Source organism: Pseudomonas sp. 1912-s (assembly GCF_029269205.1).
Taxonomy (GTDB): Bacteria; Pseudomonadota; Gammaproteobacteria; order Pseudomonadales; family Pseudomonadaceae; genus Aquipseudomonas.
The window spans coordinates 1-57671 of record NZ_JARIXR010000006.1 but is presented as its reverse complement, the minus strand read 5'-3'; the positions used below and the strand labels follow the sequence as shown (position 1 = coordinate 57671).

General features: G+C 63.7%; 26 protein-coding genes (1 of these 26 running past the window's edge). 12 read left to right on the top strand and 14 right to left on the bottom strand.

What is annotated here, in order from left to right:
- From P3C29_RS09475 to P3C29_RS09445, 7 genes are all read left to right on the top strand, one after another.
- A protein-coding gene (locus tag P3C29_RS09475) for a glycine betaine/L-proline ABC transporter ATP-binding protein (protein ID WP_275964388.1) crosses the window boundary here: on the top strand, nt 1-421 show its end. Its footprint begins 713 nt before the window's first position; the window shows 421 of its 1134 coding nt (coding positions 714-1134); its start codon lies beyond the left edge, outside the window; the stop codon is at nt 419-421.
- Entirely contained in the window at nt 414-1310 is an 897-nt protein-coding gene (locus tag P3C29_RS09470) for a proline/glycine betaine ABC transporter permease (protein ID WP_275964387.1), read from the top strand. The genes P3C29_RS09475 and P3C29_RS09470 overlap by 8 nt, the downstream gene beginning before the upstream one ends.
- Before the next feature lie 72 nt (nt 1311-1382).
- On the top strand, nt 1383-2408 hold the full coding sequence (gene proX, locus P3C29_RS09465) for a glycine betaine/L-proline ABC transporter substrate-binding protein ProX (RefSeq protein ID WP_275964386.1): 1026 nt from the start codon (nt 1383-1385) through the stop codon (nt 2406-2408).
- A gap of 226 nt (nt 2409-2634) precedes the next feature.
- Complete coding sequence (locus P3C29_RS09460; RefSeq protein WP_275964385.1) at nt 2635-4122, top strand: NAD-dependent succinate-semialdehyde dehydrogenase; 1488 nt, start codon at nt 2635-2637, stop codon at nt 4120-4122.
- Nucleotides 4119-5504, top strand: coding sequence for an aspartate aminotransferase family protein (locus P3C29_RS09455; RefSeq protein ID WP_275964384.1), 1386 nt, complete (start codon nt 4119-4121; stop codon nt 5502-5504). The genes P3C29_RS09460 and P3C29_RS09455 overlap by 4 nt, the downstream gene beginning before the upstream one ends.
- A gap of 166 nt (nt 5505-5670) precedes the next feature.
- On the top strand, nt 5671-6159 hold the full coding sequence (locus P3C29_RS09450; protein ID WP_275964383.1) for an Lrp/AsnC family transcriptional regulator: 489 nt from the start codon (nt 5671-5673) through the stop codon (nt 6157-6159).
- A 63-nt stretch (nt 6160-6222) separates the two neighbouring features.
- Nucleotides 6223-6780, top strand: a complete 558-nt coding sequence (locus P3C29_RS09445; RefSeq protein ID WP_275964382.1) for a GNAT family N-acetyltransferase — start codon at nt 6223-6225, stop codon at nt 6778-6780.
- Here the strand turns inward: P3C29_RS09445 and P3C29_RS09440 are convergent.
- The gene (locus tag P3C29_RS09440) at nt 6758-7642 is read right to left on the bottom strand and encodes an amino acid metabolite efflux pump (protein WP_010172880.1); all 885 of its coding nucleotides are present in this window, start codon (nt 7640-7642) and stop codon (nt 6758-6760) included. The two genes, P3C29_RS09445 and P3C29_RS09440, sit on opposite strands and share 23 nt — an antisense overlap.
- 116 nt (nt 7643-7758) lie before the next feature.
- Here P3C29_RS09440 and P3C29_RS09435 point away from each other — a divergent pair, with 116 nt between their 5' ends.
- Entirely contained in the window at nt 7759-8535 is a 777-nt protein-coding gene (locus P3C29_RS09435) for a helix-turn-helix transcriptional regulator (protein ID WP_275964381.1), read from the top strand.
- Nucleotides 8536-8628: 93 nt separating this feature from the next.
- Here P3C29_RS09435 and P3C29_RS09430 read toward each other — a convergent pair whose 3' ends face one another.
- From P3C29_RS09430 to P3C29_RS09395, 8 genes are all read right to left on the bottom strand, one after another.
- Nucleotides 8629-9654, bottom strand: coding sequence for a hypothetical protein (locus tag P3C29_RS09430; RefSeq protein WP_201124748.1), 1026 nt, complete (start codon nt 9652-9654; stop codon nt 8629-8631).
- A 161-nt stretch (nt 9655-9815) separates the two neighbouring features.
- Nucleotides 9816-11171: an MATE family efflux transporter gene (locus tag P3C29_RS09425; RefSeq protein WP_275964380.1), complete on the bottom strand. Its 1356-nt coding sequence runs from the start codon at nt 11169-11171 to the stop codon at nt 9816-9818.
- 22 nt (nt 11172-11193) lie between these two features.
- The gene (locus tag P3C29_RS09420) at nt 11194-11757 is read right to left on the bottom strand and encodes a DUF2239 family protein (protein WP_275964379.1); all 564 of its coding nucleotides are present in this window, start codon (nt 11755-11757) and stop codon (nt 11194-11196) included.
- A 50-nt stretch (nt 11758-11807) separates the two neighbouring features.
- Nucleotides 11808-12764, bottom strand: a complete 957-nt coding sequence (locus P3C29_RS09415; RefSeq protein WP_275964378.1) for an AAA family ATPase — start codon at nt 12762-12764, stop codon at nt 11808-11810.
- A gap of 3 nt (nt 12765-12767) precedes the next feature.
- Complete coding sequence (locus P3C29_RS09410; RefSeq protein ID WP_275964377.1) at nt 12768-13811, bottom strand: aliphatic amidase; 1044 nt, start codon at nt 13809-13811, stop codon at nt 12768-12770.
- Nucleotides 13812-13826: 15 nt separating this feature from the next.
- Nucleotides 13827-14174, bottom strand: a complete 348-nt coding sequence (locus P3C29_RS09405; protein WP_201124752.1) for a zinc ribbon domain-containing protein — start codon at nt 14172-14174, stop codon at nt 13827-13829.
- Between the two features lie 2 nt (nt 14175-14176).
- On the bottom strand, nt 14177-15406 hold the full coding sequence (fmdA, locus tag P3C29_RS09400; RefSeq protein ID WP_010172896.1) for a formamidase: 1230 nt from the start codon (nt 15404-15406) through the stop codon (nt 14177-14179).
- 930 nt (nt 15407-16336) lie between these two features.
- A complete protein-coding gene (locus P3C29_RS09395; RefSeq protein WP_169389073.1) occupies nt 16337-16807 on the bottom strand; it encodes an Lrp/AsnC family transcriptional regulator in 471 nt (156 codons plus the stop codon).
- Between the two features lie 124 nt (nt 16808-16931).
- Between P3C29_RS09395 and P3C29_RS09390 the strand changes: the two genes are divergently transcribed.
- A complete protein-coding gene (locus P3C29_RS09390; RefSeq protein WP_201124754.1) occupies nt 16932-18176 on the top strand; it encodes a methionine gamma-lyase in 1245 nt (414 codons plus the stop codon).
- Between the two features lie 185 nt (nt 18177-18361).
- On the top strand, nt 18362-19063 hold the full coding sequence (locus P3C29_RS09385; RefSeq protein ID WP_201124755.1) for a helix-turn-helix transcriptional regulator: 702 nt from the start codon (nt 18362-18364) through the stop codon (nt 19061-19063).
- Between the two features lie 60 nt (nt 19064-19123).
- Here the strand turns inward: P3C29_RS09385 and P3C29_RS09380 are convergent, their stop codons facing one another.
- From P3C29_RS09380 to P3C29_RS09360, 5 genes are all read right to left on the bottom strand, one after another.
- Entirely contained in the window at nt 19124-21082 is a 1959-nt protein-coding gene (locus tag P3C29_RS09380; protein ID WP_201124756.1) for a MacB family efflux pump subunit, read from the bottom strand.
- 3 nt (nt 21083-21085) lie between these two features.
- Complete coding sequence (gene macA / locus P3C29_RS09375) at nt 21086-22237, bottom strand: macrolide transporter subunit MacA (RefSeq protein ID WP_275964376.1); 1152 nt, start codon at nt 22235-22237, stop codon at nt 21086-21088.
- 831 nt (nt 22238-23068) lie between these two features.
- On the bottom strand, nt 23069-34486 hold the full coding sequence (locus P3C29_RS09370) for a non-ribosomal peptide synthetase (protein WP_275964375.1): 11418 nt from the start codon (nt 34484-34486) through the stop codon (nt 23069-23071).
- Nucleotides 34483-47403 carry a non-ribosomal peptide synthetase gene (locus P3C29_RS09365; protein WP_275964374.1) on the bottom strand — a complete coding sequence of 4307 codons (12921 nt, stop codon included), beginning with the start codon at nt 47401-47403 and terminating at the stop codon, nt 34483-34485. Before P3C29_RS09365 ends, P3C29_RS09370 begins: the two co-directional genes overlap by 4 nt.
- A gap of 1011 nt (nt 47404-48414) precedes the next feature.
- The gene (locus tag P3C29_RS09360; protein WP_275964373.1) at nt 48415-54696 is read right to left on the bottom strand and encodes a non-ribosomal peptide synthetase; all 6282 of its coding nucleotides are present in this window, start codon (nt 54694-54696) and stop codon (nt 48415-48417) included.
- A gap of 486 nt (nt 54697-55182) precedes the next feature.
- Between P3C29_RS09360 and P3C29_RS09355 the strand changes: the two genes are divergently transcribed.
- Nucleotides 55183-55977, top strand: coding sequence for a LuxR family transcriptional regulator (locus P3C29_RS09355; protein ID WP_275964372.1), 795 nt, complete (start codon nt 55183-55185; stop codon nt 55975-55977).
- Nucleotides 55974-57458: an efflux transporter outer membrane subunit gene (locus P3C29_RS09350; RefSeq protein WP_275964371.1), complete on the top strand. Its 1485-nt coding sequence runs from the start codon at nt 55974-55976 to the stop codon at nt 57456-57458. Before P3C29_RS09355 ends, P3C29_RS09350 begins: the two co-directional genes overlap by 4 nt.
- The last annotated feature ends 213 nt before the right edge of the window (nt 57459-57671 follow it).

Here is a 57671-nt window from a genome sequence, read left to right as displayed (position 1 = left end):
TTACGTCGCGGCGTTCACCCGGGAGGTGGACCGTTCGCGGTTGTTCGACGCGCGCTCGATCATGGAGCAGGCACACACGCTGCTGGTACAGGGCGACACCCGGGTGGTGGGCAATGACAGCGCGGCAGCCTTTGTGCTCAACACCAGTGGCAAGGCCGTCGGCGTGCTCGACTCGGCGGCGCTGCTGGCCGTGGGCGGCGGTGCCGATGCGCTGCAACGGCTGTCGAGCCAGTTTGTGTGCGTGCCGGCCAGCGCCAAACTGGTGGAAGTCGCACGCCTGCTCAAACCGGGTTTGCCGGTGGCGGTAGTGGACGGCGACGGGCTGTTCGTCGGCACCCTCAACAGCGCGCACATTCTTGATTGCATAGCCAGCGTCCCGGCCCCGCGCCCTGCCGCTGCGGAGGTTGCACAGCATGCTTAGTTCAGAAGACCTCGCGGTTTTACCCGTAGACCAATGGATCAGCCAGGGCGTGGAGTGGCTGGGGATTCATCTGCGCCCGATGTTCCAGGCGATCCGCTGGCCGGTAGAGCATTTACTGGGGCTGAGTGACACGGTGATCCATGCGATCCCGTTCCCGATCATGGTGCTGCTGATGTTCCTGATCGCCTATCGCGCCGCGAGCCTGGGGGTGGCGGTGTTCAGCGCCGTGGCCCTGGTGGTGATCGCAGCCCTGGGGGTGTGGGACGAGGCCATGACCACCTTGTCGCTGATCACCACGGCAATCGTGATCTGCATGGTGGTGGGCATTCCGGTGGGCATCTGGTGCGCCCGCAGCGAGCGGGTGTGGGGCGTGATGCGGCCGATCCTCGACATCATGCAAACCACGCCGACCTTCGTGTACCTGGTGCCGGTGGTGATGCTGTTTGGCGTCGGCACCGTGTCGGGTGAAGTGGCGGTGGTGATCTCCGCCTGCCCGCCGCTGATTCGCTTTACCTACCTGGGCATCCGCATGGTCGACAGCGAACTGGTGGAAGCCGGCCACGCCTTTGGTGCGGACAAACGCCAATTGCTGTGGGAGATCCAGTTGCCCCTGGCGATCCCGACCATCCTCGGCGGGCTCAACCAGACCGTGCTCACGGCCATGGTGATGTCGGTGGTGGTGGCAATGATCGGCGCCGAAGGCCTGGGCCTGGTAGTGCTGCAAGGCCTGGGGCGGATGGACGTGGGCCGCGCGGCCGTGGGCGGGATTGCCATTGTGCTGCTGGCAATGATGCTCGACCGCATCACCCAGAACCTGGCGCAGCCGACGGTGCGCAAGCGCAAATCGCTGTTCAAGCGCCTGCTGAATCCGAACCCGATAAACGCTTAAAACTACAAGAAATCATGAATGCCCGTTGTTGACTGCCAACCCTGACCATCACGAGAAAAAAAAGAGGAAATCATGATGCATCCATTCAAAGCCTTGCTTGGAATTGCAGCAGTGTTGTGCCTGGCAAGTACGCAGGCGTGGGCCGAGGATTTGCCGGGCACCGGCAAGACCATCCGCTTTGTGCAATCGGAAAGCACCGGCGGCAACTACGTACTGACCAAAATCGCGATCGAGGCCACCAAGCGCCTGGGCTACGCGAGCAAGTTGAGCACCGTCAACACCACGTTGTTCTTCCCCGCCGCCGCCCAGGGTGACCTGGACCTGTCGATGGACGTGACCTTGCCGATGCTGCAACCCAGCTTTGACAAGGTGAAGGACCGTACCGAAGTGGTGGGCTCGGGCTTCATTACCGGCGCGGGCTACAACGGCTACATGATCGACAAGAAAACCGCCGACGCGTATGGCATTACCAGCCTGGAACAAATGAAAGACCCGAAAATCGCCGGGCTGTTTGGCAAGGACGGCAAGGCCAACCTGATCAGCTGTGACCCGGGTTGGGGCTGTGGCGACGTGGTGGATTACCAGCTCGACAAGTTCGGCCTCAAGGACACGGTGAATCCGGTGCGCGGCAAGTACGAAGCGCTGATGTTCGAAAACGTCGCCCGCCTGAAACGTGGCGAGCCGGTGTTTTTCTATGCGTGGGCGCCGTCGTGGATGACCAACACCATGGTGCCGGGCAAGGACGTGGTATGGCTGCCGACGCCGTTTGATGCATTGCCGGGGAATGTGCCGAGCACCACGTCGGCACTCACGCCCGGGGTTGCCGGGTGTGCCGGTGGGGCTGATCCGTGCCGCATGGCCATGGCAGCGTGGAACTGGTACGCGATCGGCAACAAGCAGTTCATCGCGGCGAACCCGGCGATCAAGAAGCTGGTGGAGCAGATGACGTTCTCCCAGGCCACCTGGAGTTACTGGGAAAAAACCATCAGCGCCGACGGCTCCAGCGAACGCCATATTCGCAAACTGGCGGAGGACTGGATGAAGGACAACCAGGCGACGTTTGACGGCTGGGTAGCCAGCGCAAAAACCGCGAAGTAACACCGATTCAACGTGGGAGCTGGCTTGCCTGCGATAGCGATGTTGAATTCACCGTCGCCATCGCAGGCAAGCCAGCTCCCACAGTTGATTTTCACCCGCCGCAAAAAAAACTGTTTTGGCGGGCGCAATCAGAAAGAACCCGCTGCCCCACCCCCACCAAACCACCAATCCCACCCGCGCCCCTGCCCTAGCATTACACCCACTCAGACGAACCGGAGTGAACCCCATGACCTACAACCACCCGCTGCTGTTCAAGGCCCTGTGCTACGTCGACGGCCATTGGGTCCACAGCGCCAGTGCCAGCACCGTGGCCGTGCATAACCCGGCGAACCAACAGTTGATCGGCCATGTGCCGCTGCTGGAAAAACCCCAGATCATCGCCGCCATCGACGCCGCCCACCGCGCGTTTGCCGCGTGGCGCGAACAGAGCCTTGATACCCGCGCCACTCTCCTGCGGCGCTGGGCAGCACTGATCCTCGAACACCAGGAAGACCTCGCCTGCATCCTCAGCCAGGAGCAAGGCAAACCGCTTGCCGAAGCCCGGGGCGAAATCGCCTATGCCGCAAGCTTCATCCCGTGGTTCGCCGAAGAAGCCCGGCGCCTCTACGGCCAGAACATTCCCAGCCACATCCCCGGCGCGCACCTGGGCACGGTCAAGGAACCCGTGGGCGTCTGCGCCCTGCTCACGCCGTGGAATTTCCCCTCGGCGATGATCACCCGCAAGGCCGCCGCCGCCCTCGCCGCCGGTTGCACGGTGGTGGTCAAGCCTGCCCATGAAACCCCCTACTCGGCCCTGGCCCTGGCGCAACTGGCCGAAGAAGCCGGCTTTCCGCCGGGGGTGTTCAACGTGGTGCTGGGCGAACCGCAGATGGCCATGCAAACCCTGGTGCAGGACAGCCGCGTGCGCTCGGTGAGCTTCACCGGCTCGACCCGGGTCGGCAAGCTCGTGCTGCAAGCAGCGGCCCGGGACGTGAAAAAAGTCGCGCTGGAACTGGGCGGCAATGCGCCGTTCATTGTGTGCGCCGACGCCGACTTGGGGCAGGCGGTGAAGGTCGCGGTCGAAGCCAAGTTCCAGACTTCCGGCCAGGACTGCTGCGCCGCCAACCGGATCATGGTCGATCGCTCGATCTACCCCGAATTCCTCAGCCGTTTTGCTGCCGCCGTGCGTGAGTTGCGGGTCGGCCCGGCCGTGATCGACGGCCAAGAGCAACACGTCGACATCGGTCCCCTGATGCACCAGGCCGCCTTCGACGTCACCGCCGAGCGCGTGGCCGACGCCCTGGAGTTGGGCGCACAACGCCTGGCAGGCGGCGAAGCCCACGCCTTGGGCGGGCTGTTTTACCAGCCCACGGTGCTCGCCGACGTGACCCCGCAGATGCGCATTTACCGTGAAGAAAACTTCGCGCCGATTGCCGGGGTGATGCCGTTCGACTCGATTGAACACGCCATCGAGATGGCCAACGACACCGAATACGGCCTGGCCGCCTACATTTGTTCCAACCGCCTGGACCTGATCTACCCGCTGATCCGCCGCCTCGACCACGCCATGATCGCGGTCAACGGGGTGAAATTCACCGGTCACCCGATTCCCTTTGGCGGCATGAAAGCCTCGGGCCTGGGCCGTGAAGGCGGCGCCGAGGGCTTCGAAGCCTTTGTCGAAACCAAATACTTTTGCCTGCACCACCAAGGCCAATTCCAAGGAGAGCAACCATGAGCCAAGCACTCGAAAGCCTGTTCGAACAAGACCGTGCGCACTTCATGCACCCGTCCACCCACGCCCATGATCACGCCAGCGGCGCACTCAAGGGCCGCATCATCCAGAGCGCCTCGGGCATCCGCATTCGCGACCACGAGGGCCGTGAATTCATCGATGCGTTCGCCGGCCTGTACTGCGTGAACATCGGCTATGGCCGCACCGAAGTCGCCGACGCCATCTACAAGCAAGCCAAGGAACTGGCCTACTACCACACCTACGTCGGCCACTCGACCGAGGCGATCATCGAGCTGTCGAGGCGCATCATGGACTGGGCGCCCGAAGGCATGAAGAAGGTCTACTACGGCCTGTCCGGCTCCGACGCCAACGAAACCCAGATCAAGCTGGTGCGTTACTACAACAACGTGCTGGGCCGCCCGCAGAAGAAGAAAATCATCTCCCGTGATCGCGGCTACCACGGCTCGGGCATCATGACCGGCAGCCTCACGGGTCTCGCGGCGTTCCACCAGCATTTCGACCTGCCGGAACAAGGCATCCAGCACACCGTTTGCCCCCATTGGTACCGCAAGGCGCCGGCGGGCATGGACGAGGCGGCGTTCGTGCGTTACTGCGCCGATGAGCTGGAAAAAATGATCCTCGCCGAAGGCCCCGACACCGTCGCCGCCTTCATTGGCGAACCGGTGATGGGCACCGGTGGCATCGTGGTGCCGCCGGCCGGTTACTGGGCAGCGATTCAGGCGGTGTTGAACAAATACGACGTGCTGTTGATCGCCGACGAAGTGGTCTGCGCCTTCGGCCGCCTGGGTTCGAAAATGGGCAGCCAGCGCTACGGCATGCGCCCGGACCTGATCACCACCGCCAAGGGCCTGACCAGCGCCTATGCGCCGCTGTCGGCGGTGATCATCGGTGAGAAGGTATGGGACGTGATTGAAAAGGCCTCCACTCATGAAGGCGCCATGGGCCACGGCTGGACCTACTCCGGGCACCCGATCTGCGCGGCGGCGGCATTGGCCAACCTGGATATCCTGGAGCGGGAAAACCTCACCGCCAATGCGGATGAAGTTGGCAGCTACCTGAACCGTCGCCTGCGCGAAACCCTCGAAGGCCACCCGCTGGTGGGCGAAGTGCGCGGTGACGGCATGCTCGCCGCCGTGGAGTTCATGGCCGACCGGGAGCAACGCACGCCGTTCGATGCAGCCTTGAAAGTCGGCCCCAGGGTATCGGCCGCCTGCCTTGAACGCGGCATGATCGCCCGGGCCATGCCCCATGGCGACATCCTCGGCTTTGCACCACCGCTGATCCTGACCAAAGCCGAGGCCGACCTGATTGTCGACATCACCAAGGGCGCGATCGACCAGGTGGCCGGCGAAGTGTTGGGCTGATGAGGTAGCCTGTGGGAGCTGTCGAGCTTTAGCGAGGCTGCGATGGCGTCGGGACGGCAAACATTGATGTTGCCTGACCCACCGCCATCACAGCCTCGCTAAAGCTCGACAGCTCCCACCCTTTAGTGGCCTGATATTTACCCGCCCGCTTCAGAGTCTGTTCGCAATGCACAAGCTTGACCGCTATGACCTGAAAATCCTGCGCATCCTCTCCGAGGACGGGCGCATCACCAAGTCGAGCCTGGCCGAGGCCATCAACCTCTCGGTAACGCCCGCCTGGGAGCGCGTACGCAAGCTGGAAAGCGCCGGCCTGGTCAAAGGCTATCGCGCCGTGATCGACTGGAACCAGGTGTTCAAGAGCCAGCAACTGCTGGTGGAAATCACCCTCGCCCGGCACACCGCCCAGGACATGCGTCGCTTCGAACAACGCATGAGCGACGCCCCCGAAGTGGAGTTCTGCTACGCCACCGGCGGCGGCGTGGACTACATCGCGATGATCCGCGCTGCCGACATCGACCAGTACCAACGCTTCATCGACCAGCTACTGATGGAAGACCTGGCCATCGAACGCTACTTCACCTACATCGTCACCAAAACCATCAAGACCACCGGTGCATTGCCGGCCCAGGCGCTGGACGACCCGGCCTTCTCCTGACCCTTGTACAACCCCCGCAATCCCGGCAGGATTGCGCCCGTGACTTTCACGGACGAGCACCTTATGACCCTGCCTTTCTTCGCCCCTGTTCTCCTCACCACCGAGCGCCTGGGCCTGCGCCCTCCCCATCAGGATGATTGGCGCGCGCTGTTCGCGATCTGGTCCGACCCCGAGACCATGCGCTACTTCTCCTTCCCCACCATGACCCGTACCGAGCAGGCCGTCGAACGCTTCGGCCAACTGATGGAAGCGTCGGTTGCCGGTGAAGACCTGGTGTGCATGGTGGAGTTGCTGGCCACCGGCGAGGTGATCGGCAGCTGCGACCTGTTCAATGTCGACGAGCAATGCCGCCGCGCCGAAATCGGCTTCACCCTGAACCGCCAGCACTGGGGCCAGGGCTACATGAGCGAAGCCGCCCACGCCGTGATCGACCACGGGTTCACTACCGCCGGGCTGCGTCGCCTGGAAGCCGACATCGACCCGCGCAACCTGGGCTCGGCAAAACTGCTTGAGCGCCTGGGGTTTGTTCGCGAAGGCCTGTTGCGCGAGCGCTGGGTGGTGGGCGATGAGGTCTCGGACAGCGCACTGTATGGCCTGCTCAAGCGTGACCGCCCTGCCTGACCCACAACGGGCGCCCCTTTTTCAGGCCCACAAACAAGGCCAGCAGAATCAGGCCCATGGCCTGCCACTGCGAAACCCCGGGGCGCTCGCCCAGAATCAGCATCGAGCTGACGATGCCGAACACCGGGATCAGCAGCGACAGAGGCGCCACCCGGGACACCGGGTACTCGCGCAGCAGCAAGTTCCAGCCCCAGTAACAGAAGTGCGTCGCGCCATACACCTGGAACGCCAGCGAGAACAACGCCACACCGTTCAACTGGGCCGGCAACGCGATAAAGGCTTGCGGGCCGTCCAGCCACCCCGTCAACAGCACCAGCGGCAGCGGTGCAAACAGGCTGGCCCAGACCACGAATGCAAAGATCTCCCGCACACCGGAAACCTTGATGATGATATTGCCGATGCTCCAGGCCAGCGCGCTGAACAGCACCAGGGCAAACCCCAGCATCGTGGCCGCCCCCTGTACGCCCACCAGCATGCCCACCAAGCCCATGGCCGCCAGCAGCACGCTGATCAATTGCGGCAGGGAAAGGCTTTCGCGGAACAGCAGCACACCCCAGCCCATCGTGAAAAATGCGCTGAACTGAATCAGCAGCGACGCGCTGCCGGGCGGCACGCCCATGGCGATCCCAAGGTTGATCAGGGCCCACATCGCCACCCCGAATATCAAGCCGTAGGCAGCCAGCCACTTCAGCGCAACCTGGGGTCGTTTCACCAGAAACACCCAGGGCAACGCCGCCAGGGTGAAACGCAGGGCCGTCAGCAACAGCGGGTTGATCTCGGCCAGGCCCAGCTTGGTGATGGGGAAGTTGAGTCCCCACACAGCCGTCACCAGGACGGCCAGTAACAGGTGTTTGTGCTTCATGGTGACGGGGTCCGTTTGCTCGGTGGCACGGCGAGAGGCCATGCATTCGGGCAATTTTTTCGCAAACTGTCATGGCCCGCCTGCGATTGTGGGTCAACAAAGGCTAGAATCAGGCCATGCCCGATATTCATCCCTACGAAAACACCCCCCGCGACGTGGTCGTGACCGCGATCGACTATGCCGACGGCGAGCTGTTCCCCACCCACGCCCACCCGCGTGGACAGTTTGCCTATGCCAGCCGGGGTGTCATCACCGTCTACACCGCCACCGGCAACTGGGTCGTGCCGCCGCACCGGGCCATCTGGGTACCGCCCCATGTGTCACACGCCATGCTGATGCGCGGGCCAGTGACGATGCTCAATACCTATATTCGCCCGCGGGCGGCGAGGCGGCTGGCGCTGCCCCAGGCGTGTCAGGTGCTGGACGTATCACCGTTGCTTGGGCAGTTGCTGGAGAAGGCGGTTGAGGTGCCTGCGCGTTATGCGGCGGGGGGACGCGACAGTTACCTGATGGGTTTGCTGCTGCACGAAATCGCGCAAATGCCGGTGCTGCCACTCTGCGCGCCGTTGCCCGCCGAGCCGCGATTGGCAAAGGCTTGTGAGACGTTTCTGGCCGAGCCCTCACTGGAAGTCAGCATTGATGCCATGGCCCTCGGCGCGGGGATGAGTCGCCGGACCTTTACCCGGCAGTTCCGCCAGGCCACGGGCATCAGCTACCTGCAATGGCGCCAGCAAGCCTGCCTGCTGGCGGCGATTGTGCGCCTGGGCAAGGGTGAACCGGTGACAAGGGTGGCGCTGGACCTGGGCTATAGCAGCCCGAGCGCGTTTGCGACGGTTTTCAAGCGCCTGTTGGGTGAGGTGCCCAGTCGTTATTTCGCCGGGACGCGTGCTTAGGCAACCCGCCGTATCGGTGTTGATCCTTCGCCCACGTCGAGCTCCCGCACGGCGTGCGGGAGCGATCAACCTGGGCATTGCCTGTCAACGTACTCAGGCAGTTTTTTGCTCGGGCGAATATTTCTTGAGCAAATGATTGATGTTATCCATGTCAAACCTGTTGTCTTGGTAACCAGGTCCGGTGCCAGAGCCATTAATCCCGATATCCAACTCCCGAAGAAGCTGTGTCCGTGCAAGAAGCTCCCTGGCCAGAGCCGTCACCTCAGACGTATAGGTTTTAGGGGATTCCTTTATACCCGCCGCCTGCTCCAGCTCACCGACGTTGAGATAGTTTGGATCACCGCCCTCCCCGAGGATGTCTCCAAAGTGATCTTTTATGCCGTTGAGCAACTCGTCGGGCTTCATGGATTTATACTTGAACGCCCCAAGGTCATCCCTGGATATTTTCCCGTCAAACTTCCCGCTCTTATCGCCATCAAGCCCACTGAAAAGACCCGGCTGGTCCAATAGCGCATTGGCCAGGTTGATCTCGGCCGTGGACGCTGGAGTACCATCCGAGCGCGTTCCGGACGCGACCGAGGCAAGGGATTTATCGGTTAAGGCGCCGTCAGCGTCTGCCAGTGAACTGAAGCGGGCCAGCGCAGAATCGGCAAGTTGCGCATTACTTTTACCCGCATACGGATTTGCCTGCTCCGTACCCTTGCCAGAGTTCTCAACCCTTTGACGTTGCAGGCCATCGCCCTTTCCAGCAACCGGCAAGTTCTTTTTGGGGTCAGGCTCTTTAGGTTTTTCGCTTCTACCACCGGTCCTAAGGAATTCTTCGCTCCTGTCGATCAAGTCACCATCAAACAGGTTACGTTGGAGAACGGCCAGGGCCAGCGCCGTGATGTTGTCGGACGCAGCATTTCCGGTGTTCTTGCGGTCACCAACCTGCATTAGTTTTTCCAGGCTGACTTTGCCGGTTTTTTTATCCACGAACTGGGAGCTGTTCTTTACAAAAGCATCGGCAATGTCGTCGACCGTGGTGGTGTCATAGGCCGTCGATCGCATTGGCGCTGGCGTGGCCTGAGGGGGTGGAGGCGGGGCGAAAGTTTGATAGGTCTGGCCAACAGTACTCATGGGTTAACTCTCCAATAGATTAGACGTTGTCTCGCCCATCCGAGGCTGATGCCTACCGAACGGGATGGGCAAAACCTGTGTGGCGATCAACCAAAAAGAGTTCCGAAACTGTACAGCGCCCCGCAAGAAAACACTTCATCCCCCAGTAGGAAGCACCCCCCTCACACCAGCCGTTTTATCTGTTTATGCCGCCAGACCAACCGGTAATACGCCGTCTGCAACCCCAGCATCGCCAGGTACGTCACCGGAAACGCCATCCACACCCCTTCCAGCCCGAACCGCGCATTGAGCAGGTACGCCACCGGCAACTCCACCCCCAACACACAAAAGATCGAAATCCCCACCGGCACCAGCACCACCCCGCTGGCCCGCATGATCCCGCCCACTACCGCCTGAAAGCCAAACACCAGGATGCTCCAGAGCATGATGTGCAGCAGGTGCTCGGCCTTGACCCGCGCATCCACGTCAGTAATGAACAACCCCAGCAACCAGTGCGACAACACATACCCCAGCACAATCAAGCCGCCGGTCAGGCACAGGTTAATCAGGATCCCGGTGCGCAGGATCGGCCCGATCCGCTCCAGTCGCCCGGCCCCGATCGCCTGCGCCCCGAGAATCGACGCGGTGATGGCGATCGACAGCGCCGGAAACTGCACATAGTTGACGATCTGCGTCACCGCCCCATACGCCGCTGTCGCCTGGGAACCATGGCTGTTGACCAGCGCCAGAATCACCAGCTCCGACAACGACAACACCACCATCTGCAACCCGGTGGGCAGGCCGATACGCAGGACCTTGCCGAGGATCACCCGGTCCAGCCGCAACGCCGCCATCAACTCGCGATCCGGCGCCATCACGTGGTTTTTATGGCGCAGGCGCAGTACCAGAAAAGTCATCGCCAGGGCATTGCCCACCAGCCCTGCCAGCACCGCGCTCTGGATGCCCATCGGCGGCAAACCCAGCCAGCCCTTGATCAACGCCGGGGTCAGCACCAGGCCCACGGTGGTCGACACCACCAGCGCCAGCAACGGCGACACGGTGTCACTGACGCCCCGCAGCAGTTGGGTGAACAGGATGAACACCAGCAGCAGCGGCATGATCAGCATCATCATCTGCGCATAACCCACCGCGTCGTCCAGCACGTCCACCGGTGTACCCAGCGCGAGCATGGCCGGGCGGGCGAACACGCTGCCCAGCACCGCTGCGATCACCCCGATCAGGGCGCCAAGGGTCAGGGTGGCGCCGGTGATCGACTTGACCATCGAGGTTTCCTGGGCGCCCCAGGCCTGGCCGATCAGCACCGAAGCACCGGCCCCCAGGCCAATCACCAGGGCGATAAAGAAAAACACGATGGGGAACATCCCCGACACCGCCGCCAACGCCTGGGTGCCGAGCATCTGCCCGACATAGATGCCGTTGAGCGTGCCGGAAAAGCTCTGGAGGAAATTGGACAGCACCATGGGTGCCAGAAAGATCAGGTAGATCTGCCACAACGGTCGTTGCTGGGTGACTTCCATGAAGGTTCGGATCTCGATGCAATTAGGCAGGGAAAGCGTTGCGTGACAACCAGGCCAGGTACAGCTGCACATCCACCGGCCAGTGCGCAATCTTGTTGGAAAAATCAGCGCAGTCCTGGGCAAACAGGGCCCGCGAGGCTTCTTCAAACCCCGGCAGGTCGCCGCCGATGGCGCTCATGAAACGATAGCTGGATTCCTTCGCCTGGCGTCGCTGATCGTGCTCGGCATGGGCATTGCGCGCTTCATCCACCAGCCGGCGCAAGGCCGCCGAGGCGCCGCCGCGTTGTTGCCCCAGCCACTCCCAATGCCGGGGCAGCAGGGTCACTTCACGCGCGACCACGCCAAGCTTTGGTCGGCCTACGGAAGGTGACGCTGGCACTTCAGGCTCCGTCACCGCGACCGCCGGCTGCTGGGGTGCGTAACCGGCTGGCCAGGGATAGTCGACCTGTACACCGCTGGCGTCATCGAACACCAGCAAACTGCGCGCCGACAGATCGACGTTTTTCAGGTTTTTGGCGACGTCGGCATAAGAGCYGGCGGCCACGCGTTGGTGGCCAAGGAAGGCAGTGCAGTGTGATGCGCTCATGACTTTTACCCGGAATATATTATTTTACCCGGGTTATATTAGCCCGAAATTCAGGGGATGCAAGTCGCCTGTTGCGAAACTACCAAACGATCGCTGCCGACCGTCGCACACATCGGCCCCACACCCGGTTCGCGCAAAACGCATTCGGCAATCGCCGGTTCCAGTTCGACCCGCAGCCGACGGCCCAGGGCGCGCGCACCAAAGCGCGTGTCATGGTCGCGGCACAGCCAGGCCCGCGCCGAGTCATCCAGCACCAGCGAGCGTTGCTGCGCCGCCAGGCGTTGATTGAGCTTGCCGAGTTCCACCTCAAGCAGCGCTTCAAGCCATTGATGGTCGATGGGCTCGAACATCAGGATGCGGTCGATGCGGTTGAGAAATTCCGGCTCGAAATGGCGGTGCAAGGCGTCCTCCAGCACCGCCGCTTCACCACGGCCCCACCAGCGCAGCGGAGCAAAACGCTGCCGATGCCGACGCGCCTGCTGTGCGCCGATATTACTGGTCATGAAGATCAGACTGTTGCGAAAGTCCAGGGTGCGAGCGCCGCCCGCCAATGTCAGCTGGCCGTTTTCAAGAATGCCCAGCAGGCTGCGCACCACTTCCTGGCTGGCCTTTTCCAGTTCGTCGAACAGCACGATGCCGGGGCGGCTGTAGCTGCCCTGGATCAGTTCGCTGTTGAACAGGCTGATGCCCTCCTTGCTGCCGACATAACCCGGCGGTGCGCCGGTCAGGGCGGCGGCGTAATGCTCCTGGGCCAGGGTGTGCATGTCGATACGGCAGAACCCGTCGGCCCGCCCGTGCAATGCCTGGGCCAGCAGCCGGACGATTTCCGTCTTGCCGACCCCGGTCGGCCCCATGAACAGGTTGACGCTCAACGGCCGCTCCCGTTCGCCGATGTCGGCCTTGACCACCTTGAGCAAGCCTTCCACCTGGGCCAGGGCTGCGTCCTGGCCGACAATCCGGCTGCGCAGCAAGGCCATGACCTGGGCCGGTTCAAAGGTAAACCGCATGCCTTAACCCGCCGTTTTTTCTTGACCGTCATGGGGCAGTTGCCCCACCGGGCATTCGGCGACACCGACCGTACTGCGGGTGAATGCCTCGACATTCTCCCGGGCCTTTTGCGCGTCCAGCACCCAGGTGCGGTAGAACTCGAACGGACAATCCGCCACGCCCTTGTCCCCGTCGCCCGAGGCGTGCATGCCGGTGTAGCCACGGTGCAGCAGCTTGAACAGATGGTTCTGCGACTGGTCGTTGGCCCGCGCATCGCGGATCTGCGAGACCGAGAGCTGGGCGTACTGAATGCCCATTTCTTCCTCGCCGCACTCCCCCAGGGTACGGCCATCGAAACCAATAATCGCCGAGTGCCCGAAGTACGAATACACCCCGTCGAACCCCGCCGCATTCGCCACCGCCACATAGCAGTTGTTCGCCCAGGCCATGCTCTTGGACATCTGCACCTGCTGATCCTTGGCCGGGTACATATAGCCCTGGCAGCGCACGATCAGCTCGGCGCCTTTCATTGCGCAGTCACGCCAGATCTCCGGGTAATTGCCGTCGTCGCAGATGATCAGGCTGATCTTCATGCCCTTGGGCCCGTCGCACACGTAGGTGCGGTCGCCCGGGTACCAACCCTCGATCGGGCACCACGGAATGCACTTGCGATAACGCTGGACGATCTCCCCCAGGTTATTGATCAGCACCAGCGTGTTGTACGGGGCCTTGTGCGGGTGTTCTTCGTGGCGCTCACCGGTCAGGGAAAACACGCCCCAGGTGTTGGCCTGGCGACAGGCCGCCGAGAAAATCGCCGTTTCCTCGCCGGGAATGCTCGCCGCGGTGGCCATCATCTCGTCGTGGTCATACATGATGCCCATGGTGCTGTATTCGGGGAACACCACCAGGTCCATGCCGGGCAAACCCTGCTTCATGCCGACAATGATGTCGGCAATCTTCTTCGCGTTATCGATGACCTCGGCCTTGCTGTGCAGGCGCGGCATCTTGTAGTTCACGACAGCAACGCCGACCGTGTCCGGGCTGCTGGAAATGTCGCCATGGCGCATCGCAAATCTCCTCGGTCAGTGACTGATCATCCAGGGCCGCGGCCCGGTCTTGGTCTTGAGCCCCAGCGGGTTGGCCTTGCTCGGCACCACCGGTTTGCTGGTGCCACAGCAACTGCAACCTGCCGGGTGCTTGCGCGCCTCCTGATATTCGCCGACGGTTTGTGGCGCATGGGCGCTGCGCTCGTTACCGGCAATGGCCTTGCGCTGGTTGGCCGACAGCGTGGTCAGCGCCGGCGCCGACAGCAGCAACTGCCCGCCCGGGCCGTCGCAATACGGGCACTGGCTGGGTTCGTGACGCTGGGCCATGGGCCGCAGCATCGTGAAGGTGCCGCAGGACTCACAGGCATATTCGTAGGTCGGCATGGCTACAGGTCCGGGGCGATGGGCAGGTCGATACTGCCGTCGAGGAATTTGGTCGGGCCGCTGGCGTTGGGGTTGATGTCGAACTCGAAGATCTCGGTCGGCAGCCACAACGTCGCGCAGGCGTTGGGAATGTCCACCACGCCGCTGATATGCCCCTGCACCGGTGCCGAGCCAAGCAACGCATACCCCTGGGCTGGCGAGTAGCCGAACTTGGTCAGGTAGTTGATCGCATTGAGGCAGGCCTGGCGGTAGGCGACGTTGACGTCCAGGTAGTGCTGCTGGCCCTGTTCGTCGACGGAGATGCCTTCGAAGATCAGGTAATTCTTGTAGTTGGGAGTGATCGGGCTTGGCTTGAACACCGGGTTCTTGATCCCGTACTTGGCCATGCCGCCCTTGATCAGCTCGACTTTCATGTGCACCCAGCCGGCCATTTCGATAGCGCCGCAGAAGGTGATTTCGCCGTCGCCCTGGCTGAAGTGCAAGTCACCCACCGACAGGCCGGCGCCGTTGACGTACACCGGGAAATAGATCTTCGAACCGCGGGATAAATCCTTGATATCGCAGTTGCCGCCATGCTCACGGGGCGGCACGGTGCGGGCACCGGTGGCGGCGGCATCGTCACGGGCCGAGCCCTTGAGCTTGCCCATGTGTGCAGTGGCCGCCAGCGGCGCGTTGGCCAGGGGCGGTACGCGGGTCGGGTTGGTGTCGATCAGTTCCTGCTCGCGGCGGTTCCAGTCGGCGAGCATCACCGGGTCGGGCAGGCAGCCGATCAGGCCGGGGTGGATCAGGCCGGCGAAGTTCACGCCCGGGATGTGCCGGGAGCTGGTGAACATGCCCTTGAAATCCCAGATGGCTTTTTGTGCGCTGGGGAAGTGGTCGGTGAGGAAGCCGCCGCCGTTCTGGCGGGAGAAGAAACCGTTGAAGCCCCACTGGGAATCGGCCTTGGCGCCGATGTCGAGCAGGTCGACCACCAGCAGGTCGCCGGGTTCGGCGCCGTGTACGCCCACCGGGCCGGACAGGTAATGCACGGTGGACAGGTCGACGTCGCGCACGTCGCTGGCGTCGTCGTTGTTCTTGATGGCGCCGGCGGTCCAGTCGTAGGTTTCGAGGATGAAGTCATCGCCGGGTTTGACCCAGCAGGCCATCGGGATGTCCGGGTGCCAACGGTTGTGGATTTGCTCGTTTTCGGTGACGGGTTGGTTGAGGTCGACTTTGATCAGGGTGTCGGTCATCGAGGTGCTCCCGGAGGGTGGGTTGGCTGTCGGGAGCAGTCTCGCGGGATGGGGTTGGGCGGGGAATACGTTGGATGACGTATGCGTCTTTGGGGTGGGGGGCATATCCGTTTTTTGGGTGATGGCTGATATGGGTTCCGCTCTTACAGCGGGTCACTTTTGAAAGGAGCCCAAAAGTAACCAAAAGGCTCTTGCCCCACCACTCGGCACCTCGCTCAGGCTCGGTGTGCCCTCACTCCGGCTTTGGACCGTGGGCCGCCGCGATGGGCCATCCTTGGCCCAGCGCGGCTAACCCGGCGTCCTGCCGGGTTACCCACGCTCCAAAGCCTGCGTTCGGCCAGCGTGGTTTAACGGGGCGCCTAAGATCAAGATCAAAAGCAGATCAACAGCACAGCGGCCTACAGGCCGGCTTGATTGGTGTGAAGCAAAGGCAACATCAAAATCCAAAGCCAGAGCGGGCACGGTCAAATGTGGGAGCTGGCTTGCCTGCGATGGCCTCGCCTCGGTGTACCTGAAAAACCGAGTTGTCTGCATCGCAGGCAAGCCAGCTCCCACAGAAAAGCAGAGCTGCATCAGTTTCAGATTTGGCTTTCGCTTTTGATCTGGCTTCTACCACTCAAGCCGGCCTGTAGGCCGCTGTGCTCTTGCTTTTGATTTTGATCTGGCTCTGACTGCCCCAATAAGCCCGAGGCCGAACGCAGGGATTGAGGAGCGGGTAAACCGGCAGGACGCCGGTTTAGCCGCGACGGGGCAGGGACGCCCCGTCGCGGCGGCCCGCGGAGCAATGCCGGAGTGAGGGAACACCGAGCCTAGGCGAGGTGCCGACAGGCGGGGCAGAGCCCTTTGGTTACTTTGGGGCTTTTCCAAAGTGACCCGCTGTAAGAGCGGAACCCATATCAGCCGTTACCGCAGAAATGGATATGTACACCATCACTCCGGTAAAGGAATCACCCGCAACGGCCTCACCGACTTATAAGAAAAACTCGAATAAATCTCTTTAACACACGGCAAGCTCTGCAACACCTCCCGCGCAAACTCCCCAAACGACTCCAGATCCTTCGCCACCACTTCCAGCAAAAAATCATACCGCCCGGAAACGTTATGGCACGCCACAACCTCGGGAATCTCCAGCAACCGCTGCTCAAACGCCCGGGCAACCTCGCGGGTGTGCGTGTCCATCATGATGCTGACAAACGCCGTCACCCCATACCCCAGCGCCTTGGGCGACAGGATCGCCTGATAACCACCGATCACCCCGCTGTCTTCAAGGTTCTTCACCCGCCGCCAACACGGCGAAGTGGTCAGCGACACCCGCTCCGCCAACTCCGCCACGGTCAACCGCGCATTACCCTGCAAAGCGTTTAAAAGCGCCTTGTCAGTCCGATCCAGATGAACAGGCATATCTTGCCTCGAAACGTCATTTTTATTGTTTTTCATCCCAATCTACCGGGTTTTCCCAGCAAACTATGGAACGTTCGGCCGCAGTTATAAGCATAGCATTGTAGGAAATAAGGAGCGTCCGACCATGAAAAATAAACACAATACGTTCGGCTTTTCCACACGTGCCATCCACCACGGCTACGACCCCCAGGATCACCACGGCGCCCTCGTGCCGCCGATCTACCTGTCGGCAACCTTCGCCTTCCCCACTGCCGAATACGGCGCCGCCTGCTTTGCCGGTGAAGAGAGCGGGCACTTCTACACCCGCATCTCCAACCCCACCCTGGCCCTGCTGGAAGCGCGCATGGCCACCCTGGAAAACGGCGAAGCGGCCGTGGCCTTCAGCTCCGGCATGGGCGCGATTGCCGCGACGTTCTGGACCCTGCTGCGCCCCGGTGACGAGATCATCGTCAGCCAGACGCTCTACGGCTGCACCTTCGCCCTGCTGCACCACGGCATCGGCGAATTCGGCATCAAGGTGCGCCACGTCGACCTCACCGACCTGAACGCCCTGCGCGAGGCCATCAACCCCGCCACCCGGATGATCTACTTCGAAACCCCCGCCAACCCCAACCTGCAACTGGTGGACATCGCCGCCGTCGCCGAGATCGCCCACCAGCAACCCGGCATCACCGTGGTGGTGGACAACACCTACTGCACGCCCTATCTGCAGCGCCCGTTGGAAATGGGCGCCGACGTGGTGGTGCACTCGGCCACCAAATACCTCAGCGGCCATGGCGACATCACTGCCGGGATCGCGGTCAGCAGCCAGGCCCTGGCACAGCGCATTCGCCTGCAAGGGCTCAAGGACCTGACCGGCGCGGTGATGTCGCCCCAGGACGCCGCCCTGCTGATGCGCGGCCTCAAGACCCTGGCCCTGCGCATGGACCGCCATTGCAGCAACGCCCTGGCCATCGCCGAAGCCTTGCAGGCCCATCCCCTGGTGGAATGGGTGACCTACCCCGGCCTGCGTTCCTTCCCGCAGTACGAATTGGCCGCGCGGCAGATGAAGCAGTCCGGCGGCATGATCGCGTTTGAACTCAAGGGCGGCATCGACATGGGCCGACGCTTCATGAACGCCCTGAAGCTGTTCACCCGGGCGGTAAGCCTCGGGGACGCCGAGTCACTGGCCCAGCACCCGGCCAGCATGACCCACTCCACCTACACCCCGGAACAACGCGCCCACCACGGGATTTCCGAAGGGCTGGTGCGGCTTTCCGCCGGCCTGGAAGATGTCGCCGACTTGCTCGCCGACGTTGCCCAGGCACTGAACGCCTGCGCCGTGAAGCCCAAATCCCGGGCGATGCAACAAAACGTTCATCACGCTTGAAGTAAATTCACCAGCAGGCGCGACGTTTATCAATAGCCCGGCCTGAAAAGGTCGGGCTTTTCCCGTTGCGCCCTGCACCGCAAAAAATTTGATCCATTCATTGGCCCGTTTGCGACAGCCTGTACTAGCATACGAGGCGGCAGTCATGGATATCACTGCCCTGTACGCCGCCCTCCTTGAAACTCATGGATGAAATGATGAACTCACACCTGTTCCCTCACATTGGCAAAGTCATCGCCAGCACCGGCAGCCGGCACTTCCCGCGCATGCTGCACGACCTGATCCTCACCCAACTGGCGGTCGACGCCACGCACATCACCCAGATGCCCGTGAGTTCAAAGGCACACGCCCCGCGCAAGGCCGGCAGTGCGCGCGTGCAGGGCATCAGCCCGGTGTACACCGACCCGGTGCTCGAACTGGACGAGGCCCAGGCCGCCGCACAACTGCACCTGACCCGGCGCAAGGATGACGTCAGCTACGTGCTGTCGGTGTATCGCGCCAACCCGTCACAGAGTTTTTCCCAGCAGGAACGGATCATCCTGCAAGACTTCTCCTCCCTGCTGCTGCCCATGGTTGAAAAGCATATCAGTGCCCTGCAACCCACTGGCCCGGACAGCGAAGCACCGCAGCAACAAGGCATCCACACCTTGCGCCGGCGCTTTGAAGAACGCCTTGCGCAATCGGGGCTGGCCCTTTCCAGCCGCGAGCTTGAGGTGTGCGTAGGGCTGCTGGCCGGGCGTACCGCACCGGAACTGGCGGAGCAACTGGCATTGAAGGTCAACACCATCGAGAGCTACCTCAAGCGAGCGGCGATCAAGATGGGCATCAGCGGCCGGCATTCGTTGATGCGATGGATGTATTCCGCAGAAGAAAACACAGCTCTCTAGAACACCGAGGAACAAATGTGGGAGCAAGCCCGCTCCCACATTTTTTGATCTCTGCCCGGCCTAATCCCGCGCCAAGGCCTCGATTGGATCCAGCCGCGCCGCATTCCTCGCCGGTACAAACCCGAACACAATCCCGATCAGCGTCGAGCATGCAAACGCGGTCACCACCGAGCCCAGGGAAAACACCATTTCCCACTCTTTCACAAACAACGAAAACAGATAGCCAATGGCGAATGACAGCGAGATGCCGATCATCCCGCCAATCAGGCAGACCATCACCGCTTCCACCAGAAACTGCTGGCGAATGTCCGATTGCCGTGCGCCCACCGCCATGCGAATCCCGATCTCGCGGGTGCGCTCGGTCACCGACACCAGCATGATGTTCATCACCCCGATGCCGCCCACCAGCAATGAAATCACCGCAATCAACGACAGCAGCAACGCCAGGGAACGGCTGGTTTTCTGCACCGTCTGCATGATGCTGTCGAGGTTGTTGGTAAAGAAATCCTTGGTGCCGTGGCGCTGCAACATCAGCTTGGTGACGTTCTCTTCCACCACCTTGCTGGGCTGGCCGTCCTTGATGCGCACGGTGATGCTGTCCAGATGGCGCTGGCCCAACAGCCGCCCCGCCGCCGTCTCATACGGCACCCACACGTTCAGCGCCTTGCTGGCGGCGAACATGTTTTTGTTGTCCGCCGTCACCCCGATCACCGTGCACGGCAGGCTGCCCACCAGGATCACCTGGCCCAACGGATCCACGCCAGGGCCGAACAGACGATGGCGCGTGTTGTGGTCAATCACCACCACCTGGGCCTGGCGCCGGGCGTCGCTTTCACTGAAGGTAATCCCGGCCTCGAGCTTCAGGCCCTTGACCTGGAAATAGCGGTCGCTGACGCCGTTGACCTGGGCGTCCAGGTCGATGTTGCCGTAGCGCAGCAACAGGTTGCGCCCCACCACCGGCGTGGCGCTGTCGACGTAATACAGCTGGTTCAGCGCGTCCACATCCGACGGCAACAGCGTCTCGATGGCCGAGGCACGGCTGTCACCGAAACTCTTGCCGGGAAAGATATCGATGGTGTTGCTGCCAATGGCCTGGATGTCCTTGAGCACATAACGCTTGGCGCCTTCGCCGATGGCCGAGATCGACACCACCGACGTGATGCCGATGACAATACCGAGCATGGTCAACAAGGTGCGCATGCGATGGGAAATCAGCGCGACCCAGGCCATGTTGAAGGCCTCCTTGAACAGCCCGAGGCTCGCCACCAACTTGCGCGCACCGCTGCGCTTGGGCTCGATGGGCGCCTCGGTGGGCAGGTCCAGGCCGACACTGTCATTGGCGCGGTCACTGACAATCTCCCCATCGCGCACCTCAATGATCCGCTGGGCATTGGCCGCGACTTTCGGGTCGTGGGTGACGATGATCACCGTGTGCCCGGCGGCGTGCAGCTCGGCCAGGATGCGCATCACTTCCTTGCCGCTGTGGGTATCGAGAGCGCCGGTGGGTTCGTCGGCGAGGATCACCTCCCCGCCGTTCATCAAGGCCCGGGCGATACTCACCCGCTGTTGCTGGCCGCCGGACAGCTGACTCGGGCGATGGGTCAGATGCCCCGACAAACCCAGTCGCGTCAGCAGCTCCCCTGCCCGGCTATGCCGCGCGGTTTCCGGCGTACCGGCATAAATCGCCGGCATCTCCACGTTGTGCAACGCGCTCAGATGCGCCAGCAAGTGGTAACGCTGAAAGATAAAACCGAAGTAGTCGCGGCGCAGCTCCGCCAGTTGCTCATCACCCAGGGTGCGGGTTTCGATGCCATTGATCTTGTAGCTGCCGGCCGTGGCGTAGTCGAGGCCACCGAGGATGTTCATCAGGGTGGATTTACCCGAACCCGAGGCCCCGGTGATCGCGACCATTTCCCCGGCATGGATGGTCAGGTCGATACCCTTGAGGGCAATGAATTCGCGGTCACCGGCCATGAAACTGCGGACGATGCCTTTAAGCTCCAACAGTGGCTGAGTCATCAATCAGCCCCCCGCCACGGCGGGCGACGGGTCGCCGATCACCACCTTGTCGCCTTCGGCCAGGCCATCGAGGATCTGCACCTTGACGTTGTTGTTGATGCCGGTCTGCACCTGCCGCGTGCTGGCCTTGCCCTTGGCGTCCACCACCCGCACCGGGAAACTGCCGTCGGCATTACGCGGGCCAAGTGCGGCCACCGGCACCGTCAGCGCCGCCTTGGCAGTGTCTAGCACGATGCGCACCTGGGCGGTCATGGCGATGCGCAGGCGGTGGTCGGGGTTGGGTACGTCGAACAGTGCGTTATAGAACACGGCGGTGTTTTGCTTGGGCGTGCCGGCGGTCTGGGTTTCGAGGAAGTTTTGCGGGGCCGGTTCGGTGCCGCGCAGCTTGGCGTAGTAGCGCTTGTCGGCCTCGCCGAGGATGGTGAAGTACACCTGCTGGCCGGGGCTGATGTGGATCACGTCGGCCTCGGAGACCTGGGCCTTGACGGTCATGGTGTCCAGGTCGGCGAGCTTGAGCAGCACCGGCGCCAGTTGGCTGGCGATCACGGTCTGGCCTTCCTGGGTGACGATGCCCACCACATCGCCGTCGATGGGCGCGACGATGCGGGTGTAGGCCAGGTTGATCTTGGCGGTGTCGATCTGGATATGGGCGCTTTTGATCTGGGCGTCGAGGGACAGCAGGTTGGCGCGCTGCACTTCATAGTTGGACTCGGCGGTCTCGAAGTCCTGGCGGGAGACGGATTCGTCTTCTTGCAGGCCCTGATAGCGTTCGTAGACGGATTTGGTTTCCTTGAGTTGGGCGGCGGTGGCGCGGCGTTGGGCCTGGAGATTTTCTTCATCGACCTCGGCTTTGCGCAGGGTGTTTTGCAGGATCAACGGGTCGATTTCGGCGAGCCATTGGCCCTTCTTGACCTTGTCGCCGACCTTGACCTTCAGGGACTTGAGCTGGCCGGAGACCTGGGCGCCGACGTCGACCTGTTTGACGCCTTCCAGCAGGCCGGTGGCCAGGACGGCGTTTTCGATGTCACTGCGTTCGGCGGTCGCGGTCAGGTATTGCGGCGCGTCTGCGGGGGCCTGCACGGTATAGATGATCAGGCCCGCTGCGACGGTCAACACCAGGGCCAATCCTGCTTTTCGATACTTTGACTTTTCCATAAATGACCATGAGAGGTGTTGAAGTTGTCCGGCTTTTGGCTCGGGGTACATATCCGTTTTTTGGGTAACGGCTGATATGGGTTCCGCTCTTACAGCGGGTCACTTTTGAAAAGCGCAAAAGTAACCAAAACGCTCTTGCCCCACCACTCGGCACCTCGCTCAGGCTCGGTGTGCCCTCACTCCGGCATTACTACGCGGGCCGCCGCGACGGGGCGTCCCTGCCCCGTCGCGGCTAAACCGGCGTCCTGCCGGTTTACCCGCTCCGTACTACCTGCGTTCGGCCAGCGTGGTTTAACGGGGCGCCTAAGATCAAAATCAAAAGCAGATCAAGAACACAGCGGCCTACAGGCCGGCTTGAGTGGTGTGAAGCAAAAGCAAAATCAAAATCTAAAGCGGGCACGGTCACCTGTAGGAGCTGGCTTGCCAGCGATGGCATCAAATGGGTCTGCCTGATGCACTGAGGTGTCTGCATCGCCGGCAAGCCAGCTCCTACAAAAAAGCCGCTCTTGCCTTTGCTCCTACCACTCAAGCCGGCCTGTAGGCCGCTGTGCTGTAGATTTTGATCTTGATCTGACTGCCCCAATAAGCCCGAGGCCGAACGCAGGGATTGAGGAGCGGGTAAACCGGCAGGACGCCGGTTTAGCCGCGACGGGCCAGGGACGGGCCGTCGCGGCGGCCCGCGGAGCAATGCCGGAGTGAGGGAACGCCGAGCCACAGCGAGGCGCCGACAGGCGGGGCAGAGCCCTTTGGTTACTTTGGGGCTTTTCCAAAGTGACCCGCTGTAAGAGCGGAACCCTAAGTGGCCGTTACCGCAGAAACGGATATGTACACTCACAAAACCCGCTCCCCAACAAAAACCCCATCCCGCCACCAAGCCGCCAAACTCAACACATTCGGCGCCTTGAGCAGCGAAAAATGATTCCCGGGCCCATACCAAACCTCCAACCCCCCAACATGCCCGCGCCACCCCTCAACCATCAACCCCTGCTCCCGCAGATTCCCCGCCGCATCCAGGGTCGGATCCTCCGCCAACACCAGCCGCACCGGCCCGTCATACCGCCGGACAGGCCGATAAACCGTACGCAACGCCGAGGCATACGTCCGCGCCGGCCCATCCATCGCGTCCACCGAAGACCGCGCCGGCAACAGCCCAACCCCGACCATCCCCCCATGCAACAACCGCCGCTGCTCCACTTCATCGCGCCCGGCAAAATCCACCGCATCAATCCCCAGCGACTTACCCGACGCGATCTGCATCGACTCCACCAACCGCAACAACGCCGCCGTCGTGGTATAGGGCCTGCCCACCACCCCATTTCCCCCGGGCGCCTCGCTGTCGATCAACGTCAACGACGCCACCTCACGCCCCTGGGCCTGCAACCGTGTGGCCATCTCAAACACCACCCAACCGCCAAACGAATGCCCGACCAAATGCACCGGCCCCTGCGGGCACTCCTGCTCCAGCGCCTGCAAATAACAACGCGCCGCCGCCTCGACCTGGCTGTGAGGCACCGCCTCCCCATCCAACCCGCGCGGCTGCAAACCAAAGACCGGCCAGTCCCGGCCCAACGCCTCGGTCAGGCCCACAAACCCGGTCACGCTGTCCCCCGCTCCCGGCACGCAGAAGATCGGTGCCTGCCCGGTGCGCCCGCCCTGGATCCGCAACAACGGCTGGTGCACCACCACACCCGGTGCCTCACTCAACGCCAGGGCCTCGCCCAACGCCTGCCCCAGCGCCTGGATATGCGGCGCCTGCATCATGCTCTGGTGATCCCCCGGTACCTCAATGCGGCGCAATTGGCCCACGGCCAGCGCCTGATCCCAACCCAGATCCAGGCTGCGCCGCGACAGTTCCGTCGGCCGCTCGGCAGCGCTGAACAGGTGCACCGCCAGTGACATCGGGAACAGGCTGTAATGCGCCAACGCATGCCCGTGCCCGACTTCCCGCTCGATAAAATTCAATAGATCCGCGTCCGTTGCCGCCGCCATCTGCGCGTACAGCAGATGCCGATCGCGGCAACGTTGCAGCAAGCCCGCAAAGTCCAGCTGTCCAATTTCCGCGTCCAGTTGCCCAAGGCTCGCCAGTTCATCCACACCTCCCTGTGCCTTCCAATACGCCGTGCACTGCAGCAGCAAATGCCGCTTGAGGGCATCCGGCCCGGCCCAGCGCGCTTTGCCCTGGTCGGTCATGCGCGGCACATAGCTGTCGATCAACCCAAGGAACGCCACCGGCTCGTCCAGCCCCTGCAGTTGCATCGCCACTTCATAGGCCAACACCCCGCCGAACGACCAACCCGCCAGGCGATACGGCCCATGGGGTTGCACCGAACGAATGATCCCCACCAGCCGCGCCGCCAGCCCTTCCATGGTCTGCAACTGCGCCTCGCCAAGGGGCGCGCCGGGCAAGCCGTAGATCGGGTAGTCACCCGGAAGATGCCGACCCAGCGCCGGGAAGTACACGTCCATGCCGCTGAACTCATGCACCAGGAACAACGGTGGCTGGCTGCCGCCGGCGCGCACGGTGATCAGCGCGCTGTCCTGCGCCCACACTGTGCGCTGGCCGAGCATCGAGGCCACCGAGGCCACGCTGGCATGCTGGAACAGCTCTGCCAGCGACACCGCCAGCCCCGCCTCTTCCATCAGGCTGACCAGCCGAATCGCCAGCAACGAATGCCCACCCAGCTCAAAGAAACTGTCATGCCGACCGACCTGTTCCAGCCTCAACACCTCGGCCCAGAGTCGGGCCAGGGTCTGCTCCAGCTCATTCGCCGGGGCTTCGAATACGCGGCTGGCCAGCGCCTCCAGCGCGGGCACCGGCAGGGCCTTGCGGTCGACTTTGCCGTTGGCCGTCAGCGGCATTTTTTCCAACGCGACATAGGCCGACGGCACCATGTAGTCCGGCAAGTGCTGCAGCAGGTGGCTGCGCAGCACATCGATGGCCTGCGGCTCGCCGGTGTAATACGCCACCAGGCGCTTGTCCCCCGGTTCATCCTCCCGCGCCAGCACCACCACCTCCTTGATGCCCACGCAGGTCGCCAGGCGTGCTTCGATTTCGCCCAACTCGATGCGGAAACCACGGATTTTCACCTGGTCGTCGTTACGCCCGATGCACTCCAGCAGCCCGTCCGTCGACCAGCGCCCCAGGTCACCGGTGCGGTACAGCAAACCCTCGCCAAACGGGTCATCGACAAACTTTTCGGCCGTCAGCTCAGGCCGGTTCAGGTACCCCTTGGCCACGCCGTGCCCACCGATGCAGATTTCCCCGGCCACACCCAGCGGTACCGGCTGCAAGTGCGCATCCAGTACATGGATTTGCGTATTGGAAATCGGCCGGCCTATGGGCACGCTTTCGGCATCGGCGGCGAGGGCCTGCACTTCATACGTGGTGGCGTAGGTGGTGGTTTCCGTCGGCCCGTAGCAGTGCACCAGACGCACCGCCGGCGCCTGGGCCAGCAAGCTGCGGAACGCCGCCGGGTCAGCCCGCTCGCCGCCACACAAGAGGATGCGCAGCCCGGCCAGGGCGTCGGGAATCAGCTGCACGTACTGGTTGAACAGCGCGGTGGTGACGAACAGGATCGTCGCCCCGCCCGCCTTCAGCGCGCGACCAAAAGCGCCTGGATCGAGCAGCGTGGCATGGTCGATCACCCGCACCTGGCCGCCGTTGAGCAAGGGCCCCCACACGTCCATGGTGCTCGCGTCGAACGCCGGGTTGGAGGCGAACGCCACACGGTCATGGGCGTTGAAATCGGCGTAGCCGTTATTGATCACCAGCCGCGTGATGCCCCGGTGTGGCACCAGCACGCCTTTGGGGGTGCCGGTGGAACCGGAGGTGTACATGATGTACGCCACGCGCTCAGAGGACTGTGACAGGTCGGGGTTGTGGCTCGGTTGCGGGTCCAGCGCCAGGGTGTCGAGGTCGATACGCCGTGCCGGGTAATCAATGGACTCACGGCTGTGGGTCAACAGCCAGACCGCGCCGCTGTCCTGCACCATAAACGCCTGGCGTTCGGCCGGGGCGTTGATGTCCAGCGGCACATAGGCGGCTGCGCACTTGAGGATCGCCAGTTGGCTGAGCAGCAGGTCAACCGAGCGCGGCAGCAGCAGGGCCACGTGGTCGCCGGGCTGCACGCCCTGGGTGCGCAGGTGATGGGCCAACTGATTGGCGCGGGTGTTGAGCGCGCCGTAACTCAAGGCGTGCTCGCCATGCACCACGGCGATGGCGTTCGGGCGCGCCTGGGCCTGGGCTTCGAACAAGCGTTGAACGGTGTGCTCGTGAGGGCATTCACGTTGGGTGGCATTGAATGCCACCCGCAGCTTTTCCTGCTCCGACGACGGCAGAATCGACAGTTGGCTGATCGCACCCACGGCGTTCTGTTCCAGGGCCTGCACCAGCTGTTCCAGGGCGACATGCAGGTACTCACAGAGGCGTGGCGCGCCCTGCCCCATCGCGTCAAAGGCAAACCCGTCGCCCAGGTCATCCACACTCAGCGACAGTGCAAAGTTGGTACGTTCCTCGGCCTTGAGCACTTGCATGCCCTGCCAGGCCTCGGCCTCACCGCCGGCGTGCGGTGCACTGTGGCGATAGTTGAACAGCACGCTGAACAGCGGCGTATTGGCCGGCAGCGCGCTGCAACGCTGGGCCAGGGTCAACGGCGCATGTTCGTGACTGAGCAGTTGGGTCAGGCTCGCGTGGGTCGCCATCAGCGCCGATTGCACGCGGCGCTCACCCAGATCGACCCGCAGCGGCAGGGTGTTGATGAACACCCCCAGCGCGCGTTCGGCCCCTTCACCCCCCTGTAACCGGCCCAGCAATACCGTGCCGAACACCACCTGCTCGCGCCCGGAAACCTTGCCCAACACCTGAGCCCAGGCCAGGTGCATCAGGCTCGCAGCACTCACCCCCAGATGACGCACCAAAGTACGCAGGCGCTGGCTCAACAGCGAGTCGACGCTCAGGCGTGCATGCTTCGGTTCATCCGCGGCGTTGAGTGGCAAGGTCGGTTCATCAATATCACCGAGCATTTCGCGGAAGAACGCTTCGTGCTCTTCCTCACGCATGCCCAGTCGCGTCTGCGCCACATAGTTGCGATACGGCACCGCCGCCCCCAGCTGCTCGCACCGGCCCAGCAAGCAGGCTTGCATTTCGTGCTGCAGCACTTCCAGGGCAACGTGGTCCATCACCACATGATGGAACAGCAACAACGCGACCACCCGTTGGTTGGCCGGGTCCTCGGCGTACACCAGGCGTATCAACGGTGCCTGGGCCAGGTCCAGCCGATGCTGAGCGAAGCGCTCCTGCAAATGCCCCAGCACATCGCCCGCCGCGTCAATCGCCTCGACCTGCAACGACGCCTGGCGCCATACCACTTGCACCGGTTCTTCCAGCCCGTCCCAGTGCATCGACGAGCGCAAGATGTCCTGGCGCTGGATCACCGCCTGCAACGCCTGGGCAAACGCTTCAAGGCGCTCGACGCTGGCAAAGGCGAACTGCGCCTGCAACAGGTACGCATCGCCCTGCTGCACTGCGCGGTGGTGGTACAGGATCCCGGCCTGCAACGGCGCAAGCGGGTAGATGTCCTGTACGTTGGCCGCGCCGCCGGGAATGCTCGCCACCAGGCGGTCGATGGCGGGTTGTTCCAGGCTCACCAGCGTCAGCATCTGCGGGGTGATCCGCGTGCAATCCGCCGTAATGCCATTGGCTGGCACCGCCACTTCACGGCCACCGCCCACCGCAGCGGCCAACGCCGCCAGCGTAGGCTGACCAAACAACACCTTCACATCCGCCGACAGCCCGGCCCGGCGCATGCGGCCGATCAGGCTGGCGGCCAGCAGCGAGTGGCCGCCGAGTTCGAAGAAGTTATCGTGACGGCCCACCCGCTCCACCTTGAGCAAGTCCGCCCACAGGCCGGCCAGGGTGATTTCGGTCTCGCCCACCGGCGCCACGTACTCCCGGGCGATCACCGACTCCAGGCCCGGCGCCGGCAGTGCCTTGCGGTCGAGCTTGCCATTGGGGCTCAGCGGCAAGGCATCCAGGTGCATGAAGGTCGCCGGCACCATGTAGTCCGGCAGGTGTTCCAGCAGGTGGCTGCGCAGGGCGTCGATGTCGGCCTGCACGCCGGTGTAGTACGCCACCAGGCGTGAATCCCGGGCCACCACCGCGGCTTCGTGGAGTTGCGGGTATTGCAGCAGTCGCGCCTGGATCTCGCCCAGTTCGATGCGCAAGCCACGGATTTTTACCTGGTCATCATTGCGGCCCAGGTACTCGATGGCGCCGTCGGGCAAATAGCGCCCGACGTCGCCAGTGCGGTACATCCGGCCGGCACTGAACGGGTCTTTGAGGAAGCGTTCGGCGGTGAGTTCGGGACGGTGCAGGTAACCCCGCGCCACTTGCACACCGCCGATAAACAACTCGCCCACCACGCCCAATGGCACCGGCTGCATCTGCCCGTCCAGCAGGTACATGCGGGTGTTGGCAATCGGTTTGCCGATGGGGGTGTTGTCCGGTGTAACGGGCCCGGTGCAGTCCCACGCCGTCACGTCCACTGCCGCTTCAGTCGGGCCGTAGAGGTTGTACAAACCGATGCCGGGCAACTGCTGTTTAAAGCGGCGCACCAGGCTGCCGGGCAAGGCTTCACCGCTGCACATCACCCGCACCAGCCCGGCACTCTGGCTGACATCACCGTGGGCCAGGAACACGTCGAGCATCGACGGCACAAAGTGCAGCGTGGTGATCTGCTCCGCCTCGATCACCTCACACAGGTAAGCCGGGTCTTTATGCCCGCCAGGGCGCGCCATCACCAATCGGGCGCCGGTGAACAGCGGCCAGAAGAATTCCCACACCGACACGTCAAAGCTGAACGGGGTTTTCTGCAACACCGCGTCCTGCGCGGTGAGCCCGTACTCGTCCTGCATCCACAGCAAACGGTTGACCACCCCGCCATGCTCGTTGATCACGCCCTTGGGCAGGCCCGTGGAGCCGGAGGTGTAGATCACGTAAGCCTGATGCTGCGCGGTCAATCCGTCGACCTGCGGGTTGGTCACCGGCTGTTGCTGCCAGGTGGTCCGGTCCAGGTCCACCACGGGCACCGTCACCTCACCCAGCAGCGAACGGGTGTTGCCCTGCACCAGCACGGCGGCCGGGGCGCTGTCCTTGAGCATGTAGGCGATACGTTCCAGCGGGTACGCCGGGTCCAGCGGCACATAACCACCGCCCGCCTTGAGAATCGCGAACAGCCCGATGACCATCTCCAGGCCGCGTTCGACGCAGATCGCCACCCGCGAATCCGGCTGTACGCCCAGCTCGCGCAGGTGATGGGCCAGCTGATTGGCGCGCTGATTCAGCTCGCGATAGCTCAGGCAGCGGGTGCCCGCCTTCACCGCCAGCGCATCGGGCGTGCGCTCCACCTGGGCTTCGAACATACCGTGCAGGGTCTGGTCGAGGTTGTAATTCACGGCGGTGTCGTTGAAGTCGAACAACAGGTGCTCGCGCTCCTGATCCTCCAGCAAATCCGCGTGCTCCAGCACCGCCTGATCGTTATCGACCATCGCCTGCAGCACACGGGTGAAGTAGCCGACATAACGCTGCATCGTCGACTCATCAAACAACGCGATCGCGTACTCCAGCGTGCCGCGGATTTCGCCCCGGGCCTCGCCGAGGTTCAGGGACAGGTCGAACTTGGCAAAGTGGCTGTCCTCCACGATCCCTTCAAGACTCAAATCGCCGAGGGCCAGTACCGGCGCGTCGCTGTCCTGCCAGGTCAACATCGTCTGGAACAGCGGGCTATGGGCCAGGCTGCGCAGCGGCCGGGTGATTTCCACCACCTGTTCAAACGGCAAGTCCTGATGGGCCTGGGCGTCCAGGGTCAGCGCCTTGACCCGCGCCAGCAGCGCCTCGGCACTCAGCTCGCCCGAGGTATCAATACGCACGGCCAGGGTGTTGACGAACAGCCCGATCAAACCTTCCACCTCGGCCCGCTGGCGGTTGGCGACCGGCGAGCCGATCACCACTTCCTGCTGCCCGGCGAGCCGCGCCAGCAACGAGGCCCACGCGGTCATCATCACCCTGTACAGCGTGGTGCCATGGCGCTGACTCAGGGCCTTGAGCCCGGCGGTCAGGCGTTCATCCAGGCGCACCTCGACAGTGCTGCCGGCGTAATCCTGCTGGGCCGGACGCGGACGGTCGGTGGGCAACATCAACAAGGCCGGCGCACCGGCCAGGGTCTGTTGCCAGTAGCTGCTTTGGCGGTGCAGCACTTCGCCGCTGAGCCACAGGCGCTGCCATACGGCGAAGTCGCTGTACTGGATCGGCAACGGCGGCAACGGGTCGGCTTCACCGCGACTGAAGGCCTGATACAACGCCATCAGCTCGCGCGTCAGTACGCCCATGGACCAGCCATCGGACACGATATGGTGGATTGTCAGCAGCAACACGTGATGATCGTCCGCCATGATCACCAGGCGCCCACGCAGCAGCGGGCCGCGTTGCAGGTCGAACGGTGCCGAGGCTTCGCCCTGGATCAACGCGTCCAGCACTTGTTGCGCTTCGGGGTGACGACGCAGGTCCTGCACTTGCAGGGGCATCACCTCTTCAGGCGGCACGATCAGCACCTGGGCGTCATCGTCCTGCTGGGCGAAACGGCTGCGCAAGGTCTCATGCCGCGCGACGATCCGCGCCAAAGCCCGTTGCAGCGCCTCGACATGCAACTGCCCGCGCAGGCGCAGGCCAATGGGGATGTTGTAGGCGGTGTTGGCCCCTTCCATCAGCGCCAGAAACCACAGGCGTTGCTGGGCAAACGACAACGGCAGGACCGTGTCGCGAGGTGCCGGCAGGATATCCGGCAAAGTGCTGCGCCCGGACTGGGCCAAGACCTGCGCGACCGCTGCCAGCTCGGGATTGGCGAACAACTCGCCCAGCGCCAGGTCGACTCCCAGTTGCTGACGCACCTGGGACACCATGCGCATGGCCAACAACGAATGGCCGCCCAGTTCGAAGAAATGATCCTGGCGCCCGACGCGCTGCACCTGCAGCACCTCGGCCCAGATCTGCGCGAGGACGGTTTCGATGTCGCCGTGGGGCGCCTCGTATTCGCGGGTGAAGACGGCAGCCAGGTCCGGTTTTGGCAAGGCCTTGCGGTCCAGCTTGCCGTTGGCGGTCAGGGGCAATGCGTCGAGTTTTACGTAGGCCACCGGGACCATGTAATCCGGCAAGTGCGCCACCAGATGGGCACGAATCTCGCCCACCTCAAGGGCCTCGAACTGCGGATTTTCGGTGAAGTAAGCCACCAGCCGTGGCTGGCCGGGTTGGTCTTCACGGGCCAGTACCACCACTTCCTGGAGACCGGGCAACTGGTTGAGGCGGGTTTCGATCTCCCCCAGCTCGATGCGCACACCACGGATTTTCACCTGGTCGTCGTTGCGGCCCAGGTACTCGATATTGCCGTCCGGCAACCAGCGCGCAAGGTCGCCGGTGCGGTACAGGCGGCCCGGGCTGAACGGGTCATCCAGAAAGCGTTCGGCAGTCATCTCAGGGCGGTTGAGGTAACCCCGCGCCACGCCCTTGCCGCCCACATACAGCTCACCGGCCACCCCCAGCGGCACCGGGCGCTGCTGTTCGTCCAGCAGGTAAACCGTGGCATTGGCGACGGGTTTGCCGATGTGCAACGGCTGCCCGGGCTCGATCCGGCCGGAGGTGGCAACCACCGTGGCTTCGGTGGGGCCGTAGTTGTTGATCACCTCGAAACGCTGGGCCCGGGTGAACTGGCGCAGGCGGTCGCCACCAATCAGCAAGGTGCGCAGGGTCGGGTGTTCGATGTTCTGGCTGAACGCGTATTCGGCCACCGGTGTGGGCAGGAAGCACACGTCCAGCGGTTGCGCGCGCCACCAGTCCAGCAGCGCGTCGATGTCTTCGGCGCCGTCGTGGGCCGGCGGCAGGTGCAAGGTCGCGCCCACACACAAGGCCGGCCAGACTTCCCAGGCCATCGCGTCAAAACCGAACCCGGCGACGCTGGCGGTATGCCGGCCTGCACACAGGTCAAACGCGCTGCAATGCCAGTCCACCAGGTTGGCCACCGTGTGGTGCTCCACCATCACGCCCTTGGGCAGGCCGGTGGAGCCGGAGGTGTAGATCACGTAGGCCAGGCTGGACGGCGTGACCGCAACGTGCGGGTTGCTGGCCGAATGGTGATGCCAGGTGAAGCGGTCCAGGTTGATCACCGGCACGTCGAGCGCGGGCAGGCGTTCCAGCAGTGCCTGCTGGGTCAGCACCGCGACCGGCGCGCTGTCGTTAAGCAGGTAGCTCAGGCGCTCGGCCGGATGCGATGGATCCACCGGCACGTAGCAGGCGCCGGACTTGAGGATCGCCAGCAACCCGGCCAGGGTGTCCAGCCCGCGCCGGGCCACGATGGCCACGCGGTCGTCGGGTTTCACCCCCAGTGCCAGCAGATGATGGGCCAGCAGGTTGGCTTGTTGATTCAGTTCGGCGTAGGTCAGCTGGCGGCCTTCATACACCGCAGCCACCGCGTCCGGGGTCCGCAGGGTTTGCGCTTCGATGCGCCCGTGCAGGGTGGTGCCCTGAGGAAAGTCGACGGCTGTGGCGTTGAGCTGCTCCAGCAAGTGCCGCCGCTCGGACTCGGGTAACACCGACAGGCGGTTCAGAGGGGTGGCGGGCGCCTGTTCCAGCGCCTGCACCAGGTTTTCCAAAGCGGTTTGCAGATAACCGCACACCCGCTGCGGATCAACCTGGGTGCTCGCCAGCAAGCGCAGGATAAAACCGTCCCCCACATCATCCACACTCAGGGTCAACGGATAGTTGGTGCGCTCCTCGGAGCTTAAAATCTCGATGCCTTGCCACGCTGGCTGCGCTTCAGTGCTGGTGCCCGCGCCGCTGTGGCGGTAGTTGAGCAACGCACTGAACAGCGGCGTCGGCGCGGCCACGCCACTGCAACGCTGGGCCAGGGCCAGGGCGGCATGCTCATGACGCAGCAAAGTGGTCAGCCGGGCGTGGGTGGCCTTGACCCCGGCGCGCACATCCTCGGTGCCGACATCCACCCGGAACGGCAAGGTATTGATAAAAATCCCCAGGGCCCGGTCCGTGGCATGACCGCCCTGCATACGGCCCATCAGCACCGTACCGAACACCACCTGCGCCTTGCCTGCCAAGGCGCTCAACACCTGTGCCCAGCCCACATGGAACAGGCTGGCGGCGCTGACCCCCAACTGGCGCGCCTGGGCCCGCAGTTGCTGGTTGAGCACCGGCGGCAACGGCCAGTCGACTTCGGCAATATCCTGGCCGTCGCCCTGCACATCCTGCAAGCCAAACGGCAGGGTCGGCTCGGTGATGTCGCCGAGCATCTCGCGAAAGAACGCTTCATGCTGCTGTTCAGTGATCCCCAGGCGCGCCTGGGCCACGTAGTTGCGAAACGGCACCGCGTGGCCCAACTGATCCTCGCGGCCCTGCAAGTACGCCTGCATTTCGTGACGCACCACGTCCAGCGCGCTATGGTCCAGGGCCATGTGGTGGAACAACAGCAAGGCGACCATGCGCTGGCGGGCTGCGTCCCACGCACCGACCAGCCGCACCAGCGGTGCACGGGTAACGTCCAGGCGGTAATGCCGGCCATCAAACAGTGCATGCAACTGGGCCGCGATATCACCGTCGGCAGGGTTCAGCTCTATCACCTGCACGGGCAATCGGGCCGTACGCCACACCACTTGCGAGGGTTCCTCCAGACCTTCCCAGATCACGGCGGTGCGCAGGATATCGTGGCGGTCCATCACGCCCTGCAACGCCTGGGCAAACCCCTTGAAACGCTCAAGGCTGTCGAAGGCGAACTGCGACTGCATGATGTACGGGTCGCCGTGCCCGGCACTCACATGGTGATAAAGAATGCCTTCCTGCAGCGGCGCCAGCGGGTAGATGTCTTGCACGTTGGCGACGCCACCGTCGACGGTCTCGATGATCCGGTCGATCGAGGCCTGGCTCAGGCTCGACAGCGTCAGCATCGCGGGGGTAATTCGCTGGGCGCCCACGGGAATGCCATTGGCCGGCACCTCCACTTCACCGGCCTTGGTGGCCGAGTATTCGCCGGCCTGGATAAGCTCGATCAGCGCGGGCTTGTGTTCACGCAGCGAGGCCACCAGGGCCGGGTCGCTCAGGGCCTGTTTGTTGCCCTGCACCGACAGCTGGTCGCCCTTGAGCGCCAGTTGCACGTCCTTGGCCTTGAGTGTCGCCAACAGTTCGATGATGCTCACAGGACGATCTCCATTCGTTCGGTAATTGCGGCGTAGCCGGCCAGGGTTGGCTGTTCAAACAGGCCCCGCACATCGGCTTCCATGCCTTCCTGACGCAAGCGTCCAATCAAACTGACGGCCAGCAACGAGTGCCCGCCCAGTTCAAAAAAGTTGTCAAAGCGCCCTACCCGTTCCACCTTCAGCAGCTCGGCCCACAGCCGCGCCAGCAAGATTTCGGTGTCGCCCACCGGCGCCTCGTACTCACGCACGATCAGCGACTCCACACCCGGCGCCGGCAGCGCCTTGCGGTCGAGCTTGCCATTGGGGCTCAGGGGCAAGGCCTCCAGATGCACAAACACCGCCGGCACCATGTAATCCGGCAAGCGCGCCAGCAGGTGCGCCCGCAGGTGTTCGATATCGGCCTGCACCCCGGTGTAATACGCCACCAGCCGTTCGTCCCGGGCCAATACCGCCGCTTCGTTGACCTGCGGGTATTCGGTCAGGCGTGCCTGGATTTCCCCCAGTTCGATGCGCAGGCCACGGATTTTCACCTGGTCGTCGTTGCGGCCCAGGTACTCGATATTGCCGTCCGGCAGGTAGCGCCCGATGTCACCGGTGCGGTACAGGCGGCCGGCGCTGAACGGGTCCTTGAGGAAGCGTTCAGCCGTGAGCTCCGGGCGGTGCAGGTAGCCGCGGGCGACCTGGACGCCGCCGATGAACAGCTCGCCCACCACCCCCAATGGCACCGGCTGCAAGCGGGCGTCCAGCAGGTACATGCGGGTGTTGGCAATCGGCTTGCCGATGGGGGTGTTGTCGGGCACCACGGGCCTGGCGCAGTTCCACGCCGTCACGTCCACCGCCGCCTCCGTCGGGCCATAGAGGTTGTACAAACCGATCCCTGGCAGCTGCTGCTTGAAGCGGCGCACCAGGCTGCCCGGCAAGGCTTCACCGCTGCACATCACCCGCAGCAGCCCCGCGCCCTGGGAGACATCGCCATGGGCCAGGAACACATCGAGCATCGACGGCACGAAGTGCAAGGTGGTGATCTGTTCTGCCTCGATGACTTCGCACAGGTACGCCGGATCCTTGTGCCCGCCGGGACGCGCCATCACCAACCGCGCGCCGGTGAACAAGGGCCAGAAGAACTCCCACACCGACACGTCGAAACTGAACGGGGTTTTCTGCAAGACCGCGTCGCGGGCGGTCAGGCCGTAGGCGTCCTGCATCCACAGCAGGCGGTTGACCACCCCCGCGTGCTCGTTGATCACGCCCTTGGGCTGGCCGGTGGAGCCGGAGGTGTAGATCACGTAGGCCTGATGCTGCGCGGTCAACCCTGGAACCTGTGGGTTGGAAGCAGGCTGGTGCTGCCAGGTGTTCCGGCCCAGGTCCACCACGGGCACCGTCACCTCACCCAACAACGAGCGGGTGTCACCCTGCACCAGCACCGCCGCCGGGGCGCTGTCTTGCAGCATGTAGGCGATTCGCTCCAGCGGGTACGCCGGGTCCAGCGGCACATAACCGCCGCCCGCCTTGAGAATGGCGAACAGGCCGACGACCATCTCCAGGCCACGCTCGACGCAAATCGCCACCCGCGAATCGGGCTGCACGCCTTGATCACGCAGATGATGGGCCAACTGATTGGCCCGCTCGTTCAGCTCGCGATAGCTCAGGTGTTGGTCACCCGCCTTCACCGCCAGTGCATCGGGCGTGCGTTCAACCTGGGCTTCAAACAGGCCGTGAAGGGTTTGATCGAGGTTGTAGGCAACCTCGGTCGCATTGAACCCGGACAGCAGTTGCTCGCGCTCCTGCGGGCCCAGGATCGACAGCTGATCCAGCGGCCGTTGCGGGGCGCGCTCCAGCGCTTCGACCAAGCCGTGCAACGCCGCCTGCATGTAACCGCAGATCCGCTGCGCGCCGATCTGCGCGGGAGTCATCGCGGTCAACCGGAAACCGTCGCCCTGATCATCCACGTTCAGGGTCAGCGGGTAGTTGGTGCGTTCCTCGCTGGCCAGGGTTTCGATGCCCTGCCAGGCCGGCGATACCGGGGCTTGCTGGCTGTCGCTATGGCGATAGTTGAGCATGGCGCTGAACAACGGCAATGGCGCCGCCACACCGCTGCAACGCTGGGCCAGTGCCAGGGACGCATGCTCGTGCCCCAGCAACGTGGTCAGTCGGCCATGGGTGGCCTTTACCGCCGCACGCGCGCCGATGCCGCCGACGTCCACCCGCAATGGCAAGGTATTGATGAACATCCCCAGCGCCCGGTCGCTGCCTTTGCCGCCCTGCATCCGGCCCAGCAGCACCGTGCCAAACACCACGCTGGCCTGGCTCGACGTGCAGGCCAGGACCTGCGCCCAGGCCAGGTGGAACAGGCTGGCCGTGCTGACGCCGAGCAACCGCGCCTGAGCCCGCAGACGCCGGGTCAAGTCTGGCGATAACCCTTCACGGGCTTCCTCGATGGCACTGCCATCGCCCTGCACATCCTGAAGGCCGAAAGGCAGCGTCGGCTCATGGATGTCACCCAGCATCTCGCGGAAGAACGCTTCGTGCTCCTGCTCACTCACACCCAGGCGCGCCTGGGCCACGTAATTGCGGTACGGCGTGGCCACATCCGTGATGCCGGGCAGGCCCAGCAGGCTGGCTTGCATCTCGTGGCGCACGCCGTCCAGCGCCGTGTGGTCGAGGGCGATATGGTGGAACAGCAAGATAGCCACCACCCGCTGTTGCAGCGGGTCTTCGGCGTATACCAGGCGAACCAGCGGCGCCTCGGACATCGGTACACGGTAGTGGCGAGGATCAAACTGGCGATGCAACTGCGCGAGCACATCACCGGCGCCCACCTGTACCGCCTGCACCGACAGCCTGGCCTCACGCCACACCACTTGCAGCGGCTGTTGCAAACCTTCCCAGACCACGCCGGTACGCAAGATATCGTGGCGGTTGATCACCGACTGCAACGCCCGGGCAAACGCCTGCAAACGCTCGACACTGTCAAACGCCAGGTGCGATTGCAGCAGGTACGGATCGCCCTGCTGAGCACTGATGTGGTGATAGAAAATCCCTTCCTGCAACGGCGCCAGCGGATAGATGTCCTGCACATTGGCCGCACCACCCGGCACGCTGGCGACGATCTGGTCGATGGTTGGCTGATCAAGCGCCACCAGCGACAGCATCGACGGCGTGATGCGTTGGCAATCGGCCGGGATCGAATTCACCGGCACCACCACTTCCCGACCACTGCCCACGGCGGCTGCCAGGGCGGCCAGTGTCGGCTGGCTGAACAGCACCCGCACATCGGCGCTCAGCCCGACCTGGCGCATGCGCTCGATCAAACTCACCGCCAGCAACGAATGGCCGCCCAGTTCAAAGAAATGGTCATGGCGCCCGACCTGCTCCACCTGCAACACCTCGGCCCAGATCCGCGCCAAAGTGGTTTCGACTTCGCCGCTCGGTGCCTCGTAGTCCCGGCTGAGCATGGCGGCCTGATCCGGCGCCGGCAGGGCCTTGCGGTCGAGCTTGCCGTTGGCGGTCAGCGGCCAGCTGTCGAGTTTTACGTAGGCCACCGGCACCATCGCCTCGGGCAACTGGATATGTAGCTCGGCGCGCAGGGTTTCGATATCCAACGGAGTGTGTTCGGTGAACCAGGCCACCAACCGGCCGTCACGCACCAGCACCACGGCGTCCTTGACGCCATCGACGGCGGCCAGGCGGGTTTCGATTTCTCCCAGTTCGATGCGCACACCACGGACTTTTACCTGGTCATCGTTGCGGCCCAGGTACTCGATGTTGCCGTCCGGCAGCCAGCGCGCCAGGTCACCGGTGCGGTACATACGGCCCGGGTTGAACGGGTCGTCGAGGAAGCGCTCGGCGGTCATCTCCGGGCGGTTCAAGTACCCGCGGGCCACGCCGCTGCCGCCCACAAACAGCTCGCCGGCCACGCCCACCGGCACCGGGCGCTGTTGCTCATCGAGCAGGTACACCGTGGCATTGGCCATCGGCTTGCCGATGTGCAGCGCCTGGCCGGCGTGCACGCGGCCAGAGGTGGCGACCACCGTGGCTTCGGTGGGGCCGTAGTTGTTGATCACCGCAAAACGTCGCTCGACACTGAACTGGCGCAAGCGATCACCGCCGATCAACAGGGTGCGCAGGCTTGGGTGCTCCAGGTTCTGACTGAAGGCGTACTCGGCCACCGGCGTGGGCAGGAAGCTCACGTCCAGCGGCTGCGCCAGCCACCAGGCCAGCAGTTCGTCGATGTTTTCATTGCCCACATGGGCGGGGGGCAGGTGCAGGGTCGCGCCGATGCACAACGCCGGCCAGACTTCCCAGGCCATCGCGTCAAAACCGAACCCGGCCACGCTGCTGGTGTGGCTGTGGGCATGCAGGTCAAAGGCTTCGCAGTGCCAATGCACCAGGTTTTCCACGGTGCGATGCTCCACCATCACCCCTTTGGGCTGGCCGGTGGAGCCGGAGGTGTAGATCACGTAGGCGAGATTCGCCGGGGTCAGGCCGGCGACGTGGGGACGGGTCGCGTTGGCGTAAGTGCCGTGCAGGTCGACGATGGCGACATCACCGAGCACGCCACGGGTGCTCTCCTCGGCCAGTACCGCGACCGGGGCACTGTCTTGCAGCAGGTAAGCGATGCGCTCGGCCGGGTAAGCCGGGTCGACCGGTACGTAGGCGGCGCCCGCCTTGAGGATCGCCAGCAGGCCCACCAGCATCTGCGGGCCACGTCGGCAGCAGATCGCCACGCGATCGTCGGGCTGCACACCCAGTCCCAGCAGATGATGGGCCAGTTGGTTGGCGCGTTGGTCGAGGGCCTGATAGGTCAGTGGCTGGCCGTCCTGGATCAGCGCAATCGCGTGCGGCCGGCGTTCGGCCTGGGCTTCGAAGGCGCCGTGCAGGGTCTGCCCTTGCGGGTAGTTGCGCACGCTGGCGTTGAAGGTGCGAAGCAGCATTTCGCGTTCGGCGGCCGGCAGGACCGACAGCTGATTCAGCGGCATTTCCGGGGTTTGCTCAAGGGCGGCCACCAGTTGCTCCAGTGCGCTGTGCATGTAGTCGCACAAGCGCTGCGCACCGATGGACTCCAGGGCCAGCACCGTCAGGCCGAAGCCCGCGCCCAGGTCGTCCACGCTCAAGGTCAGCGGGTAGTTGCTGCGCTCTTCGCCGCCGAGCAACTGCACGCCTTCCCAGATACCCTGGCCGTCGCGGGCCATTTCACCCGGGGTGCTGTGGCGGTAGTTGAGCAAGGCGCTGAACAACGGCATCGAGGCGGGCACACCGCTGCAACGTTGGGCCAGCGCCAGGGATGCATGTTCATGGCCGAGCAGTGCGCTGAGCCGGGCATGGGTCGCCTTGACCCCGACGCGTACGGCACTGGCACCCACTTCCACCCGCAACGGCAAGGTGTTGATGAACATGCCCAACGCCCGGTCGGCGCCCTCGCCCGCTTGCATGCGGCCCATCAAGACGGTGCCAAACACCACGTCCTGACGGCCCGACACCCGCCCGAGCACCTGGGCCCACGCCAGGTGCATCACGCTCGCAGCGCTGACCCCCAGTTGCCGGGCCTGCTCGCGAACCCGCAGCGCCAATGCCGCGTCCACCGGCCGTTCGGCCTCTTCAATGTCCCGGCCATCGCCCTGCACATCCTGCACGCCAAAGGGCAGCGTGGGCGCGTCGATGTCGGCGAGCATTTCCCGGAAGAATTGTTCGTGCTCCTGAGCGCTGATACCCAGACGGGCCTGAGCCACGTAGGTACGAAACGGTGCCGCAACCGGCAATGCATCGGCCTGATTGAACAGGAACGCACGCATTTCCTGGCCGACCACTTCCATGGCGGTGTGGTCCAGCGCCAGGTGATGGAACAGCAGGATGGCTGCGACGCGTTGGTTGGCCGGGTCCTGCGCATAGACCATGCGCAGCAGCGGCGCCTGGGTGAGGTCCAGGCGATAGTGGCGGGCATCGAAGCGCGCATGCAGTTGTTCGATCACGTCGCCGTCGGCCGGGTCCAGCGCAACGTTCTGCACCACCAGCTCGGCATGGCGCCAGACCACTTGCACCGGGCTGTCCAGGCCTTCCCACACCACGGCGGTGCGCAGGATATCGTGGCGCGCCACGACCTTTTGCAGCGCGCCCATAAAGGCCTGCAAACGCTCGACGCTGTCAAACGCCATGCGCGATTGCAGCAAATAAGGGTCGCCCTGTTCGGCGCTGATGTGGTGGTAAAGAATGCCTTCCTGCAACGGTGCCAGCGGGTAGATGTCCTGCACATTGGCCGCGCCGCCGGGCACCGTGGCCACAATGCGCTCAATGGCCGGCTGGTCGAGCGTGACCAGGGTCAGCATCGACGGCGTGATGCGCTGGCAGTCCGGCGCAATCCCATTGGCCGGCACCGCAATTTCCCGTCCACTGCCCACCGCCGCGGCCAGGGCCGCCAGGCTTGGCTGGTTGAACAACACCCGTACATCCGCGCTCAGGCCGGCCTGGCGCATACGCTCGATCAGGCTCACCGCCAGCAAGGAATGGCCGCCGAGTTCAAAGAAGTGATCAAAGCGCCCGACGCGCTCAACCTTCAGTACGTCCTGCCAGATTTGCGCCAGCAGGGTTTCCACCTCGCCCTCGGGTGCTTCGAAACCACGGCTGAGCAGCGACGCCTGATCCGGCGCCGGCAAGCCCTTGCGGTCCAGCTTGCCATTCGCCGTCAGCGGCAACAGCTCCAGCCAGACATAGGCCGACGGCACCATGTAATCCGGCAGTCGGCTTTGCAGGTGTGCGCGCAACGCATCAATGCCCAACGGCGCCTGGGCGGTGTAGTAAGCCACCAGGCGTTTGTCGCCAGGCTCGTCTTCACGGGCCAGCACCACGGTGTCTTTCACGCCGGGAAAGCCCGCCAGGCTGCTTTCGATCTCACCGGGCTCGATCCGGAAACCACGGATTTTCAGTTGATGGTCATTGCGGCCCTGGTACAGCAAGGTGCCGTCCGCCTGCCAACTGGCCAGGTCGCCGGTGCGGTACAGCAGGCCATCGCCGAAAGGGTCGACGATAAATTTCTCGCCGGTCAGTTGCGGCTGATTCAGGTACCCCTTGGCCACGCCCGCCCCGCCGATGTACAGCTCGCCGACCACACCCAACGGCACCGGCTGCTGCCGCGCGTCCAGCACGTAGGCGCGGCTGTTGCCAATGGGGCGACCAATGGGAATGCCGCCCTTGCCCAGCGCCTTGATCTCGTACGTGGTGGAAAACGTCGTGGCTTCGGTGGGGCCGTAACCATTCAACAGGTGCTGCGGCGCGCCATGCTCAAGCACCCGGCCGATCACCTGCGGGTCGAGCACATCGCCGCCGACGATCAGGTAGCGCAACTGGCGGAACATCGGCATCAAGCCGTCGGCGTACTGATGGAACAGCCCGGCGGTCATCCACAACACGCTGACGGATTGCTCCTGCAGCAACGCGGCGAACGCGGCCTGGGACAGCAGCGTGGCGTGCTCGACCACCACCACGCAGCCACCATTGAGCAGCGGCGCCCACACATCGAGGGTGCTTGCATCGAACGCCGGGTTCGAGGCAAAGGCCACCCGGTCACGGTGATTGAAGTCGGCGTAGCCGTTGTTGATCACCAACCGGGTCACGGCGCGGTGCGGCACCTGCACGCCCTTGGGCGCGCCGGTAGAACCGGAGGTGTACATGATGTACGCGACGCTTTCGGCAGACTGGGCAAGGTTCGGGTTGTGCGTCGGCTGCGTGTCGAGGTTCAGCGCGGCGAGGTCATTCAGCACGTACCTGGCATGGCTGTCCTGCACCATGAAAGCCTGGCGCTCGTCCGGCGCATTGACGTCCAGCGGCACGTAGACCGCCGCACACTTGAGGGCCGCCAACTGGCTGACCAGCAAATCCATGGAGCGCGGCAACGCAATGACCACGCTGTCGCCGGGTTTTACGTCCTGATCGATCAGGTAGTGGGCCAGGCGATTGGCCCGCAGGTTGAGTTCGCGGTAGGTCAGTGACACGTGGCCGTGCACCACCGCCAGCGCGTCCGGACTGGTCAGGGCCTGGGCTTCGAAGATCCCGTGCACGGTGTGCGCAGCCGGGTAGGCACGGGCAGTGGCGTTGAAGTCCACCAGCACTTGATGCCGCTCGGCGGCGGGCAGGATCGACACGTGATGCAGCGGCGTGGTCGGCGCCTGTTGCAGCGCCGTCACCAGGTTGCGCAAGGCACTGAGCATGTAGTCGCCGACGCGTTGCACATCCACCTCGGCCACGCCTTGTACGGTCAGGGCGAAGCCTGTGCCCAGGTCATCCACGTTGAGCACCAGCGGGTAGTTGCTGCGCTCCTCGGAGCTGAGGATTTCGATCCCGGCGTCGGCGAACGGGCTGGCGCCCGGCGCTTCACCCGGCGCGCTGTGGCGGTAATTGAGCAAGGTGCTGAACAGCGGCAACGCACCGGACACGCCACTGCAACGCTGGGCCAGGGACAGGGACGCATGTTCGTGCCCCAGCAACTGCGCCAGCCGCGCATGGGTGGCACGTACGCCGGCCTGCACACCCACCGGGCCGACGCTGACCCGCAGCGGCAGGGTGTTGATGAACATCCCCAGCGCCCGGTCGGCGCCCTCGCCGCCTTGCATGCGGCCCAGCAGCACGGTGCCGAAGACCACATCGTCCTGGCCCGACACCTGGCCGAGCACGTGCGCCCACGCCAGGTGCACCAGGCTCGCGGCGCTCACACCCAACTGCCGCGCTTGCTCGCGCAGGCCCAGGCTGAGGGCCGGATCCAGCGGCACGTGCGCTTCCCGCACACCGCTGCCGTCACGGTTCACGTCCTGCAAGCCGAAGGCCAGGGTCGGCTCGTCGATATCGCCGAGCATCTCGCTGAAGAACGCCTCATGCTGCGCGGCGCTCACACCGAGGCGTGCCTGGGCCACGTAGTTGCGGTACTGCACGGCGTCCGGCAGTTGCTCGGTGTGGCCGGCAAGGCTCGCGCTCATTTCTTCCACCAGCACGTGCAGCGCGGTGTGGTCCAGCAAGATGTGGTGCAGCAGCAGGATGCCGACATGGCGGCCCTGATCCTCGGCGTAGGCAAAGCGCATCAGCGAGGCGCGGGACAGGTCAAGGCGGTAGTGGCGTGGGTCGAAGCGCTGTTGCAGTTGCGCGAGCACGTCGCTGGAAGGGTCGACCTCAATCTGCTCCACCACCAGCAGCGCCTGGCGCAACACCACCTGCACCGGCTCGTCCAGGCCTTCCCAGACAATGCCGGTGCGCAGGATGTCGTTGCGTTCGATCACGCTTTGCAGCGCACGGATAAACGCCTCGACCGGCTCCTGACCGTTGAAGCTGAACTGCACCTGCAATACGTAGGGATCGCCCTCGGTGGTCGCCAGGTGGTGATACAAAATGCCGGCCTGCAACGGGGCCAGACCGTAGATGTCCTGCACATTGCCGATACCGCCCGGGACACTGGCGACGATATGGTCGATGGCCGGTTGGTCCAGGTCCACCAGCGGCAGCATGTCCGGGGTGATGCGCTGGGTCGCTTCACTGATCAGGTTGGCAGGCACCTGCACTTCATGTTGCCCGCCTACCGCAGCGGCCAGCGCAGCCAACGTTGGCTGGCCGAACAGCACCCGCACATCGGCGCTCAGTTCCAGCTGGCGCATGCGTTCGATCAATTTGACCGCCAGCAGCGAATGGCCGCCCAGCTCGAAAAAGTTGTCCTGGCGCCCGACCCGGTCGACCTTCAGCAGGTCTTGCCACAGATTGGCAATCGCGGTTTCCACGCTGCCTTGTGGCGCTTCGTAACCACGACGGGCCAGGGCTTCGGCGTCGGGTGCCGGCAAGGCCTTGCGGTCGAGCTTGCCGTTGGTGGTGAGCGGGAACGTGTCCAGCAGCACGAAGGCGCTGGGTACCATGTACTCGGCCAGGGACTGCAGCAGATGATCCCGCAGTTCGGCGGCAGTGGGCGTGCGGCCCTGTTGGGCAATCACGTACGCCACCAGGCGCTGGTCGCCCGGCTCGTCTTCGCGGGCAATCACCACGGCTTCGCGCACGCCGTCACAGGTGGCCAGGCGCGCTTCGATCTCCCCCAGTTCGATACGGAAACCACGGATCTTCACCTGGTCATCGTTGCGCCCCAGGTACTCGACACTGCCGTCGGCCAGCAGGCGGCCGAGGTCACCGGTCTTGTACAGGCGCTGGCCGGTCGCCGGGTCCGCCAGAAAGCGCTCGGCGGTCAGTTCTTCGCGGTTGAGATACCCCCGCGCCACGCCGGCACCGCCGACGTACAACTCACCCACCACGCCCATCGGCACCGGCTCGCGGCGGGCGTCCAGCACATACAACTGCAAGTCGGGAATGCGCACGCCAATCGGACTCACGCCCACCAACTGTGCGTCCGCCGCCTCCAACGCACGGTAGGTCACGTGCACGGTGGTTTCAGTGATGCCGTACATGTTGACCAGGCGCGTACCGGCGTTGGTCACCCGGGCGTACCACGGCTTGAGAATGCCCGGCTCCAGGGCTTCACCGCCGAAAATCACCTGGCGCAACGAATGCAACTGCTGGCTGCGGCCCTGCGCCGCGATCAACTGGCGGAACGCACTCGGCGTCTGGTTGAGGATGCTCACTCCGGCTTCGCACAGCAGCGCATAGCACTCGTCCGGCGAGCGGCTGACCAGTTGCGGCACCACCAGCAACTGCCCGCCGTGCATCAACGCACCCCAGATTTCCCACACGGAGAAGTCGAAGGCAAACGAGTGAAACAGCGCCCAGGTGTCATTCGCGTTGAAGGTGAACCAGTGCTCGGTGGCGCTGAACAGCCGCGCGACGTTGCGGTGTTCGATCATCACGCCCTTGGGCAGGCCGGTAGAACCCGAGGTGTAGATCACATAGGCCAGGCTCGACGGGCTGAGCGCGACGTTGGGGTTAACGATGGGCTCGTGCTGCAGGCTGTTGAGATCAATCGGTGTGACGTCGCCCACCAGGTGGAGGGTATTGTCCTGCACCAGCACCGCCAACGGCGCGCTGTCTTGCAGGGTGTAGCGGATGCGGTCCAGCGGGTAGGCCGGATCGATCGGCACGTAGCCCGCGCCAGCCTTGAGAATACCCAACAGGCCGATGATCATTTCCAGGCCACGCTCGACACAGATCGCCACCCGGTCGTCGGGGCGAATGCCGTGCTTGAGCAGGCAGTGCGCGACCTGGTTGGCGCGCTCGTTCAGCTCACGGTAGCTCAGGCGTTCGTGCTCGAAACGCAGCGCGACGGCTTCGGGATGGCTGGCAGCATGGGCTTCGACTTGCTGGTGGATCAGGGCTGAATCGGCGTAGTCCCCGGTAACGGCGTTGAGGCCGTGCAGCAGGTGTTGGCGTTCGGCGGCGGGCAGGATACTCAGGCTGTGCAGCGGTGCGTCTGGCGTCTGTTCCAGAGCCAGCACCAGGTTTACCAGGGCGGTGTGCAGGTAATCGGCAACACGCGCGGCGCCGATGGAGGCGTCCACCATCACGGTGAAGGCAAAGCCCTCGCCCAGGTCATCGACGTTGACCGTCAGCGGGTAGTTGGTGCGCTCTTCGGCGCCCAGCACCTGGATGCCTTCGGCGATGTCGATCACGGCCTGAGTGTCCGAGGCATCGCTGTGACGATAGTTGAGGATCGCACTGAACAACGGCGTGGGTGCGGCCACACCGCTGCAACGTTGGGCCAGTGCCAGCGAGGCGTGTTCGTGGTTGAGCAATTCGGTCAGGCGCTTGTGGGTGGTTTGCACCCCGTCGCGCACGCTTTGCGCACCCACATCGACCCGTAGAGGCAAGGTGTTGATGAACATGCCCAGGGCCTGATCGGAGCCCTCGCCTGCGCCCATGCGCCCGAGCATCACACTGCCAAACACCACGGCTTCGCGGCCGGAGACCTTGCCCAGTACCTGGGCCAACGCCAGGTGCATCACACTGGCCGGGCTGACGCCCAACGGTCTTGCCTGGGCCCGCAGGCGACGGCTCAGATCGCTGTCGACGGCGATGCGGGTTTCATCGATGCCATGGCCATCGCCCTGCACATCCTGGAGACCGAACGGCAAGGTGGGCGCGTCGATGTCGGCGAGCATCTCGCGAAAGAATGCCTCGTGGGCCTGCTCACTGACACCGTGGCGGACCTGGGCGATGTAGTTGCGAAACGGCACCGGTGCGCCGGCCTGTTCGGTCTGCCCGGCGAGGTGCAGCTGGATCTCGCGGCGCACCACGTCGAGGGCGGTGTGGTCGAGGATGGTGTGGTGAAACAGCAGCATCGCGACCACCCGCTGGTTGCGCGGGTCTTCGGCAAACACCAGGCGCAGCAGCGGCGCCTGGCCGAGGTCCATGCGGTAATTACGGGCGTCGTAGCGGGCTTGCAGTTGGGTCAGTGCATCGCCGTCGAGATGGGCTTCTTCGCAGACCAGCGAGGCTTTGCGCCAGACCACCTGGAGGGGTTCGTCGAGGCGCTCCCAGGCCATCGAAGTGCGCAGGATATCGTGGCGGTCGATAACCCATTGCAGGGCCTCGGCGAAGGCTTCAAGACGGGCGCGGCTGTCGAACACGAACTGCGCGTGGAGCACGTAGGGGTCGCCCTGGTGGGCGGACAAGTGGTGATAGAGCATGCCTTCCTGGAGCGGGGCCAGGGGGTAAATGTCTTGCACATTTGCCGCACCGCCGGGGATGCCGGCGACGATGCGGTCGATGGCCGGCTGGTCGAGGTTGACCAGGGGCAGCATGGCCGGGGTGATGCGATAGGCCGGGCTGAGCCAGTCGCCGCCGTGTTGAGCGACGAGGTCGAGCAGTTGGGGTTTGTGGGCGATCAGTTGGTCCCATAGGGCGTCATCCAGCGCGTCGTCGTCACCCAGGATGATCAGGTCGCCGTCTTCCATTTGCAGGCGGATCGGGTGGGTGGAAAGAGCTGCCAATAATTTGCTGAACTGCATGGGGGTAACCTGCTTTTTTGAGTCGGATACGGTTGAGGAGAAAGTCCGTTTTCAGCTGTCGCGTAAGTGCCTGGGAGGCCCGGTTTAAAGCGCGGGCGCGGTCAAAGGCCGGGAGGCTTCCCGCAGGGTTGGGAAATTAGAGGATTCGGGGGGTGGGGGGTGACATGGGAAGCGGGGACAAAGGGGATGGCGTTGGGGAACTTTCGTATTTATTGGAGCGTGCATATCCGTTTTTTGGGTGATGGCTGATATCGGTTCCGCTCTTACAGCGGGTCACTTTTGAAAGGAGCCCAAAAGTAACCAAAAGGCTCTTGCCCCACCACTCGGCACCTCGCCTAGGCTCGGTGTGCCCTCACTCCGGCTTTGGAGCGTGGGCCGCCGCGATGGGCCATCCTTGGCCCAGCGCGGCTAACCCGGCGTCCTGCCGGGTTACCCACGCTCCAAAGCCTGCGTTCGGCCAGCGTGGTTTAACGGGGCGCCTAAGATCAAGATCAAAAGCAGATCAAGAGCACAGCGGCCTACAGGCCGGCTTGAGTGGTGTGAAGCAAAGGCAACATCAAGATCAAAATCTAAAGCGGGCACGGTCCAACTGTAGGAGCTGGCTTGCCTGCGATGGCATCGCCTCGGTGTACCTGAGAGACCGAGTTGTCTGCATCGCAGGCAAGCCAGCTCCCACAGAAAAGCAGAGCTGCATCAGTTTCAGATTTGGCTTTCGCTCTGGCTTTTGCTGTGGCTTCTACCACTCAAGCCGGCCTGTAGGCCGCTGTGCTCTTGCTTTTGATCTTGATCTGGCTCTGACTGCCCCAATAAGCCCGAGGCCGAACGCAGGGACGCCCCGTCGCGGCGGCCCGCGGAGCAATGCCGGAGTGAGGGAACACCGAGCCTAGGCGAGGTGCCGACAGGCGGGGCAGAGCGTTTTGGTTACTTTTGCGCTTTTCAAAAGTGACCCGCTGTAAGAGCGGAACCCATAGCGGCCGTTACCGCAGAAACGGATATGTACACGGTAAAAGCTCAAATCCTGCGCCGCCGCCCCAACTGCGGAATCCCCACAGAAGGCACCACCTCCACCCGCTCCACCCGCCTCCCCACAACCCCCGCCAACCCCACCACCGTCGGCTGACTGAACAACGAGCGAGCATCCACCTCCAACCCCGCCTTACGCATCCGCGCCACCACCCCCACGGCCAACAACGAATGCCCTCCCAACTCAAAAAAATGATCCCGGCGCCCTACCCGGTCAAGCTTCAGCACCTGCGCCCACACCCCCGCAATCACCGTCTCCACCTCCCCCTGCGGCGGCTCATAGGCGCGACTCAAAACAGCCTCCACCCCAGGCTCAGGCAACCCCTTGCGATCCAGCTTCCCCGCCGGATTAAGCGGCCACGCCTCCATCCGCACAAACGCCGAAGGCACCATGTACTCCGGCAACCCCTCCACCATGTAAACCCGCAATGCTTCAAGACTCGGCACCGTCTCACGAACCGTGAAATACGCGACCAGCCGCTCATCCCGAATCAACACCGCCACCTCCCGCAACGCAGGGTGCGCCGCCAACCGCGCCTCAACTTCTCCCAGCTCCAGCCGCACCCCGCGCAGTTTCACCTGGAAGTCATTACGCCCCAGGAATTCCAGATTCCCGCCCGGCAAATACCGCACCAGATCCCCGGTGCGATACAACCGGTCCCCCGCCACAAACGAGCTATCGATAAACCGCTCGGCCGTCATCTGCGCCAGCCCCAGATACCCTCGGGCCACGCCAACGCCGCCGATGTGCAACTGCCCGCTGCACCCCATCGGCACCGGCCGGTCGTGCGCGTCCAGCACATACAGCCGGGTATTGTTGATGGCCCGCCCAATCGGCAACTGCACCGCTGGTACCGGCGCTCCCGGTTCCAGGGTCCAGGCGCTGCTGTCTACCGTGGCCTCGGTGGGTCCGTAGACGTTGTGCACGCGCACCTTGGGCAACCGTGCCTGAACTCCACGGGCCAAGGCCTCGGTCAGTTCCCCGCCACCGCATAAAACGTCGGTGAGGCTGGTGCAAAGCGCAGACTCTTCCAGCTCCAGAAATTGCTGCAACATCGCCGGCACAAACTTGATCACGCTGATCTGTTGCTCACGAATCACCTGCGCCAGATACGCCGGCTCGCGGTGACCATCGGGGCGTGCCAGAACCAGGCGCATGCCATTGGTCAGCGGCCAGAACAGCTCCCACACCGAACCGTCAAAGCTGAACGGCGCCCGCTGCAACAACGCGCCACCCTCGGCATTCGGGCACAGTTGCGAACCCCAGTGCATGAGGTTGCCCAGGCCACGGTGTTCGATCATCACCCCTTTGGGCGTGCCGGTGGAGCCGGAGGTGTACATCACGTACGCCAGGTTGCCGACGCTCAAGCCGGGCACCAAAGGATTACCCTCGGGCGCCTGGTGCCAGGCGCAGTGGTCGAAGTCGATCACCGGTATCGACACTTCCCCCGGCAACTCGCGGGTCGCGCCGTGCACCAGTAACGCTACCGGCGCGCTGTCCTGCAACATGTAAGCGAGGCGCTCGCGGGGATAACCCGGGTCCAGCGGCACATAGGCGCCGCCGGCCTTGAGGATGGCCAGCAACCCCACCACCAGGTCCAGCCCGCGTTCGACACACAGCGCCACGCGCGAGTCCGGCTGCACCCCGCGCTCGCGCAGGTGATAGGCCAGGCGGTTGGCGCGTTCGTTGAGCTGACGGTAGGTCAGTTGGTGCTCGCCGGCCTGCACCGCCACCGCGTGGGGGGTGTGCCGGGCATGGGCTTCGAACAGGGCGTGAACGGTCAGCTCCTCGGGGTAATCGGTTTCGGTGGCGTTGAAATCCACCAGTTGCTGTTGCAGTTCGGTCGCGGGCAGCACCTGCACCTCGAACAGCGGCGCTTCGGGCGTCTCCACCAAGCCCGACAACACCGTGCCCAGGTAGTCCAGCAGGCGTTGCGCGCCGACCTTGCGCGGCGCTTTGGCCTTGAGCCGGAAAGCGCTGCCAAGGTCGTCCACCGACAGCATCAGCGGGTAGCTGAGGATGTCTTCACTGCTGAGCAATTCGATGCCGGGCTGCAGCGCCTGCAACGCCTCGGCCGAGGCATGCCGGTAATTCAGCAGGCTGTTGAACAGCGGTGTGACGCCGCTGCAACGCTGGGCCAACGCCAGCGAGGCTTGTTCATGGGCGAGCAAGGCGCTCAGTTGCTGCTGCGTCTCCTTGATCGCCTCGCGCACCGTTAATCCGGCCAGCCGTACCCGCAGCGGCAAGGTGTTGATGAACATGCCCAGGGCACGGTCCGCACCTTCGCCGGCCTGCAAACGCCCCAGCAATACGGTGCCGAACACCACGTCGTCACGCCCCGAAACGCGCCCCAGTACCTGGGCCCACGCCAGGTGAAACAGGCTCGCCGCGCTGACGCCCAGGCTGCGAGCCTGCTCACGCAGTAACTGGCCAAGGCTGTCGGGCAGCAGCACATGGGCTTCTTCGGTCTCGTGGCGATCCGCCTGGCGTTCCTGCAAGCCGAAGGCCAGGGTCGGCTCGTCGACGTCCGCCAGCCGCTCGCGGAAGAATGCCTCGTGCCCGGCCTGGCGTGCCGGTGAACGGGTCTGGGCGACCACATTGCGATAGGGCACCGGTTCCGGCAGTTGCTGTTGCTGGCCTTGCAGGTGCGCCTGGATTTCCGCCATCAGCACCTGGGTCGACGTGGCGTCATTCACCAGATGATGGAAGCGCAGCATGCCCACCCAGCGCCGGTTCAACGGGTCTTCAACGTAGTCCAGGGCCATCAGTGGGGCCTTGCGCAAATCCAGCGGGCGCTGACGCTCGCGCAGTTGCTCGACGATTGAATCACCCTCAAGGCTCACCGGTTCCACGCGCAGGCGCGCCTCGCGCCACACCACTTGCATCGGTTGCTCAAGGGCATCCCATACCAGGCTGGTGCGCAAGATGTCATGGCGGTCAATCACCTGTTGCAGCGCCTGGGCGAAGGCATCCAGCTGGTCACGGCGGGCGAAGCTGAACATTGCGTGTTGCTGATAGGGATCGCGCTCGTCGGTGATGTGGTGATACAGCAAGCCCTCCTGCAACGGCGCCAGCGGATAGATCTCTTGCACATTGGGGGCGCCGCCGGGAATGGCGGCGACGATACGCTCGATCGTCGGCTGGTCCAGCTCGGCCAGCGTCAGCAGGTCCGGGGTGATCGTCGTGCAGCCCGAAGGAACACGGTTTTGCGGCACATCGAAGCCCGCGCCGTCGCCGACCGCTGCCGCCAGCGCGGCCAATGTCGGCTGGCCGAACAGCACCTGCACATCCGCCTGCAACCCGGCCTGGCGCATGCGCTGCACTAGCTGAACCGCCAACAACGAATGGCCGCCCAGCTCGAAGAAATGATCATGGCGCCCCACTTGTTCGACGTGCAGCACCTCGGCCCAGATCTGCGCCAGGGTATTTTCCATGGCGCCTTGTGGAGCCTCGTAGGTTCGGCTGACAAACGCCTCCTCACCGGGCGCGGGCAAGGCCTTGCGGTCGAGCTTGCCGTTGGCGGTCAGCGGTAACGCGTCCAGCTTTACGTAGGCGAGCGGCACCATGTAATCCGGCAGTCGCGATTGCAGCCAGGCACGCAGCGAATGGATCTCCACCGCGGTGTGTTCGGTAAACCAGGCCAGCAGTTGCCCGTCCCGTACCTGGACCACGGCTTCAGTGACGCCCTCATAGGCGGCCACAGCGGATTCGATTTCACCCAGCTCGATACGCACACCACGGATTTTTACCTGATCGTCGTTGCGGCCCAAGTACTCGATATTGCCGTCCGGCAACCAGCGCGCCAGGTCGCCGGTGCGGTACATACGGCCGGGGCTGAAAGGATCGTCGAGGAAACGTTCAGCGGTCATTTCCGGGCGGTTCAAATAGCCCCGGGCCACGCCTTGGCCGCCAACGTACAACTCGCCCGCAACACCGATGGGCACCGGTCTTTGCCGCTCATCCAGCAGATAGACCGTGGCATTCGCGATGGGCTTGCCGATGTGCAGCGGCTGCCCGACCTCTACGAGCCCTGAGGTGGCAACCACCGTGGCTTCGGTGGGGCCGTAATTGTTGATCACCGCAAAACGGCGGGCCTTGTTGAACTGGCGCAGGCGGTCGCCACCAATCAGCAAGGTGCGCAGGGTCGGGTGTTCGATGTTCTGGCTGAACGCATACTCGGCCACCGGCGTGGGCAGGAAGCACACGTCCAGCGGTTGCGCGCGCCACCAGTCCAGCAGCGCGTCGATGTCTTCGGCGCCGTCGTGGGCCGGCGGCAGGTGCAGGGTCGCGCCCACGCACAGCGCCGGCCAGACTTCMCAGGCCATCGCATCAAAACCGAAACCGGCCACGCTGGCGGTGTGGCTGCCTGGGTGCATGTCGAAGGCCTGGCAATGCCAGTCCACCAGGTTGGCCACGGTGTGGTGTTCCACCATCACGCCTTTGGGCAGGCCGGTGGAACCCGAGGTGTAGATCACATACGCGAGGTTGGCGGGCGTCATCGCCACCTGCGGGTTGCTCGCCGACCGGGCCGTGGCCTGGTCCAGGTGGATGACCGGCACCTGCAATACCGGCAAGCTCGCCAGCAACTCCGTCTGCGTCAGCACCGCCACCGGCGCGCTGTCATTAAGCAGGTAGTTCAGGCGCTCAGCGGGATGGGCCGGGTCTATCGGGACATAGCAGGCGCCGGACTTGAGAATCCCCAGCAACCCCACCAGCGTTTCCAGGCCGCGCCGGGCGACGATCGCCACACGGTCGTCCGGCTTCACCCCCAGCCCCCGCAGCTGATGGGCCAGGGCATTGGCCCGTTGATTCAACTCGTCATACGTCAGGCGCCGGCCTTGATACACCGCCGCCACCGCCTGCGGAGCCAGCGCGGCCTGGGCCTCGATACGCCCGTGCAGCGTCTGCGCGGCAGGATACGCCTGGGCAGTGGCGTTCCAGCGTTGCAACTGCGCGGTTTCCTCAGGCGTTACCAGGGAGAAATCCGCCAGGGTCAGTTCGGTATTTTCCAGCCCCTGCTCCAGCACATACACCAGGCGTTCGGCCAGGGCCTGCACCTCGTGCGGCTGGAAATACGCCTCGTTGTAGACGCAATGCAGGCACGCCGTGTCGTGGTAGCGATTGCTGCGCAAGTGAATCGCCAGGGGCAATGGCTCATGGTGGTTCGACACCTTGATCGCCCGGGCCGATGCCTGGCCGTAGCGGAACTCATGGTCATCCTGTTCATAGGACACCGACAGGTCGAACAGCTGGCCACGGTCGGCGCGCAGCAAACCCAGCTCGCGATTCATCTCGCTCAGCGGGAAGCGCTGGTGCCGGAAATCCTGCTTGAGCTGGTCCCGCACACCGCGCACCAACGCGCTGAAAGGCATGTCTTCGCTGAACTGCAAACGCACCGCACTGACCTGGGTGAACAGCCCCAGGGTCGAACGAAACTGCGCATTGGAACGGTTGAGGATCGGCAGCCCCACTACCCACTCCTGACGCTGGCCGGTGCGGCTGAAGTACAGGTACAGGGCGGCCAGTAACACATGAAACGCGGAGGCCTGGTGACGGTTCGCCACACGCGCCATGCGGTTGAGCAGCGCCGCCGGAAATGGCGCCACCAGGGTGTTGCTCGGCGCCTGGCCCCTGGCCTGATAACGGGGGGTCAGCAGCGGCTCGGGCAGAACCCGGTATTTGTCCAGCCAGTAGCGGCGGTCCCGGGCGTAACGGGGCGACTCGCGATACTGTTCATCACTGTCGATGAAATCGATATACGACGGCGCCGACAGGTCCGGTTGCCGGCCCTGCTCCAGAGCGCTGTAGATACCGGCCAGGGATTGCAGCATCTGGCCGAAGCCCCAGCCGTCGAGAATCAGGTGGTGGGCCTGGGTGCCGAGGCGGTAATGCAAGTCATCAAGCTTGACCAGGAAGAAGCGGAACAACGGCTCCTCCACCAGGCTGTAGGCCCGGGCCATTTGCTCCTGCAGCAAGGCCTGAGCGGCAGCCTGGGGATCGGGCAGCCGCGAGAAGTCATGCTGTGGCACCGATACCGCCATCACCTCGGCAAACGCCTGCCGGGGAAAACCATCGGCCGCCACCTGCAACACCGTACGCAACGCATCATGCCTGGCCACCAGTCGCTCAATGGCGCGCTGGATCAATTCGGGGTTCACCGGGCCTGTGAGGTCGACATAACCGCCGATGTTGTACAGCGGCGAATCGCCGAGGCGCAGTTGGTCCAGCCAGATATCCCGCTGGGCGGCGGTCAGGGGGAAAAACGTCATAAGATCCTTCTCATGTGAGGTGTCGATAAGGCGCACAACGCCCCATTGAGGCGAAATCAATGGAATTTAAGCATCGCCCCCAAGGCCCGTATGTCACCCGAAACCCGGACAGCCGGGTACCGCGCCGGGGTTGGCTGATGGTTCAGTGCTGAAACGATTAAATGAATGTAGGAGATTGGCTACATCTGGCCGATGCCTGACTGCCGACGAATTTCACAAAAGCCAATAAAACTGTTTTATTTCAAATAGTTAATAAACTCTAAAATATTCGAGGCGCACACCCTCGCCTTATTTCACTGTCAGACATGACGAAATAATGGCGCGTTTTTTATGGCAGGTTGTGTCCCTCGTTTCCGCTACATACGTAGGACAAATCCCCGTGGCTAAATAAAGCCTCGAGCACCGACCCAGGTTCAAGGAGAACGGGAGGCCTGCACACGTACGGGGCAACCGTTGACGGTTTTCGACATCAAGGATGAGATGGCTATGAGTCTGACCAGCAGTATTCGGAATGTGGAAAGTCCGCATTTTTATTTCGAGTTGGGGGAGTTGATTTCCAGTACCGGCACTGAACACTTTGCGGCGAACATGCTGCGACTGGTCGACAAGCTGGTGCCGGTGCACCTGGTGGACCTCAGTGAATGGACCCTCGACGAGCACCAGGCCTGTGTGTTCGATATCAAGTTACTTGGCAGCGATGGGTTGAAGCAGGACTTGCCACCACCGCGCACCCTGCATCACCGCGACGACCATCCGCTGCTGAAAAAAATGCTCGGCATGAACGACCCGCTGCTGATCCAGATGAATGCCAAGGCCAACAGCACCCACGCCCGGGGCACCTCCCATCAGTGCAACCTGGTCTCGCGCCAGGCCAATCGGCGCTGCGTGATTTCGTTCTATCGGCCCCACACCCAACGCGCCTTTTCCCTGGCCGAGCTGTCGTTTCTCAAGAGCCTTTCGGAGACCTTGCTGCCGTTGATGGAGCGCCACGCGCAGATCAACCGCCAAGTACCACTGGTGGCGCCCGAGCCCTCTAAAACCCCGTTGGAGCAGTCGCAATTGCAGCGCGAATTCTATAAACGCCTGTCACTCAGTGACATCACCTTGTCGGCGCGGGAGCAAGAGGTTTGCCTGGGGTTGTTGACCGGTGGGACCGTGCCGCAGATGGCCGAGAAGCTCAGCGTAAAAAACAGCTCCATCGAAACCTACCTCAAGCGCGCGGCGGCCAAACTGGGTGTCAGTGGCCGGCATGGCCTGGCCAAATGGATGGTTGGCGCATGATGAAAAAACTCATGCTCGGTGTGGTGTGCGTGCTTGGCGGGTGTTCGCTGATCCCGGATTACCAGCGGCCCGAGGCGCCCACGCCGGCGCAATACCCGCAGTACAACGCTGACAAAGTGGGCCCTACGGTCGCCGGGCCCGACTGGCAACCGTTATTCCGTGACCCGGTGATGCGGCAGTTGATTGGCCAGGCGCTGGTCAACAACCGTGACCTGCGGGTGGCGGCGCTGAACGTCGAAGCGTTCCAGGCGCAATACCGTATCCAGCGCGCGGACCTGTTCCCGGCGGTGTCTGCCACGGCGGCCGAAAACCGGCAAAAAGTCCCGCGACGCGCCACCGGTACCGGCAAGTCCGCGATCACCTCCACCTATTCGGCGACGCTCGGCGTGAGTGCGTACGAGCTGGATTTTTTCGGCCGCGTGCGCAGCCTCAGTGAACAGGCGATGTTGCAATACCTGGCCACGGAAGAGGCCCGGCGCAGTGCGCAACTGAGCCTGGTGGCCAACGTTGCCAACGCCTACCTGACCTGGCGCGCCGACCAGGAACTGCTGGCCCTGGCCCAACAGACGCTGGCCTCGGACGAACACAGCCTGCGCCTGACGTCCCGCAGCAAGACCGCAGGCAAGGCGACGTCGATCGATGTGATCCAGGCCCAGACCAGCGTCGAGAGTACGCGGGCGAGCATCGCCCGCTATCAGCGCCAGGTCGCCCAGGACCTCAACAGCCTGGCGTTGCTGGTGGGTGGGCCGGTGCCGGATTCGCTGCCGGCACGACCGCTGTCCGACGACCTGCTGGCCCGGGTGCCGGCCGGGTTGCCGTCGGACCTGCTGCAACGGCGGCCCGATATTGTCCAGGCGGAGTACCAGCTTCAGGCGGGCAACGCCAACATTGGCGCGGCGCGGGCGGCGTTTTTTCCGTCGGTCACGCTGACGGCCAACGCGGGCACTTCCAGCAAGGACTTGTCGGGGTTGTTCCAGGGGGGCTCGGGGAGTTGGGCGTTTCAGCCGCAGATCAATCTGCCGATCTTCAATGCGGGCAGCCTGCGGGCCAGCCTGGATTACGCGAAGATCCAGAAGAACATCCTTGTTGCGCAGTATGAGAAGTCGATTCAGACGGCGTTTCAAGAGGTCTCGAATGGGCTGGCGGCGCGGCAAACGTACAACGATCAACTGGCGGCGCAGCGGGATTTTGTTCGGGCCAACCAGAAGTATTACGACCTGGCGCAGCACCGGTATCGCAGTGGGGTGGACAGTAATCTGGTGTTTCTGGATGCGCAGCGGTCGTTGTTCAATTCGCAGCAGGCGTTGATTGTTGATCGGTTGGCGCAGTTGGTGGCGGAGGTGAATTTGTATACGGCGTTGGGTGGGGGGTGGGATGTGGGGGCTGATGGGGCGGGGTCGGGGGGCATATCCGTTTCTTCGGTCACGGCGACTTATGGTTTCGCTCTTACAGCGACTCACTTTGGAAAAGCCCCAAAGTAAGCAAAGGGCTCTGCCCCGCCTGTCGGCACCTCGCTAAGGCTCGGTGTTCCCTCACTCCGGCGCTGCTCCGCGGGCCGCCGCGATGGGCCATCCTTGGCCCAGCGCGGCTAAACCGGCGTCCTGCCGGTTTACCCGCTCCGCACCACCTGCGTTCGGCCTCGGGCTGAATGGGGCAGTCAGATCAAAATCAAAAGCAACAGCACAGCGGCCTAC

Coding starts and splice junctions, on each gene's coding strand:
- P3C29_RS09415 (WP_275964378.1), bottom strand. CDS start 12,764: ATGCGGTTTACCTTTGAACCGGCCCAGGTCATGGCCTTGCTGCGCAGC.
- P3C29_RS09440 (WP_010172880.1), bottom strand. CDS start 7,642: ATGAAGCACAAACACCTGTTACTGGCCGTCCTGGTGACGGCTGTGTGG.
- P3C29_RS09445 (WP_275964382.1), top strand. CDS start 6,223: ATGACCCTGCCTTTCTTCGCCCCTGTTCTCCTCACCACCGAGCGCCTG.
- P3C29_RS09380 (WP_201124756.1), bottom strand. CDS start 21,082: ATGACTCAGCCACTGTTGGAGCTTAAAGGCATCGTCCGCAGTTTCATG.
- P3C29_RS09435 (WP_275964381.1), top strand. CDS start 7,759: ATGCCCGATATTCATCCCTACGAAAACACCCCCCGCGACGTGGTCGTG.
- P3C29_RS09455 (WP_275964384.1), top strand. CDS start 4,119: ATGAGCCAAGCACTCGAAAGCCTGTTCGAACAAGACCGTGCGCACTTC.
- fmdA (WP_010172896.1), bottom strand. CDS start 15,406: ATGACCGACACCCTGATCAAAGTCGACCTCAACCAACCCGTCACCGAA.
- P3C29_RS09460 (WP_275964385.1), top strand. CDS start 2,635: ATGACCTACAACCACCCGCTGCTGTTCAAGGCCCTGTGCTACGTCGAC.
- P3C29_RS09470 (WP_275964387.1), top strand. CDS start 414: ATGCTTAGTTCAGAAGACCTCGCGGTTTTACCCGTAGACCAATGGATC.
- P3C29_RS09450 (WP_275964383.1), top strand. CDS start 5,671: ATGCACAAGCTTGACCGCTATGACCTGAAAATCCTGCGCATCCTCTCC.
- macA (WP_275964376.1), bottom strand. CDS start 22,237: ATGGAAAAGTCAAAGTATCGAAAAGCAGGATTGGCCCTGGTGTTGACC.
- P3C29_RS09405 (WP_201124752.1), bottom strand. CDS start 14,174: ATGCCGACCTACGAATATGCCTGTGAGTCCTGCGGCACCTTCACGATG.
- P3C29_RS09430 (WP_201124748.1), bottom strand. CDS start 9,654: ATGAGTACTGTTGGCCAGACCTATCAAACTTTCGCCCCGCCTCCACCC.
- P3C29_RS09425 (WP_275964380.1), bottom strand. CDS start 11,171: ATGGAAGTCACCCAGCAACGACCGTTGTGGCAGATCTACCTGATCTTT.
- P3C29_RS09365 (WP_275964374.1), bottom strand. CDS start 47,403: ATGCAGTTCAGCAAATTATTGGCAGCTCTTTCCACCCACCCGATCCGC.
- P3C29_RS09350 (WP_275964371.1), top strand. CDS start 55,974: ATGATGAAAAAACTCATGCTCGGTGTGGTGTGCGTGCTTGGCGGGTGT.
- P3C29_RS09410 (WP_275964377.1), bottom strand. CDS start 13,811: ATGCGCCATGGCGACATTTCCAGCAGCCCGGACACGGTCGGCGTTGCT.
- proX (WP_275964386.1), top strand. CDS start 1,383: ATGATGCATCCATTCAAAGCCTTGCTTGGAATTGCAGCAGTGTTGTGC.
- P3C29_RS09395 (WP_169389073.1), bottom strand. CDS start 16,807: ATGCCTGTTCATCTGGATCGGACTGACAAGGCGCTTTTAAACGCTTTG.
- P3C29_RS09385 (WP_201124755.1), top strand. CDS start 18,362: ATGGATGAAATGATGAACTCACACCTGTTCCCTCACATTGGCAAAGTC.
- P3C29_RS09355 (WP_275964372.1), top strand. CDS start 55,183: ATGAGTCTGACCAGCAGTATTCGGAATGTGGAAAGTCCGCATTTTTAT.
- P3C29_RS09390 (WP_201124754.1), top strand. CDS start 16,932: ATGAAAAATAAACACAATACGTTCGGCTTTTCCACACGTGCCATCCAC.